General features: G+C 65.0%; 50 protein-coding genes and 8 pseudogenes (1 of these 58 running past the window's edge). 30 read left to right on the top strand and 28 right to left on the bottom strand.

Annotated features, from left to right (window positions below; translation table 11 throughout):
* From BLT59_RS27025 to BLT59_RS26970, 11 genes are all read right to left on the bottom strand, one after another.
* Positions 1 to 188, bottom strand: the start of a protein-coding gene (locus BLT59_RS27025; RefSeq protein ID WP_091788281.1) for an NmrA family NAD(P)-binding protein. Its footprint begins 769 nt before the window's first position; 188 of the gene's 957 nt are visible here — the first part of the coding sequence; its start codon is at positions 186 to 188; its stop codon lies beyond the left edge, outside the window.
* A gap of 96 nt (positions 189 to 284) precedes the next feature.
* Positions 285 to 1,691 carry an MATE family efflux transporter gene (locus tag BLT59_RS27020; RefSeq protein ID WP_091788278.1) on the bottom strand — a complete coding sequence of 469 codons (1,407 nt, stop codon included), beginning with the start codon at positions 1,689 to 1,691 and terminating at the stop codon, positions 285 to 287.
* Positions 1,692 to 1,725: 34 nt separating this feature from the next.
* Positions 1,726 to 2,700 carry a Vgb family protein gene (locus tag BLT59_RS32005; RefSeq protein WP_244514167.1) on the bottom strand — a complete coding sequence of 325 codons (975 nt, stop codon included), beginning with the start codon at positions 2,698 to 2,700 and terminating at the stop codon, positions 1,726 to 1,728.
* A 158-nt stretch (positions 2,701 to 2,858) separates the two neighbouring features.
* Positions 2,859 to 3,401 (bottom strand): TetR/AcrR family transcriptional regulator, encoded by a 543-nt coding sequence (locus BLT59_RS27010; RefSeq protein WP_091788276.1) that lies wholly within the window; start codon positions 3,399 to 3,401, stop codon positions 2,859 to 2,861.
* A 514-nt stretch (positions 3,402 to 3,915) separates the two neighbouring features.
* Positions 3,916 to 4,926 carry a transporter family protein gene (locus BLT59_RS27000; protein WP_091788271.1) on the bottom strand — a complete coding sequence of 337 codons (1,011 nt, stop codon included), beginning with the start codon at positions 4,924 to 4,926 and terminating at the stop codon, positions 3,916 to 3,918.
* Between the two features lie 278 nt (positions 4,927 to 5,204).
* Positions 5,205 to 5,477 carry a hypothetical protein gene (locus tag BLT59_RS26995; protein WP_139174122.1) on the bottom strand — a complete coding sequence of 91 codons (273 nt, stop codon included), beginning with the start codon at positions 5,475 to 5,477 and terminating at the stop codon, positions 5,205 to 5,207.
* A gap of 46 nt (positions 5,478 to 5,523) precedes the next feature.
* Complete coding sequence (locus BLT59_RS26990) at positions 5,524 to 6,330, bottom strand: SDR family NAD(P)-dependent oxidoreductase (protein WP_244514166.1); 807 nt, start codon at positions 6,328 to 6,330, stop codon at positions 5,524 to 5,526.
* Between the two features lie 241 nt (positions 6,331 to 6,571).
* On the bottom strand, positions 6,572 to 7,867 hold the full coding sequence (fabF, locus tag BLT59_RS26985; RefSeq protein ID WP_091788263.1) for a beta-ketoacyl-ACP synthase II: 1,296 nt from the start codon (positions 7,865 to 7,867) through the stop codon (positions 6,572 to 6,574).
* A gap of 57 nt (positions 7,868 to 7,924) precedes the next feature.
* On the bottom strand, positions 7,925 to 8,467 hold the full coding sequence (locus tag BLT59_RS26980; protein ID WP_091788260.1) for a TetR/AcrR family transcriptional regulator: 543 nt from the start codon (positions 8,465 to 8,467) through the stop codon (positions 7,925 to 7,927).
* Between the two features lie 189 nt (positions 8,468 to 8,656).
* Positions 8,657 to 11,764 (bottom strand): efflux RND transporter permease subunit, encoded by a 3,108-nt coding sequence (locus BLT59_RS26975; RefSeq protein ID WP_091788257.1) that lies wholly within the window; start codon positions 11,762 to 11,764, stop codon positions 8,657 to 8,659.
* Positions 11,761 to 12,846 (bottom strand): efflux RND transporter periplasmic adaptor subunit, encoded by a 1,086-nt coding sequence (locus BLT59_RS26970; protein ID WP_091788254.1) that lies wholly within the window; start codon positions 12,844 to 12,846, stop codon positions 11,761 to 11,763. Before BLT59_RS26970 ends, BLT59_RS26975 begins: the two co-directional genes overlap by 4 nt.
* A 161-nt stretch (positions 12,847 to 13,007) precedes the next feature.
* On the opposite strand from BLT59_RS26970, the gene BLT59_RS26965 reads away from it, so the two are divergent.
* Together BLT59_RS26965 and BLT59_RS26960 are read left to right on the top strand one after the other, a co-directional pair.
* Positions 13,008 to 13,964 (top strand): crotonase/enoyl-CoA hydratase family protein, encoded by a 957-nt coding sequence (locus tag BLT59_RS26965; RefSeq protein WP_244514165.1) that lies wholly within the window; start codon positions 13,008 to 13,010, stop codon positions 13,962 to 13,964.
* A gap of 201 nt (positions 13,965 to 14,165) precedes the next feature.
* A complete protein-coding gene (locus BLT59_RS26960) occupies positions 14,166 to 16,631 on the top strand; it encodes a 2Fe-2S iron-sulfur cluster-binding protein (protein WP_091788252.1) in 2,466 nt (821 codons plus the stop codon).
* Positions 16,632 to 16,668: 37 nt separating this feature from the next.
* Here BLT59_RS26960 and BLT59_RS26955 read toward each other — a convergent pair whose 3' ends face one another.
* The gene (locus tag BLT59_RS26955; RefSeq protein ID WP_091788250.1) at positions 16,669 to 16,950 is read right to left on the bottom strand and encodes a hypothetical protein; all 282 of its coding nucleotides are present in this window, start codon (positions 16,948 to 16,950) and stop codon (positions 16,669 to 16,671) included.
* 21 nt (positions 16,951 to 16,971) lie between these two features.
* A complete protein-coding gene (locus tag BLT59_RS32210; protein ID WP_280141086.1) occupies positions 16,972 to 17,100 on the bottom strand; it encodes a hypothetical protein in 129 nt (42 codons plus the stop codon).
* Positions 17,101 to 17,261: 161 nt separating this feature from the next.
* Between BLT59_RS32210 and BLT59_RS31525 the strand changes: the two genes are divergently transcribed.
* The gene (locus tag BLT59_RS31525) at positions 17,262 to 17,831 is read left to right on the top strand and encodes a hypothetical protein (RefSeq protein WP_175544148.1); all 570 of its coding nucleotides are present in this window, start codon (positions 17,262 to 17,264) and stop codon (positions 17,829 to 17,831) included.
* Between the two features lie 86 nt (positions 17,832 to 17,917).
* On the opposite strand, the pseudogene BLT59_RS31630 reads toward BLT59_RS31525, so the two are convergent.
* Both BLT59_RS31630 and BLT59_RS30840 read right to left on the bottom strand, forming a co-directional pair.
* A pseudogene (locus tag BLT59_RS31630) lies at positions 17,918 to 18,139 on the bottom strand (LysR substrate-binding domain-containing protein); the annotation flags it as partial.
* A gap of 657 nt (positions 18,140 to 18,796) precedes the next feature.
* On the bottom strand, positions 18,797 to 19,063 hold the full coding sequence (locus BLT59_RS30840) for a hypothetical protein (protein ID WP_139174121.1): 267 nt from the start codon (positions 19,061 to 19,063) through the stop codon (positions 18,797 to 18,799).
* Between the two features lie 77 nt (positions 19,064 to 19,140).
* Here BLT59_RS30840 and BLT59_RS26945 point away from each other — a divergent pair, with 77 nt between their 5' ends.
* Positions 19,141 to 19,629, top strand: a complete 489-nt coding sequence (locus BLT59_RS26945; protein ID WP_139174120.1) for a hypothetical protein — start codon at positions 19,141 to 19,143, stop codon at positions 19,627 to 19,629.
* Positions 19,630 to 19,650: 21 nt separating this feature from the next.
* Here BLT59_RS26945 and BLT59_RS26940 read toward each other — a convergent pair whose 3' ends face one another.
* From BLT59_RS26940 to BLT59_RS26935, 3 genes are all read right to left on the bottom strand, one after another.
* Entirely contained in the window at positions 19,651 to 20,154 is a 504-nt protein-coding gene (locus BLT59_RS26940) for a YciE/YciF ferroxidase family protein (RefSeq protein ID WP_091788243.1), read from the bottom strand.
* Between the two features lie 201 nt (positions 20,155 to 20,355).
* Positions 20,356 to 20,517, bottom strand: coding sequence for a hypothetical protein (locus BLT59_RS31520; RefSeq protein WP_175544147.1), 162 nt, complete (start codon positions 20,515 to 20,517; stop codon positions 20,356 to 20,358).
* Between the two features lie 331 nt (positions 20,518 to 20,848).
* A complete protein-coding gene (locus BLT59_RS26935; RefSeq protein ID WP_091788240.1) occupies positions 20,849 to 21,244 on the bottom strand; it encodes an exopolysaccharide production protein YjbE in 396 nt (131 codons plus the stop codon).
* A 703-nt stretch (positions 21,245 to 21,947) separates the two neighbouring features.
* On the opposite strand from BLT59_RS26935, the gene BLT59_RS26925 reads away from it, so the two are divergent.
* Positions 21,948 to 22,241, top strand: a complete 294-nt coding sequence (locus BLT59_RS26925; RefSeq protein ID WP_091788234.1) for a hypothetical protein — start codon at positions 21,948 to 21,950, stop codon at positions 22,239 to 22,241.
* A gap of 9 nt (positions 22,242 to 22,250) precedes the next feature.
* Positions 22,251 to 22,907: an NAD(P)H:quinone oxidoreductase gene (gene wrbA, locus BLT59_RS26920; protein WP_091788231.1), complete on the top strand. Its 657-nt coding sequence runs from the start codon at positions 22,251 to 22,253 to the stop codon at positions 22,905 to 22,907.
* A 541-nt stretch (positions 22,908 to 23,448) separates the two neighbouring features.
* On the opposite strand, the gene BLT59_RS26910 is transcribed toward wrbA, so the two are convergent.
* The gene (locus BLT59_RS26910; RefSeq protein WP_091788225.1) at positions 23,449 to 23,730 is read right to left on the bottom strand and encodes a pyocin activator PrtN family protein; all 282 of its coding nucleotides are present in this window, start codon (positions 23,728 to 23,730) and stop codon (positions 23,449 to 23,451) included.
* 25 nt (positions 23,731 to 23,755) lie between these two features.
* On the opposite strand from BLT59_RS26910, the pseudogene BLT59_RS26905 reads away from it, so the two are divergent.
* The 3 genes and pseudogenes from BLT59_RS26905 to BLT59_RS26895 all read left to right on the top strand — a co-directional run.
* Positions 23,756 to 24,190, top strand: a pseudogene (locus BLT59_RS26905) (cytochrome c biogenesis protein CcdA); the annotation flags it as partial.
* A gap of 596 nt (positions 24,191 to 24,786) precedes the next feature.
* Positions 24,787 to 25,320, top strand: a pseudogene (locus BLT59_RS26900) (IS6 family transposase); the annotation flags it as partial.
* 387 nt (positions 25,321 to 25,707) lie between these two features.
* Positions 25,708 to 26,076, top strand: a complete 369-nt coding sequence (locus BLT59_RS26895) for a hypothetical protein (protein WP_091788222.1) — start codon at positions 25,708 to 25,710, stop codon at positions 26,074 to 26,076.
* Between the two features lie 152 nt (positions 26,077 to 26,228).
* Here BLT59_RS26895 and BLT59_RS31515 read toward each other — a convergent pair whose 3' ends face one another.
* Entirely contained in the window at positions 26,229 to 26,399 is a 171-nt protein-coding gene (locus tag BLT59_RS31515) for a hypothetical protein (RefSeq protein WP_175544146.1), read from the bottom strand.
* 18 nt (positions 26,400 to 26,417) lie between these two features.
* On the opposite strand from BLT59_RS31515, the gene BLT59_RS26890 reads away from it, so the two are divergent.
* The 5 genes from BLT59_RS26890 to BLT59_RS26865 all read left to right on the top strand — a co-directional run bounded on the left by BLT59_RS26890 (position 26,418) and on the right by BLT59_RS26865 (position 29,711).
* Entirely contained in the window at positions 26,418 to 26,609 is a 192-nt protein-coding gene (locus BLT59_RS26890; RefSeq protein WP_139174119.1) for a hypothetical protein, read from the top strand.
* A gap of 335 nt (positions 26,610 to 26,944) precedes the next feature.
* Positions 26,945 to 27,157 carry a hypothetical protein gene (locus BLT59_RS26885; protein ID WP_091788216.1) on the top strand — a complete coding sequence of 71 codons (213 nt, stop codon included), beginning with the start codon at positions 26,945 to 26,947 and terminating at the stop codon, positions 27,155 to 27,157.
* Between the two features lie 451 nt (positions 27,158 to 27,608).
* Entirely contained in the window at positions 27,609 to 28,211 is a 603-nt protein-coding gene (locus BLT59_RS26880) for a phasin family protein (protein ID WP_091788213.1), read from the top strand.
* A 127-nt stretch (positions 28,212 to 28,338) separates the two neighbouring features.
* Positions 28,339 to 28,599, top strand: coding sequence for a hypothetical protein (locus tag BLT59_RS26875; protein WP_091788210.1), 261 nt, complete (start codon positions 28,339 to 28,341; stop codon positions 28,597 to 28,599).
* A 608-nt stretch (positions 28,600 to 29,207) separates the two neighbouring features.
* Complete coding sequence (locus BLT59_RS26865; RefSeq protein WP_091788292.1) at positions 29,208 to 29,711, top strand: DUF3280 domain-containing protein; 504 nt, start codon at positions 29,208 to 29,210, stop codon at positions 29,709 to 29,711.
* A 22-nt stretch (positions 29,712 to 29,733) separates the two neighbouring features.
* On the opposite strand, the gene BLT59_RS26860 is transcribed toward BLT59_RS26865, so the two are convergent.
* Complete coding sequence (locus BLT59_RS26860; RefSeq protein ID WP_091788207.1) at positions 29,734 to 29,934, bottom strand: hypothetical protein; 201 nt, start codon at positions 29,932 to 29,934, stop codon at positions 29,734 to 29,736.
* A gap of 593 nt (positions 29,935 to 30,527) precedes the next feature.
* Here BLT59_RS26860 and BLT59_RS26855 point away from each other — a divergent pair.
* The gene (locus BLT59_RS26855; protein ID WP_091788204.1) at positions 30,528 to 30,731 is read left to right on the top strand and encodes a hypothetical protein; all 204 of its coding nucleotides are present in this window, start codon (positions 30,528 to 30,530) and stop codon (positions 30,729 to 30,731) included.
* A gap of 626 nt (positions 30,732 to 31,357) precedes the next feature.
* A pseudogene (locus BLT59_RS26850) lies at positions 31,358 to 31,528 on the top strand (IS6 family transposase); the annotation flags it as partial.
* A gap of 646 nt (positions 31,529 to 32,174) precedes the next feature.
* Here the strand turns inward: BLT59_RS26850 and BLT59_RS26845 are convergent.
* Positions 32,175 to 34,136 (bottom strand): response regulator, encoded by a 1,962-nt coding sequence (locus BLT59_RS26845; RefSeq protein WP_091788201.1) that lies wholly within the window; start codon positions 34,134 to 34,136, stop codon positions 32,175 to 32,177.
* A gap of 265 nt (positions 34,137 to 34,401) precedes the next feature.
* Here BLT59_RS26845 and BLT59_RS26840 point away from each other — a divergent pair, with 265 nt between their 5' ends.
* Positions 34,402 to 35,901 (top strand): DUF2252 domain-containing protein, encoded by a 1,500-nt coding sequence (locus BLT59_RS26840; RefSeq protein WP_091788198.1) that lies wholly within the window; start codon positions 34,402 to 34,404, stop codon positions 35,899 to 35,901.
* A gap of 306 nt (positions 35,902 to 36,207) precedes the next feature.
* Here BLT59_RS26840 and BLT59_RS26835 read toward each other — a convergent pair.
* Positions 36,208 to 37,070, bottom strand: a pseudogene (locus BLT59_RS26835) (transglutaminase family protein).
* Between the two features lie 163 nt (positions 37,071 to 37,233).
* Here BLT59_RS26835 and BLT59_RS26830 point away from each other — a divergent pair.
* From BLT59_RS26830 to BLT59_RS31510, 8 genes and pseudogenes are all read left to right on the top strand, one after another.
* On the top strand, positions 37,234 to 37,644 hold the full coding sequence (locus tag BLT59_RS26830; RefSeq protein WP_280141085.1) for a response regulator: 411 nt from the start codon (positions 37,234 to 37,236) through the stop codon (positions 37,642 to 37,644).
* A 503-nt stretch (positions 37,645 to 38,147) separates the two neighbouring features.
* On the top strand, positions 38,148 to 39,020 hold the full coding sequence (locus BLT59_RS26825) for an STAS domain-containing protein (RefSeq protein WP_091788195.1): 873 nt from the start codon (positions 38,148 to 38,150) through the stop codon (positions 39,018 to 39,020).
* Positions 39,021 to 39,024: 4 nt separating this feature from the next.
* Positions 39,025 to 39,426, top strand: coding sequence for an STAS domain-containing protein (locus BLT59_RS26820; RefSeq protein WP_091788192.1), 402 nt, complete (start codon positions 39,025 to 39,027; stop codon positions 39,424 to 39,426).
* Positions 39,407 to 39,811 (top strand): anti-sigma regulatory factor, encoded by a 405-nt coding sequence (locus tag BLT59_RS26815; RefSeq protein WP_091788189.1) that lies wholly within the window; start codon positions 39,407 to 39,409, stop codon positions 39,809 to 39,811. The genes BLT59_RS26820 and BLT59_RS26815 overlap by 20 nt, the downstream gene beginning before the upstream one ends.
* 2 nt (positions 39,812 to 39,813) lie before the next feature.
* Positions 39,814 to 40,809: an ATP-binding protein gene (locus tag BLT59_RS26810; RefSeq protein ID WP_091788185.1), complete on the top strand. Its 996-nt coding sequence runs from the start codon at positions 39,814 to 39,816 to the stop codon at positions 40,807 to 40,809.
* Positions 40,806 to 42,710, top strand: coding sequence for an ATP-binding protein (locus BLT59_RS26805; RefSeq protein WP_091788181.1), 1,905 nt, complete (start codon positions 40,806 to 40,808; stop codon positions 42,708 to 42,710). The genes BLT59_RS26810 and BLT59_RS26805 overlap by 4 nt, the downstream gene beginning before the upstream one ends.
* Positions 42,711 to 43,122: 412 nt before the next feature.
* A pseudogene (locus tag BLT59_RS26800) lies at positions 43,123 to 43,716 on the top strand (alcohol dehydrogenase catalytic domain-containing protein); the annotation flags it as partial.
* Positions 43,702 to 43,908 (top strand): annotated as a pseudogene (locus BLT59_RS31510) (ISL3 family transposase); the annotation flags it as partial. The pseudogenes BLT59_RS26800 and BLT59_RS31510, both read left to right, overlap by 15 nt.
* Positions 43,909 to 43,963: 55 nt before the next feature.
* On the opposite strand, the gene BLT59_RS26795 reads toward BLT59_RS31510, so the two are convergent.
* Positions 43,964 to 44,251, bottom strand: a complete 288-nt coding sequence (locus BLT59_RS26795) for a hypothetical protein (protein ID WP_091788178.1) — start codon at positions 44,249 to 44,251, stop codon at positions 43,964 to 43,966.
* 584 nt (positions 44,252 to 44,835) lie between these two features.
* Here BLT59_RS26795 and BLT59_RS26790 point away from each other — a divergent pair.
* From BLT59_RS26790 to BLT59_RS26775, 4 genes are all read left to right on the top strand, one after another.
* A complete protein-coding gene (locus BLT59_RS26790) occupies positions 44,836 to 48,105 on the top strand; it encodes an efflux RND transporter permease subunit (RefSeq protein WP_091788175.1) in 3,270 nt (1,089 codons plus the stop codon).
* Complete coding sequence (locus BLT59_RS26785) at positions 48,105 to 49,490, top strand: efflux RND transporter periplasmic adaptor subunit (protein WP_091788172.1); 1,386 nt, start codon at positions 48,105 to 48,107, stop codon at positions 49,488 to 49,490. Before BLT59_RS26790 ends, BLT59_RS26785 begins: the two co-directional genes overlap by 1 nt.
* A 176-nt stretch (positions 49,491 to 49,666) precedes the next feature.
* Entirely contained in the window at positions 49,667 to 50,347 is a 681-nt protein-coding gene (locus tag BLT59_RS26780) for a response regulator transcription factor (RefSeq protein ID WP_091788169.1), read from the top strand.
* Entirely contained in the window at positions 50,334 to 51,719 is a 1,386-nt protein-coding gene (locus BLT59_RS26775; RefSeq protein ID WP_091788166.1) for a sensor histidine kinase, read from the top strand. The genes BLT59_RS26780 and BLT59_RS26775 overlap by 14 nt, the downstream gene beginning before the upstream one ends.
* A gap of 76 nt (positions 51,720 to 51,795) precedes the next feature.
* Here BLT59_RS26775 and BLT59_RS26770 read toward each other — a convergent pair whose 3' ends face one another.
* From BLT59_RS26770 to BLT59_RS26760, 3 genes and pseudogenes are all read right to left on the bottom strand, one after another.
* Entirely contained in the window at positions 51,796 to 52,089 is a 294-nt protein-coding gene (locus BLT59_RS26770; protein WP_091788162.1) for a hypothetical protein, read from the bottom strand.
* Positions 52,090 to 52,655: 566 nt separating this feature from the next.
* Positions 52,656 to 54,254, bottom strand: a complete 1,599-nt coding sequence (locus BLT59_RS26765; RefSeq protein ID WP_175544145.1) for a porin — start codon at positions 54,252 to 54,254, stop codon at positions 52,656 to 52,658.
* A 762-nt stretch (positions 54,255 to 55,016) separates the two neighbouring features.
* Positions 55,017 to 55,397: pseudogene (locus BLT59_RS26760) on the bottom strand (helix-turn-helix domain-containing protein); the annotation flags it as partial.
* A gap of 82 nt (positions 55,398 to 55,479) precedes the next feature.
* Here BLT59_RS26760 and BLT59_RS26755 point away from each other — a divergent pair.
* Positions 55,480 to 56,211 (top strand): SDR family NAD(P)-dependent oxidoreductase, encoded by a 732-nt coding sequence (locus tag BLT59_RS26755; RefSeq protein WP_091788159.1) that lies wholly within the window; start codon positions 55,480 to 55,482, stop codon positions 56,209 to 56,211.
* Positions 56,212 to 56,539: 328 nt separating this feature from the next.
* Here the strand turns inward: BLT59_RS26755 and BLT59_RS26750 are convergent.
* Positions 56,540 to 56,879: transposase (locus BLT59_RS26750; protein WP_175544144.1), on the bottom strand; the 340-nt coding region annotated here is incomplete at its 5' end.

The raw sequence follows: 56,879 nt of genomic DNA, 5'->3' as shown, positions 1-56,879 counted from the left end.
CGATGCGCGGCATGCAGGTCGCACAGGTCGCCGGCCGCGATCTCGACGCCCCTGGCCGCGAGCTTCTCCGATCTGGCATCTTTCTGGCGAACCATCGCCCTGACTTTGCATCCACGTTCCGCCAAGAACTCGCAGACGGCAGAGCCGACTGCGCCGCCGCCGCCGGTCACCAAGATCGTGCCCGTCATCCTTTTGCTCCGTGCATTCCTCGGACAGGGGTTCGGACGCAGTTCGCCTCGGAGGCGTCAGCCTCCTTCGGCTTCGTCCGCGTCGCAGGCCTCGTCTCAGCGCCCCGAACCAGGGGCCGCCGTGAGGCCCTGCGGAACGGGTGATGTGCTCGGCGTGGGTCCCGCCAGGAACATCCGGCCGGTCGCGAAGGCGACGGCATTGACGAGGCCCATGGCGACGAAGCCGGCCGAGAGGGCGACGAACATCCCGGCCAAGCCGAGCCCGAGCCTTGCCGCGATCCAGGCTCCCCCCAGGGCCACGGCCATCCGAAGGATGCTCGCGGCGAGCGGCCAGCCGACACGGCCGGCCCCCTGGGCCGCGAAGTAGAGGGCGAGGCCGGCCCCGAAGAATCCGTAGAATGGTCCGACGACGCGCAGGTAGGTCGAGCCGGTGGCGAGCATCGCCGGATCGTCGCCGAACAGGCGGAGCCACGCGGCGGGATGGAGGGCGGCTGTGAGGCCGATGGCTTCCGTCAGGAGACCCGCCACGAGGGCGCCGGTCAGCGTGGCCTGACGGGCGCGTGCATGCATCCCGGCTCCGAGGGCGGTCCCGACGAGGGCGGCGATGGGCGAGCCAAGCCCGAACACGAGTGGAACCAGCAGGTATTCCAGCCTCGCGCCGGTGCCGTATCCGGCCACCGCCGCCGGTCCCGCCGTCCCGACGAAGCCGGTCGCGGCGATGACGGTGACGTTCGAGGTCATGCTGGCGATGCCGGAAAGCAGGCCGACGCGCAGGATCTCGCGGGACGGCGCCCAGGTGAGCCTCGGCGGATGCCGGCTCGGCCGCAGGACGCCACGGCCGGACCAGATGTAGGCGCTGAAGACCGCGGTGCCGACGGCGTAGTACGCTGCGAACGCGACGCCACCGCCCACAACACCGAGACGGGGGAAGGGCCCCCAGCCGAAAATGAGCGCGGGCGAGAGCGGGATCAGCACTACGGCCCCGGCGCAGGTTACGCCGGCCGGGAGCGCCATGTTGCCGGTCCCGCGGATCACCGCCGCCAGCGCGTTGAAGAGCCAGATCAGGATGGCCGCGCCGAACACGACGGTCGCATACGCCGTCGCGGCCTGGAGCGAGGGGCCCGTGCCGCCCATCACGGCGTAGAGGCTCGGTCCCAGGGGCAAGGCGAGCAGGCTGGTCACCATTCCGAGGCCGAGGCCGATGGCAGCCGCGTGCCATGCGAGAAGACCCGCCGCGTCCCGTCGACCGGCGCCCAGCGTGCGCGAGATCGCCGACTGGATGCCGCCGCCCATGCCACCGGCGGAGAGCATTTGGACGAGCATAACCACCGGAAAGACAAGTGCCATCCCGGCGAGGGCGTCGGTGCCGAGCTCGGATACGAAGTAGGTCTCGATCAGGCCGATGGACGTCTGGACCACCATCACGAGGATGTTAGGCACGGCCATCCGGGCCAGCGTCGGCACGAGAGGGGCCGTGAGAAGTCGGCGCGTCCTGATGTCCATGAGGCCCCCTTGTCCGCCGTCCGCGGGCGACGCGTTATTCGAGGTCGACGGAGCGCAGGTGGAAGGTTGGGCCGTCCCGTCCGGCTTCGGCCGGCTTGGACATGAGCCCGAGTTGGCCTTCAGAGACCCAGATCCTATCCCCGGCGACCGTCACGCCGGTGGGGCCAGCGAACTGGCGGATGGGCTCGATTCTGGCCGTGTTTCCGGAGACAGTGACGCGGCTCAGGGCACCGCTGCCCTCGACCATTAGGAACCCCTCCTTGAAGCTGCGCAGCCCGTCCGGGAATTTCAGCGGCCGCGTCGTCTCAAGTTGCGTGACCTCACCGGCGACGCCCTGGTTCATGGCGACGCGGAACAGCTCGCCACCCATGAAGGTGTTGACGTAGAGGTTGCCGTCACCGCCGATGGCGATGCCGTCCAGCCCCTTGGCGAGCGCCGGGTTATCCACGAACACCTCGAACTCCGTGGCGCCGGGTTTGAGCCTTAGGACTTGGGGGGCGAAGGTGTTGGTGACGTAGAGCGAGCCGTCGCCGTCGAGGGCCATGTCGTTCGCGAGCGCCTTGGCGCCAGGCAACCTGACACTCGTCTTCATAGAGCCCGTTGCGATATCGAAGGCCTTGATCCACGCCCCTTCCGTATCCGTTGGCCCCTTAAGTCCCAGGGCCGTGGCGTCGTTCGAGGCGACCCAGATCACCCCACGCTTGGGATCTGCCAGCAAACCGAAGGTGGAACGGGTGCCGTGGTCGCCCGGCTTCAGGAACTGCGACGTGACGGCGCCGTTCGCGGCGACCTTGAGCACCCCACCATTCGCGATGCTGCTCACGAACAGCGTTCCGTTCGCGTCGGACGTCACGCTTTCTGGGAAACGGCTGCTGTCCGGGAGCCGCACGCTCGTCGACCCTTCGGACGCAAGAGCGGGGAAGCCGATGGTGCCGATAGCAAGCCACAGCGCCACCGCGCGGTGGAAACACTTTCCGCGGCGCGACAGGCGCCGTGAAATTCCCATCATACGCTCCTCGTGCGTCGACCGTCCTTCGAGCGACGAGCCCGAGTCGGAATAGGTCCTTAAATATTAAGTTCATAATCTATTCTGGCAGACGGAGGCCGTCAATGACTATCCTGCCGCGGTCGGATGGTTTTGCTCGATCGGCGCGCGGCCGGAACGTCTCAGCCGGCAACGGCGCTGCGGGCGGCCTTCAAAAGCTCGTCGGCCAACGCCTCGTCGTCTACACCGCGCGCCAGCACCACTGCGCCAACCATGGTCGAAAGGGCGACTATCGACCTCTGTCGACGTCGTTCCTTGGAGGTCTTGGGCAGACGGTCGGCGATGAGACCGGCGAGCCCCTTCACCGCGTGGGTGAACCGCGAACGCAAGGCACTGCCGGGAGGCTCACGCGCGATATCGTTCGCCAAGGCAGCGACAGGGCAGCCTATGCCCGGCATGCGCACGTGGTCGATGGACAGATAATTCTCGATGAAGGCGTCGAGATCAGCCTCGTACTCGTCGCGGATCGCCGCATCGAAAGCCTCGGCTGCAAGGGCGTCCTTACTGGCGAACTGGCCGTAGAAGCCACCATGGGTCAGGCCGGCGGCCGCCATGATGTCCACGACGCCGATCCCGTTCAGTCCGCGCTGACGGAACAGGGAGGACGCGACCTCGACCACGCGCTCCCGATTAAGCCTCGCCTGTTCCTGGGAAACCCTGGGCATGTCCCGCCACCTCGACGCAGAATGCCCCAATATATATGCACGACATCATATATGAAAAGCTACGCCGAGGATGAGTGCTCGATTCACCTCGAAGAAGCCCTCCGACCCGCTGTAAGCCCAGCGCGAAAGCGGCGACCGGGGAGGTCTCGCGCGATAGGACTGTGACGCGGGGGATCAGATCAGACGGTACCTCATCAGTCGCAGCACCGCTTCGATGTGTTTCACCGGGCGTGGCCTCGCCTGGAAGCGAAGGATCTCTACGAGCGACCATGGCTCGCCGCGGTTCGTCCTCAGGCCCGAAGCGTTCAAGGCGGCGGCAAGCCTCCCCGGATCCGTAATACCGTCCGCCCGAAACCGGTCGATCATGATGCAGGCACGGGCAGAGTTTTCGAGCCTATTTGCGGCACGACTGGACATGGCTCTCGTCTTCGGTGTGATAGGTTCGAGATATCGGCCCCGTGCGCCCGTCCGGTGCGGGTGGGCGGGCGCACGGGATTTTATCGGCGTTCCGACCTCAGTATTTCCGGACAAGGGGTGCCGGAACGGGTGCGGCAGCTGCGGCCGTGTAAAGCGGCGCGATGATCCTGAACCAGCCGTCCGTCGAATAGTTGTCGCGGGTCCGACCCAGCGCATTGGTGTAGGTTGCACCGGTGACCACGTCACGCGCGACGTAGACCTGAGCGATGAATGGCCCGAAGTCGTAGCCGATCAGGCCACCGATCGCGAACCTGCCGCGATTGCCGGCAGCCGCGCTGAACTGGCTGATATCGAAGTTGTAGGTACCGTAGGCGACCGGACCGATCTCGAACTTGCCGAACTTCTTCGTCGCAGTGAGGTCGAAGTTCAGGGCGTCAGAAAGGCGGAGCGGCCCGATGGCGGCGCCCACCTGGCCAGGGAAGCGGCCGGGCGAGTCGTAGATGTTGGCGGTCAGGTTGGCCGTGATGTCCCAGCCGTCGCCCGTGTAGCTGCCGGCGACGCCGAAGCGATAGGTGTTGGAGGAGAGTTGGGGCAGGACCGGCGTGCCGACCGGACTGACGCCGTAAGGTGAGGCTGCGTTCGGGGCGAAGCCGCCCGTGTAAAGCGATCCGCGGTCGCCGTTGAGGTCGTTCAGGTACACGCCGCCGAGGAGGCTGACGCCGAAGTTGCTGCCTAGATCCCAGGCGAGGACGCCGGCGATGAAGGTACCGACGTTGATCGAGATGTCCTTGTTGCCCTGGCCCGCAGGATTGCGTGTGAAAGCGAAGACGGTCGGGGCAGCCAGTAGGAACTCTGCCCGTGCATCGAACACCTTCCAGGGCGTCGACCAGACGAGAAGCGGTACGTTGACCGACGTGTCGGGCGAGAACCGTTGGTCCGTCCGCCGGAAGGTGAAGGTGTTGATCGCGTAGATGCCTTCCGGCAGCGGGGCACCGGCGGCGAGGCCGACCTGCTCGCCCGGAACGGTCGTGGTCTGTGCGGATGCGCCGGTCGTGGCCAGACCGACGGACATCATCGCCGCGGCCGCGGCGAGCCATCTTTTCGACATCTATGCATTCCTTCCCACTAGAACCGACGCACGGCATCATCGGCCGCAGCAGAACTGCTTCTGTCGGGCATTGCGTCTGCTGCTTGGTGCGGCGAGATTCGAGACGGAAGCTACCTTCGATCAAAGCTAATCGAAGATATATAGGCAAATTGATGCCAGAGCCATCATCTTAATTCGTGTCACTTACTTGACCCGATATAAAAGCCACATGATCGGCTTGGATGCCTACGTTTTGAGCACTGATACAGTTCTGGCGCCGGGCGTGCGCCCGATGATGCTCAAAGCATCCCAGTCGTGCGTTTGAGAAAAGTTCGCGCGTCGTCGTGTTCGCCGGCGACGTTCTTCTCCATCCAAAGGGCGAAGACGCCAGCAATTTCAAGGATCTTTCGGCGGACCAACAGATCTGATTCTGCCCTGTCCACTATTTCTTGATCCGTATGGACTTCCCCGGAAATAGTCACGTCGCCACTCATGAACGTGAAGCGGTATCGTCCTCGATGCCCGCGCTTTAAAACGAAGTGGGGCATCGCACCAGTACCCGAACGACTCATGTAAAACTACTCCGCTCGGATGGATACAATCAATTCGTCCGATGTATTAGGGATTAATAACTTTCTTCATAGTGGCTCGCTGTATCGAGCGTGGCGTCAGACGGTTCGAAAAAGCCACGACGTTATTTTTAAATCCAGAAATCACGGAGGCTTTCCTTCGCGATAGCGCACGGAGACCACTCTCGGCGACAGGTCGAGGCTTCATCGTCAGGAGGCGCAGCATCGGCGATACGAGAGCGCCGGCCGCAGCATCGAACCCGGTTTCGGTATGTCCAGGACAGAGGGTGGTGACAACCACGCCATGCGGACGTAGCTCGTCGTGCAGTGCCTCTCCCAAGGCTAGAACGTAGGACTTGGTCGCTGCGTAAGCGGCGTAGGTCGGGACGGGCTGAAATGCCAGCAAACTCGCCACGAGAAGAATTTCCCCGGAACGTCGAGCCGCCATGTCCTTCCCGAAGATATAGCTCAACTCGGTCACTGCCGTAATGTTGAGCTGTATCATGTCGACCGTGTGATCAAGCTGGGTATCTAAAAAGTTACCATGTAGTCCATACCCGGCGTTGTTCACCAAGATGTCGATCCGCAGCGACCTATCATCCAGTCGGCTTTTCAATTGGGCGGCCGCCCCAGGCGCAGCCAAGTCTATCGGCTCGATCAGGACCTCAATGCCATGTTTGCGCCGGAGATCGCTTGCGAGCCTTTCCATTGGTTCCTGCCGCCGCGCAGCGAGGACGAGATTTACCTTTTGACTGGCCAAGATGTCAGAAAATTCGAGTCCGAGCCCGCTCGAAGCGCCAGTAATCAAGGCCCATTTTTGCACGGGGCCGATTTTTCTATCAGAGTTTGAGGACACGCTTACCTCTTTAAAGTCTTTATGTTGAGCGACTATTGCTGGCATAGGAGCGGCTACGTTCTTCGATTTATTATCTGCCGCGATCTAGTCGATGGGCTTTGTGCAGGCCAGAGGTCGAAATCATTGACGCACGTCGCGTATCGGGTCTGTACTCAGCCGGACGATAGAGATTATAGATTATATATATAATCTATTTTAGCACGCAAGGGAATTCCTCACGACGAGAGTCAAACGGGGATAGTCAAACAGCAGCCGCCGAATTGCGGCTATCGCTCGCGGGCAGCCGCTTGAGCACGATGCTGGCGTTGACCCCGCCGAAGCCGAAGCCGTTGGAGAGGGCATACTCCACGGAGCTACGACGCGACGTCGGACCGATCAGGTTCAAGTCGGCCGCAGCCTCGTCAGGATCGGTGAGGTTCAGGGTCGGGGGTAGGACGCCATTTCGAAGTGCCATCACGGTGATGATGGCCTCTAAGGCTCCGGCGGCTCCGAGGAGGTGTCCGGTCGCCGATTTCGTCGACGAGATCGCCGGGCCCGCCTCGCCGAAGACCGCCCTCAACGCAGCCAGTTCGCCCGCATCCCCAACGGGGGTCGCGGTCGCGTGCGCGTTCACGTACCCGATGGCGGTTGGGTCGAGTTCCGCCATGGCCAGTGCGGCGGTGACGGCTCGACGAGCTCCGCTACCGTCCGGGGGGCCAGCGGTCAGGTGGTAGGCATCGGCGCTGGTGCCGTAGCCCACGAGGTCGGCCAGCGGAATGGCGCCGCGGGCGTTTGCATGCGCAAGCGTCTCCAGCACGAGAATGCCCGCCCCCTCGCCCATGACGAAGCCATCGCGGCTTCGGTCGAACGGACGTGAGGCGGCCGAAGGCGTATCGTTGAAGCCGGTCGAGAGGCTTCGCGCCGCTGCGAAGCCACCGAGAGCGACGCGGTTGACGCAGGCCTCGGCACCGCCGCAGACGACGACGTCCGCCTCGCCGCTGCGGATGAGGCGCATGGCATCACCGATGGCCTGGACGCTCGCCGCGCAGGCGGTGACGGGCGCGCCGAGCGGCCCCTTGAAGCCATAGCGGATCGAAACGTGCCCGGCGGCGAGGTTGACCAGAAAGGCCGGCACGGTGAATGGGGAGAGCCGGTTCGCGCCACGGGTTCCCACGGTCTCCACAGCGTCGGTGATGCTCTGGAAGCCGCCGATGCCGGAAGCCACGACGGTCGCAGTCCGAGTTCGCTCCGCCTCGTTGGAAGGCATCCAGCCCGACTGGCGCAGAGCCTGATCGGCGGCGACCAGGGCGAACTCGATGAAGCGATCCATCTTCCGGCGGTCCTTGGCCGAAATGAGCGCACCTGGATCGAACCCGTCCGCATCCTCGTCCCTCGAAGGGACAATACCTCCAACCTTGGCGTCGATGTCCGGGACGATGTCGTCAGGAAGCCGCCTCAGACCCGACTCCGCTGCGATAAGGCGTCTCCACATCCCTTCGACGCTGCAGCCGAGGGGAGAGACGACGCCCATTCCGGTGACAACAATGGGTTCGCGCATCGGAATGATCCTGAGTGAAGGGGATGCGGAAAGACGGCCTGAAGTTGCCCGTAGGGGTCAGGACGTGATCAGGGCCTGCGCCGAACGAACCAGATCCTTCGCCAGGTTCTCGTCGTCGACGGCACGGGCAAGGACGACGGCCCCGACGAGCGTCGACACGACCGCCAGGGAACGGTCCCGGCGTAGCTCCTCGGATGCCCCTGGCGTCGGATCGGCGACGATGGATGCGAGGTGCTCCACGCCAGTCGTGAACCTTTCCCGGACCAGGCTGCCCGAGACTTCCCGCGAGACGTCGTTGGCCAGGGCTGCCAGTGGGCATCCCTTTCCGGGCTCGTGAACGTGGTCGAGCGAGAGGTAGTTCGCGACCACGGTGTCGGTGGTTCCCCGGTATTCCTCCGCCAGCGCCACATCGAACGCTTCGGCGGCCAGGGCATCCTTGTTGGCAAACTGGCCGTAGAAGCCGCCGTGTGTGAGGTCGGCCGCGGCCATGATGTCGGCGACGCCGATGCCGTGCAGGCCGCGCTCCCGGAACAAGGTCGACGCGACCTCGACCACACGCTGTCGGTTGGCTTTGGCCTGTTCCCGCGAAACTCTCGGCATAGCCTGTCCTTCGGTGTTCGAGTGAAGCGCCGCTCTTTCAGTCGCTGGGGCGGGGACATCCCGCGAGAACGAACGACCGGCCTGCGCGAGGGGGCTGGAGCACAGGCCGGTCGTTGCACCGCTCGCCCGTCGTCGGGCGTGCGATCTCGTGAACCCGGGTATCCGAGGGGCCGCTTGCGCGGTCCGACCTCAGGATTGGGCCGGGTGGGCCGCTGGATCGGCGCCGGATCCGACAACGGCCTTCTTCGGCTCACGACCGACCCGGAACCACAGGGCATAGAGGGCGGGCAGGAACAGCAGCGTCAGCAAGGTGCCGACGCCTACGCCGCCGATGAGCACGTAGGCCAGCGCTCCCCAGAACACCGAGTGGGTGAGCGGGATGAAGGCCAGCATGGCCGCCGCCGCCGTCAGGATCACCGGGCGGGCCCGCCGCACCGTCGATTCGACGATGGCGTCGTAATCCTTCAGGCCCGCCGCCTGGTCGTGGTGGATCTCATCCACCAGGATCAGCGTGTTGCGCATCAGGATGCCCGACAAGGCGATCAACCCGAGGATCGCGTTGAAGCCGAATGGCTGGTGGAAGGCGAGCAGCGTCGGGACGGCACCGACGAGCCCCAGCGGCGCGGTCGCGAACACCATGAACATGGTGGAGAACGACCTGACCTGCAGCATGATGACCGTCAGCGTCACGATCAGCATGATCGGGAACACCGCAACGAGGGCCGTCATCGCCTTGGCGCTCTCCTCGACCGAACCGGCCGTGTCGATCCGGTAGCCCGGCGGCAGCTTCGCCTTGATGGGTTCCAGCTGGGGGAAGACCTGGGCGTGGATGTCCGGCGGCTGGAGGCCGTCGAGCACGTCGCCCTGCACGCGGATATAGGTCTCGCGGTTGTAGCGCTTGAGCACCGCGTCCTCGTTGCGGCTCTCCAGATGCGCGACCTGGGAGAGCGGCACCTGCCGTCCGTCCTTGGTGGTGAGCGTCAGGTCACCGATGTCACTCAGCGACCGGCGCTCCGGGCCGGGGCTGCGGAGGACGACATCGACGGAACGTAGGTTCTCGCGCACCTGGGTCGCGGGCGTGCCGTTGAGGTAGCTCTGCAATTGCTGCCCGGCCTCCTTCGGCGTCAGCCCGATCAGGCGTAGGCGCTCCTGGTCGAAGGCGAGGTGCAAGGTGGGGGTCTTGTTGCCCCAGTCGAGGTGGACCATCCGCATGTTGGGGTTGGCCATCATGACGTCGCGCACCTCGGCGGCGATGCCGCGAATGACGTCGAGGTCGGGCCCGACCACCCGGAAAGCGACGGGGAAGCGCACCGGCGGCCCGAACACGATCTGCAGCACGCGCACCCGCGCCTCGGGGAAGCGCCCATCATCGACGAGCTTGCGGACCTTGATCCGAAGGGCGTCGCGGGCGTGGGAGTCGGCGGTCTGCACGACGATCTGCGCGAAGGCGGGGTCCGGTAGTTCGGGATCGAAGGACAGCACGAAGCGGGGCATGCCCTGGCCGATGTAGCTCGTAATCTCCTTGGACTCGGGGAGGTCGCGCAGGGCCGTCTCGATCCGCTTGACGGTCGCTTCGGTGGTCGAGAAGGCCGAGCCGGTGGGCAGCGTCACCTCGACGATGAGTTCAGGGCGCTCTGAGTTCGGGAAGAACTGCTTCTCGACCTTGCCCATGCCGACGACGGCCGCCGCGAACAGCGCCACGGTGATGCCGGCCGCCATCCACTTGTGGTCGACAGAAGCCCGCACGATCCGGCGCAGGCGCTCGTAGTTCTTCGTGGCGTAGATCGCCCCGTGGCCGCCTTCCACCTTCTTGATGTTCGGCAGAAGCTTGACACCGAGGTACGGCGTGAAGGTCACCGCCACGATCCACGAGATGATCAGCGAGAAGGCCACCACCCAGAAGATGTTGCCGGCATACTCGCCCGCCGTGGAAGCCGCGAAGCCGACGGGCAGGAAGCCCGCGATGGTGACGATCGTGCCGGTCAGCATCGGCGCGGCCGTCGAACTCCACGCATAGGTCGCGGCCTCGACTCGGTCGTAGCCCTCCTCCATCCGCACCACCATCATCTCGATGGCGATGATCGCGTCGTCGACGAGGAGGCCCAGCGAGATGATCAGGGCACCGAGCGTGATGCGGTCGAAGTCGCGGCCGGTGACCATCATCACCACGAACACGGCCGAGAGGGTCAGCGGCACGGCCAGCGCCACCACGATGCCGACCCGGAAGCCCAGCGCGACGAGGCTGACGAAGATCACCACGCCCAGCGCGGTGAAGAACTTCACCATGAACTCGTGGATGGCGTCGTCGATGACCTTCGCCTGGTCGGTGATCTTGGTGAAGGTGATGCCGACCGGCGTCTCGTGATGGATCGCCACCTCTTCGGCGTTCAGCGCCTCGCCGAGGGTGAGGCCGTTGTAGCCCGGCTTCATCACGAGTCCGAGAATCAGGGAGGGTTCGCCGTCATTGCGGATCCCGAAGGTCTTCGGGTCCTCGTAGCCGCGCTTCACCTCGGCGATGTCGCCGAGCTTGAGGCTGCGGTCGCCAACCGCAACCGGCAGGTTGCGGATCGCGTCGAGGCCGTCGATGGCGCCGTCCAGGCGCAGGTACACGCGCGGGCCGTCGGCCTCGACGAAGCCGGCTGGCGTCACGTCGTTCTGGTTGGCGAGCGCCGCCAGGAGCTGCTGGCCGGTGATGCCCAGGGTCGCGAGGCGCTGGTAGGAGATCTCCACGAAGATCTTCTGCGCCTGCTCGCCGAGGATGTTGATCTTCTCGACGCCGGGCACGCGCAGCAGGCGCTGGCGCAAGTCCTCGGCGCACAACACCAGGGCCCGGTGTGGTAGGCCTTGAGCCTGGAGCGCGTAGAGCGCGAAGTAGACGTCGGAGAACTCGTCGTTGAAGAGCGGCCCGAGCACGCCGCGCGGCAGGCTGGCGGCTTGGTCGGAGAGCTTCTTGCGGGTCTGGTAGAATTCCGACGGCAGCTTGGCCGGCGGCATGTTGTCCTTGTAGAACACCTTCATCAGGAGGAGGCCTGGCCGGACAGTGGTCTCGACCCGGTCGTAGTAGACGAGTTCCTGGAGCCGCTTCTCCAGCGGATCAGCGACCTGCCGCTGGATCTCGCCGGTGGTCGCGCCGGGCCATGCGGCCGACACGACCATGGTCTTCACCGCAAAACTCGGATCCTCGGCGCGGCCGAGCTTCTCGAAGGCGAAGAACCCGGCGCCGACGAGGGCGATCAGGAGGAACAGCGTGACGGCGCGCTCGCGTACCGCCAGGGCAGAGAGATTGAAGCCGCTCACCGCACCACCCCCGTCATGCTCTGAGGCGCCTGCCGGACCTTCTGGCCGTCCTTCAGCAGATGGGCGCCGAGCGCCACGATCTGGTCGCCCGGGTTCAGGCCCGAGGCGACGTCGGCGCGCTCCTCGCCCATGCGGGCGACCTTCACGGCCTGAGGCCTGACCGTCTCGGTGGCGGCATCGTAACGCCAGACCGATGTGCCGCCTCCCTGGTCGAACAGGGCTGCGAGGGGCACCTCCACGTTCGCGGCGCGGGCCGCCTCGCGTGGCTTCAGTTGCAGGGTCACGGTAGCGCCGAGCGGTGCGTCCTCGCCACCGCTCGAAAGGATGTAGCGTGCCCGGTAGGTCCGCGTGGCCGGATCGGCGATGGCCGACAGTTCGCGCAGGCGGGCCGGGAAGGTCGCCTCGCCTTCGGCATAGAGCGTGGCGCTGGCCTCGCCCTTGGCCAGGTTCCGGCTGGCCTCCGGCAGAAAGATCTCCGCCTCGCGAGCGCCGTCACGCGCCAGCTTCACCACGGTTTGACCGGCCGCGACCACCTCTCCGGGATAGGCAGGGACGTCCATGACGACGCCGTCGGCGTCGGCCTTCAACTCGGAATAGCCGGCTTGGTTCTCGATCTGGCTGGCCTGCGCCTCGGCGTTGGCGAACTGGGCGATGGCAGCGTCAGCCGCGGCCTTGTTCTGATCGTAGGTCTGCTTGGAGGTCCATCCGTCGCCCACGAGCTTGCGGCTGCGCTCCTCGTCGGCCTTGGCCTTGATCATCTGTGCCCGCGCCGCCTCGACCGAGGAGCGGGCCGCGTTGAAGGCCAGGGTGAAATCGGTCCGGTCGAGACGCATCAGCGGCTGTCCGAAGCGGACGTGGTCGCCCGGATCCACAAGGCGCTCGAAGATCTTGCCACCGACCCGGAAGCCGAGATTGCTTTCGGTGCGAGCCCGGATCACCCCGGTATAGCGGGCGACGCCCCCCGCGGCGGGCGCGACCTCGGCAACCTGCACTAGGGGCGGCTCCGGGGTCACGGCCGTCTGACCCGGCGAGCACGCCGAGAGGGCCAAGCCGGCCAATCCGATCATCAACCTAGCATCCATGACCAGTTCCCCCGCGGCCACTCTTCGATTTGAAATTACATCCATAATCTATTATGGCCATCATCTATCGTCAATGGCCTTCATGCTCGCGGGTCGGGGATTCTGGGGGTTCGAGCTCCAGACCTCGGACGGGAAAGCCGACACGGGCCTTCGGCGATGGGATGTTCTCGAAGCGCAAGGTGTTGCCGATGTCAGTGCCGATGTCCCGACCGTCGCGACGCGCGGTCCTCATGTCTTCCCTGGCCGGGGGAACGTCGGGCCTGCTAGCCCAGGTCGGGAGCGTTGAGAGTTCAGAAACGTCGGAACGGAGGTTCGACGGACCGAGCCCGCCGCCCGCGGACCGCAAGGTCACCGTCGAACGGCGCGGAGAGGTTTGTCTGATCGGTCTCAACAGGCCCCAGGTTCACAACCGAGTCGATCCCGAAGCGTTCAGCGCCCTGGCGCGAGCCTACGCCAACTACGATGCCGACGACGGACTTCGCGCAGCGGTGCTATTCGGCCATGGCGATTCTTTCTCGCGCGGGATCGACGTCGATGCTTTCGCCGAGGTCCTCAGGACAGGGAAGGCGCGCGCGCCCGATGCCGATGGGATCGATCCGTTGGGTCGGAGCCGCCTTCTAAGCAAACCGCTCGTCGCGGTCGTGCACGGCGACACTTGGAACATGGGCCACGAACTTTTCCTCGTGGCCGACATCCGCGTCGCGTCCGCAGACACGCGCTTCGCCCAGGACGAGAACACGCACGGGCGCTTTCCGGGAGGCGGCTCCACCATACGTTTTCCGCGCGAGGCCGGGTGGGGCAACGCGATGCGCTACATGCTGACCGGCGACCATTGGGGAGCCGAGCAGGCGCGGCGCATGGGGCTGGTGCAGGAGATCGCCCCGGACCCGCGCGCCGCCCTGGGACTGGGGCTGGAGATGGCGGCCAGGATCGCCCGTTGTGGCCCGCTGGGAGTCAAGACCACCTTAGCATCGGCTCGCGTCGCGGTCGAACAGTCGGAAGGCACGGCGTTCTCCAACCTCGGGGAGCAGTACCGCGCCCTCTATCGTACCGAGGATTTCCTCGAAGGCCGGAAGGCCGAGGCCGAGGGACGGGAGCCGGTCTACCGCGGGCGGTGAGAGAGGTCGCGCGACGGGGCAAACCAGCTGTGGTCCAGCGCCAACACGTCGGAGCGGGTGCCCCGCTTGCGCATCGGCCCCGGCGTGATATAAATTTATACAAACATCTATTTTGTGTTGCTGTTGCGCGGGAAGACCCGGTTCGCGCGGTCCGACGCATTGAAACCGCCGAAGCTTTCCCCAACCAAGGCTCCATTCTCCATGAAGCTCGAAGACCATCCCACTGTCAGGCGCATGCGCGCCGTTGGACTGGCGGACGGGACGGTCGCAAGGAGGCCGTTCAGCGCGGAGGAGCTGCGAAAGCTGGCCCTCGAATGCGGTGCCGACGACATGGGGTTCGTCGAGATCGACCGGGCTGAGCTTGAGCCGCAGAGGGACGAGATCCTGCGTCATTACCCTTGGACGCGCTCGCTCGTCAGCATCGTCGTCAAGATGGCGCAGGCGCCGATCCGCGGAACGCCGCGGTCAGTGGCCAATCTCGAATTCCACCGAGCCGGGCACGACACCAATGCCATCTGCGCCGACCTCGTCGTGCGCCTTCAGGATCGGGGCATCCGCGCGGTGAACCCGGCAATGGGCTTCCCGATGGAGATGAATCATCATCCCGGGCACGCGACCTGGATCGTGGCCCACAAACCAGTCGCGGTCGCGGCGGGCCTCGGCCGGATGGGCATCCACCGCAACGTCATCCACCCGAAGTTCGGCAACTTCATCCTGCTGGGCACTGTCCTGCTCGACCAGGACATCGACGTTCCCGACGCGCCCATCGACTACAACCCGTGCCTCGAATGCAAGCTCTGCGTCGCGGCCTGTCCGGTCGGCGCGATCAAGCTCGAAGGCGAGTTCGACTTCCAGGCCTGCTTCACCCACAACTACCGTGAGTTCATGGGCGGCTTCACCGACTGGGTGGAGCAGATCGCCGACTCCCGGGACGCGCTCGACTACCGCAGGCGGGTCAACGAGCCCGAAACGGCCTCAATGTGGCAGAGCCTGACCTACGGGGCGAACTACAAGTCGGCCTATTGCATCGCCGTATGCCCGGCAGGCGAGGACGTCATCGGCTCGTACCTGAGGGACAAGGGCGCACACCGGCGCGAGGTCCTGAAGCCCCTCCAGGACCGCCCCGAACCAATCTACGTCGTGGCCGGCACTGACGCCGAGGAGATCGCCAGGCGCAAGTGGAAGCACAAGACGATCAAGCCCGTCGGCAACGGCATGACGCCACGGACCATCTCCGGCCTTCTGACCTTCATGCCCATCGTGTTTCAGAGGGCGCAGGCACGTGACCTCGACGCGGTCTTCCATTTCACCTTCACGGGTGCGGAGAGCCGCCAGGCGACCATCACGGTCCGGGACGGCAAGATCGCCGTCCGCGAGGGATTGGTCGACAAGCCTGACCTGCGGGTGATGGCCGACGCCAAGACGTGGCTCGGCTTTCTCGCGAAGGAGAAGAGCTTGGTCTGGGCCCTGGCGAGGCGGAAGATCCGCGTCTCCGGCAACCCGAGGCTGCTGCTGGCGTTCGGCAAGTGCTTTCCGTCCCCCGAGATCCGGCACAAGGCCGTCGAGATCGTACCGGAGGCCTCGCTCCTTCGACCGGCGATCCTGCCCTACGAGCGCAACGACGAGGCGACCGGCAAGGTGCGGTGGTTCGGCGAGCTCGAACTGCGGGACGTCGAGCAGGTGACCCATGAGGTCCGCACGTTCCGCTTCGTCGACCCGAGGGGTGGCGAGATCCCCTTCCGCCACGTGGCGGGGCAGTACCTGACGCTGGAGATCACGAGGCAGGGCATACCCATTCGGCGCTCGTACACCATCGCCTCCTCACCGACGTGGCGGGACCGGATCGAGATCACGGTCAAGCGCGAGGAGCACGGGGCGGTCTCCCGTTGGCTGCACGACGAGATGCGGCCCGGCGACCGCATCAAGGTTGAGGCGCCGAGCGGAAGCTTCGTGTTCTCGGGCACGGAATGGCCGACCGTGGTGCTGATCGGCGGCGGGGTCGGGATCACGCCGATGATGAGCAGCGTGCGTTACCTGACCGAGACGGACTGGCCCGGCACGATCTACCTGCTCCTGAGCTTCAGAAGCTCTCGTGACTATATCTTCAGGGACGAGATCGAGGCGCTGAGGAAGCGGAACCCCAGGCTGAAGGTCTCGGTCACGATGCCCGAGCCAGGGCAGGCGGGTTGGGACGGGCATACCGGCCGCATTGACGCCCGCTTCGTCAGGGCCGCCGTGCCGGACGTCGTGCTACACCGAGCCCACATTTGCGGGCCCACGCCGATGATGGACGCGGTGAAGGCGGTCCTGCTCGACCTGGGCGTGCCGGCCGGTCAGATACGGATGGAGGCCTTCGGGACGGACCGGCGGGATCCGACCAAGAAGGGCGGCAGGTCCGGGAAGATCGTCGGCAAGGTGACGTTCCTCGATTCCCGGAAATCGGCCCCCGCCCGGGAGGGGGCGACGGTGCTCGACGCGGCGGGTGATGTGAAAGTCCGCATTGACAGCGCCTGTCGCTCCGGGACGTGCGGTACCTGCATGGTGAAGCTAAGAACCGGAAAGGTTCACATGGCGGTGCAGGACGCACTCAGCGATGGTGACAGGGAGGATGGCTACATCCTCGCTTGCCAAGCCGAGCCCGAGGGCGACGTGGAGTTGGAGGCATAGTCAGCCCCTCATGGGAGCGACTGACGCCGACACCGTGTCACCGCTCCGTCGCAAGCTCTGGTACGAGGCGGTTCACGACGCCGTAGTTCACCGCCGTCCAGAACTCCGAAGCCCCAGTATCGGCGAACTCCGCCTCAGCCGCCTCGATGGCCGCGTGGTCCGCCGTGACGAGAAAATCCTCGACGTTGCTGAGGCTGGCGAAGGACACGACCCAGATGCCGTCGATCTTCGAGCACTCCGGGTCCTCCTGCGTCGAGCCGAACGGGTGCAGCTGGGCGTAGCGGCGGACGTGCTCCGCCGTCGCGGGCTTTCCCGCCACGAGGTCGGCGTGCTCCCTCAGTCAGCTCTCCTGGAACGCCTCCCGGGAGAGTGTTGGCCGGCGCCGGTGGATCTTCACGAGGCTGACCGGGTCGCGGTGTCGAGCGCTCGGGATGACGATGTACTCGCGGGCGACCTCGCGGGTGACCATGCGGAATACCGTACGCTCGTCGGCGATGATGCGCTCGGCGTATTGTGGCTGGCCGAGTACCGCCTCGATGTCCTCCTCGGCGCCGTAGGCGATGTAGGCGAACCCATCCCAGCTCGGGCGCCGGTAGGCCGGAACGCGGATGATGGGCCCGAGGCGATCCGGTGCACCTGGTCGTAGCGCAGCACCATGTCGTTGGCGGTGCCCGGCTCGCGGTGAGCGAACTTCGGGCCGTGGACCTTGCGCCAGTATTCGTCCCAATGCTCGAAGGCACGGTTCGGGTCGGGCTCAAGGTCGAGCGCGCTCGGGTGCCGGTCCGGATGGCTGACCTCCTGCCCGGAGCGGTTCATGCTAGAGCCGGCATCGTGCGGGCGTTCGTCCTCCGGGGTGTCGTCGGTACGCGAGACGAACGTGGGCGTCACGATCAGCGGATTCGTAGTCGAGCCGACGACGCGTCCATGCAGCGACCTTTGCAGGATATCCGAACGGGCGGGGTCGGGCGTTCCGGGTTTCTTGGTCATGTGGGCTACTTCGCAGGGACAAGGCTTTCGGCGGCTGCAGGTTTACGGGATGAGGCGCGCGGCCCGCAGGCGTGCGAACAGGTCGAGGAAGCCGAGGCGGCGGCTCTTGTCCATTTCGTTCACCTTCTCGATGAGCTGCCCGAGACCAACGTCCGTGTGCCAGCCGAGGGCATTTTCCAGCGCGAGAGGACGGAAAGACCGTCGAGCGCCTAGACATGCTGCATGTCATGCCCGAGACGTCCGCCAACCCGAACGGGACGTCCGGAGTGGCCGTCGGTTCATCCGCGCGCCTCGCCGGATCACCTGGGCGAGAGCCGCAAGTCGAAGAACTCGGCAAGCGCCTCCACCTTGGCGGGGCGGGCCTGGGCGCTAGGCGTGACGAAGGACAGCGACCCGCCCGGCAGGCTCCATCCGGGCAGCAGCGCCAGCAGGCGTCCGTCAGTGAGGTACTCGGTCGCAATGAAGTCCGGCAGGTCCGCCACGCCGATGCCTGTGAGGAGCGACGGCAGCAAGTCGTCGGCGTTGGCACCCGCAAAGGGCTGCCCGGCACCACCGTGGCCTCCGCACCGCCTTCACCGGGGAAGCGCCAGACGCCCTGACGGGCACGATATGCGTAGCCGAAGCAGTGCCCGGATCTCAGCTCGTCAGGCTGCGTGGGCCGATGAAGGCGGCCCGGACCTGAGAACGCCGTAGCCGTTGGCTTGACTAATGTCCGCTTCAGAGACGCATACGAGGGCCGTCTAGTGACTGGAATGGGCGCCAAACCGAACGTCCGGTTTTGCACGCGATTGGAATCCAGCGCGACGTAGTCTGGCCGTAAGCGGCCTGTCAGCTTCGGAGATTGTCCGCGGGAAAAGCGGACGGCCTCTCATCGACCCAACCCGGTCGTTCGGAGCGCCGTTGGCGCTTCTTCAAAGCAGCCGTTCGTCAGCCCTCAAGCAACTTCGGCTCGGGGTCGAAAGCAGATGCCTCAGATGATGGCCGAGACCGCGGCGCTGGAACCGGGCGTCGTGGTCGCGTTGGGGCACCTCCTGGCAGATGACGGCCTGGCGACCCCTGTAGCGCTGAACTGATGCCAGCAGCCGCAGCATGACGACCAGCGGTAGGCCGGGCCGCCTTGCAGGCGGTCCCCCGGCCGAGAACCCGCAGATCATGTTGTGCGGGTGCGCCCACGGATGTTAGCGCGCCGGCGCAGTAGTGCTCCCACCAGCACCCACGCCAGGGCGCGCGGTGCCGGTGCCCGGTACCGCAGCGGCGCCAGCTGCCGGTGAGCGGGTGCTTGTGCCGGTTGTCTCTTCGGTCGCCTTCTGGCCTTCACTCTTCACGCTGCCCGGGTTGTTCATGTTCCCGGTCGCGCTGCCGCCGCCGGCCGGTTGCTGAGCGTAGGCCGTGCCGGTCAGAGCAACAGCGAGAGTGGTCGCGAAACCGTAAATCTTCATGCGCATAGGCGTTTCCTCAGTTGATCCCTGATTGGGCTCGTAAAATAACTCCGGCGTTCACATATTCGTTCATTGGAGATTTCTTGATGGCGACTGCAAACATTGAAACTGCACCGTGGATTGTCACAGCCGTAATCCGGCCGCCGGATCCGAATGCGCCTCCGATGAAGCGGCCACCTTCATCCCGCACGATCGCCAGATTGCACGAGAAAACAGTGGCCGAGGCGCGCAACGCTGCCGCTGCCTCGGCATTGGCCCGGCAGCTACAGCCCGGGTTGCGAGCGCCGGCGGACCGTCTGTTTGCCGTGGATGCGGGTGCGCTGCTGTTACGAGGGCCCACGGGCGGCATCGGCAGCACGGAGCGGATGGTGCGCACGTTGGAGCCGTTGGCTGCCGGTGGCAGGCACCTGCCGGCGGTGCTGGTGGGTGCGGGTGGCTGGCACGACGAAGAAGCTTTGCGCGAGGCCCTGGCCGGTCTGGGGCCAAAGCTGGCCGTGCTGGGGCTGCGGATCTGCCGCCGCAAGGCCGGCCTGCGGATGGCGAAGAGCAAGCCCGGCAGGGCGGCTTCATGAGCCGCCCCCCGATCAGAGCTGTCAGGCAGCCTTTTGGTTGATCTTGCTCTCGGCCATGGCGGTGAGCTTCTGGTCCGTGGCCTTCTCCTCGTCCAACGTCTGCTGCAGCACGCTGGCGCAATCGTCCCGGCCGAGCCGCTTCGCCCAGGCGATCAGGGTGCCGTAACGGGTGATCTCGTAGTGCTCGACCGCCTGTGCGGAAGCCAGCAGTGCGGCGTCCAGCACCTCCTTGTCGCCAATCTCGCCGGCGGTCTCGTTCGCCTCCTTAATGATGCCGTCGATGGCCGGACAATCGACCGCCTTCGGTTTGTGGCCGTGCATCTCGAACACCCGCTCCAGGCGTTTGATCTGCTCTTCGGTCTCATGCAGATGCGTCTCAAAGCCCTGCTTGAGCTGAGAATCTGTAGCCTTGCTGATCATCTTCGGCAGGGCCTTCGTGATCTGCTGCTCGGCGTAGTAAATGTCTTGCAGCTGGTGTACGAATAAGTCGTCAAGGGTTTTGATATCTGAAGTAAATAATCCCATGGCTTCCTCCTAAAAATTGGTCGGTTTGTATTTTGCGGCGACAGTCGACAATCCTGCTCGCTCACGTTGGAAACGAATTGGGGACAAGCGATGTTCCTGTCCGGCGAAACCGCTGCGTGGCACAGGCGGCCAAATTGCCCATCGGAAAGAAAGCGGCGGCGATGACGGGATTGGGCCTGCCCGTTAAGGCAAGCCCGCTGCTCAACTGAATGAACCAACCGCTGGCAGATCACGGTCTGCTGTCGGGCGGCGCTTGGTAATCTGCACACGCGGCAGCCGCGCCATCGCCCCGGCATAACTAGGTGCAGCAGCTGCAGGCACGAGTGCAACGCGCGCGGCAGCGCGGTCTTTGATGGTGGACATGGGGTACTCCGTACAGCACAGGCCAAAGCCATTGTGCGCTGCGACGCATATAGGGTGCGGCGCAATAAGCCGCTGCTGCGCGCGACGATGTGCCGACACTGTTACTGCAAGCTACGAGGCAGCTGAACCTTCCGCACGACGAGCTGTTCCCCCTTCGAGCCCACGGGCTCCGTTCTCCAGAACGTTTTCCGGGAGCCGGTCAATGTACCGGGTGGTTCATGCACCTGCCGCATTGGCCGGCTTTCTCGCGCTGGGAGAGCTGCGGGCATGAGAAAGCCCGCCTCAGCAGGGCTGGGCGGGCTTTCCAAGTCAGAGGCAGCAATAACAAAGATCAGCAGTCGTCGCCGCTCTTGCCCGTCGTCTGTGAAGCCGACGCGGCGTTGTTCATCGCTCCGACCGTTCCAGGCGAGGCTGGCTGCTGGCCACCAGCGAGGTTCTTGGCCGCCGGATCGGTATCGTTCGACTTGGCGGGCGTGTTCGATGCCTGCTGGCCCGTGCTCTGGTTTGCGCCCACGTTGTTCATAGCGCCAACGGTGCCGGGCGAAGCAGGCTGCTGCCCACCGGCCAAGTTTTGGCTCGACTTATCGACATCGGAGCTCTTCGGATTCGATGCCTGCTGGTCCGGCGACTTGGCCTTTGTTGCGCCGGTGTTGCACGGAGCTGCAACAGCCGAGCCTGCAGTGAAAGCAAAAAGCGCGATTGCGCCGGCTAAGCGTGAAACCTTCATCAGACGTTCCTCCAGGGTTTTTGCTGTATGTTAATTGCAGATCCACCTTAGGGTTCCAGCGCGGAGCCCTCAGATCTCGGATGTGCTGCTAGCGATTTCGCCAACCGTGAATCTAACCGTCCGCTCTCGCGGTTAGGGCAACCCACTGCCCCCCGACAGCCTTCTCCGGTTCCACTGGCCGCAGCGGCTGCAGATTTCCGACCTTACCCTTAGGAGCCTGGGCCGGCCGCTCGCCGTCCACACGAGCGCAGCGGCCGGACTAGGCGCCTGCAGCGCGCACCGCAGGCCCGGTGGTGCGATTCTGTGGTGCGGTGGGCCTATTCTCAGCCTGTGAGTGGCTTGAGGATGACGTCCGAAACTCCCTGGCAGCCGTGGGACCCGCAGTTCTGCCCCCACCCCCTTCGAAACAGCGGGTTTCGCGCGGGGCAGCCGCAGCCGCAGACGCAGCCAGGCGGCCCACTCACGGGCGGCCACCCGTCAGCACGCCTGGCGCACCTGCCGGCAGCGGCACGGTCACTGGCGCCATTGGGAGCGGCGCGGCCCCAAGCGGCAAGTAAGCCGACTGCCCCGCGGACCAATTCGCGGGGCACACGGCACGTGCTCGCAATCGAGCCCACTGCCATAGCGCCACAGGGCCGGACCTCTCATACCAACAGCCCGTTGCACCTACGCGCTCGCATCATCGAGCGAGCGAGGTTCATCGGTGGCAGAACAACTCTCCGGGCAAGACGGTCGCCAAGGCAAGCGCGGCAGGCCGGCGCTCTACGTCCTGATCGTCAGCGTGGGTTTGATGCTGGCAGCGCTGGCCGGGCTCATGATGTGGCAGGGTGCGAGTTCGCCGCCGGACTATGCGAGCCAGAGCCAAGGCGCCTCACGCCAGCAGATCACGGGAACTGAGAGCGGTCAGGGCAGCGCGACTTCGCCGTCCAACAGCACCGCTGTTCCGGGTGGCAACCCGTCTTATCCGCAGCCTGCGGCACGCAGCGCTAATCCGTAGGGGCGCGCAATGGCTGACCGTACATCCGATCCGACACGCCTGCTGATCGTCTACTATTCGCGCAGTGGCAGCGTCGAAAAGCTTGCGATCGCCGCGGCCGAGGCTGCACGAGAGGCCGGCGCCGATGTGCGCGTGCGCAGAGCGCGAGAGGTCGTCGATACGGCAGCCATGGCGAAGGTCGACGGCTGGACCGAGAGTGCGGCTCGGCAGAACGCTCTGTACGAAGCGCCCACGCACGACGATGCTGAATGGGCGGACGCGATCCTGTTCGGCACGCCGAGCTACTTCGGGGCAATGGCGACCGAGGTGAAGAACTTCCTCGACCAACTCGGCCCACAGTGGAAGCGGGGTGCTCTGGCCGGCAAAGTCGGGGGAGCCTTCGCGGCGGCATCCTGGCCGCACGGCGGTTCCGAGGTCGTTACGCTGTCGTTATACGCTCCGATGTCTCATCTGGGCATGGTGATCCTGCCGACAGGCTACACCGACGAGGCGATGCTGGAGGCGGGCTCACCCTACGGCGCATCCACGATCGTCGGTAAGGAGAACCAGCCGCCACGGTCGGAGGACCTCGATGCCGCCCAACATCAAGGGCGGCGGATGGTGGCGATCGCCGGTGCGCTGATCGCGGCCGGCGAGATGCCGTGTCGCCGGCCGAATGCTACCTAGGCCAAGCCATCTTTGGCTGCCCTGTCCGGATCGTCAGGCTTGCGCTTAGCGTCCTCGACGAGATCCTCGCTCTCGGGCTCGCTACCGGTCGTTGGATCCGGAGTGTTGACACCCCGGATCGGTACAGTGGGCGGCTGGACGCTTTCGCCCGCAGGCTTGTCATGCTCGGACATGATGCTGATCGCTCTCCTATCGTCCTCGCAGGAAGAAGAACCAGATCAGGATCAGGACAGGGATCGGCACGCCTAAAAGCCACAGCAGGCTACCAGTCAGCATGGTGTTACCGCCTTGTTCCGGTGGTGATGGCGTTCATTGCGCCAGAGTGCGACAGCGACACGCCGGGCCTCGTAGCTTTGCCGCAGCGACGTACCGAGGCCGCCCTGCCCTTCCGGCGCGTACCCATAGGTTAGCACCCCATCCGGCCCGTAGATCCGGCGCATCTCCTCACGCCAAAGCCGATCCGCTGATGCGAGAGCGGCTTCCGTAAGAGCTAAACGGGTGGGGTCGGGCAGGGTCATAGGAAACTCCGAACACATGTCAATCAACGCGGCGACCGAGGCGGAGGTCCACAGAGGTGACAGCATTCCTTGCGAGCGGCCTCCATCTGCCGGTCGAGGTAGGCTGCCAGATCCACCAAGGCGACGCTCTTGGCGCACTTCGGCCCGACATCCATCCGAACCAGCGGCAGCGCCAGCTCGCCGGCTGACACCTTCCGCACGAGGTTCGCAGGGGTCAGGTGCCGGAAGTAGTCATGGCACACGTCCTCGACCGGGATGACGGCCTTGGCGCCGTACTGCGCCATGAGGATGAAGGCGGTGTTCATGGCGTTCTCCGCGAGGGTTACCTGGCTCGCCGTCGCCGCCGGCCCGGTGGGCAACTGGACCGAGAGCCGGTTCGGCGGCTTCTCGACCGCCGGGCTCGCCGGCCAATCCGGGGTCGGGCTGCTGCTCGGGGCGGTGTGGTCTCCCTGCGTCGGCCCGACCCTCGGGGCGGCCTCGCTGTTGGCCTCGCAGGGGCGCGACCTCGTCACCGTCGCTCTGACGATGCTCCTGTTCGGCCTAGGTGCGGCTCTGCCACTTCTCGTTTTCGGGACGCTGTCCCGCGAGATGCTGATGCGCTGGCGCGACCAGATGATGGGGCTCGGCAAGAGGCTGAAGGTCGCCCTGGGCGCCATCCTCGTGGCCACCGGCCTGATGATCGCCACGGAGTACGACAAGGCCGCCGAGACCGTCCTAGTCAACGCCTCGCCAGACTGGTTGACGAACCTGACTACCCGTCTCTGACGGGCTAGGTCGTCGGGAAGATGTCCGCTCGGATGCCCGTGTCGCGCAGAAGCAGATCGGCGGAAATCCACCCATCCCAGCCGTTCAGAGGCGCCCGCTGACTTGACCGGCGCTGGCCGAAAGCCGCCGGTCCGCTTCTGAGAGTAGCCGCAGGGAAAGCGGACAGCCTCCTAACGACCCATGGCGGCCGTACGGACGAACATCGATGCTCCCCAGAAGCGGACACTCGTCGGCCGCCCGGAAATTTCGGCTCGGGGTGGTGAGCCGTCATTGGGTTGCCGCCCGAAAACCGACATTCCGCTTGGCGCCCAACCTGGCCATTCAGCTGGCTGAAGCGACATTCCGTAAGCGGATACTACCGGCTTCGATCGACCATGCGCATAAGAGCAGTTTACGGAGCGGCGTGGTGCCTCCGTGGCCCCTTGGGACCCCGTGTTCGCCCTAGGAAGGCCCTCTTCCAGGCTGCCGGTGAGGGTGAGGCCTACGACCGGGTCGGATATGCGCACGTGGGGCCTGTCGCAAACGCGAATGAGCTGAGGTTCACGGCTCGTTAGGCATACCCGCTGAGCTTGCCGCTTCGCCTTCGGAGCCGGCCCATGATCTTGCCTGCCATCGCCGCCAAGCTCAAGCAGCGCGCCAAGGCCGACTTCCGGGGCCGGCACTTTGAGGCGGCGCTGATCGTGCAGGCGGTCTCTTGGTAGCTGCGCTACCCGCTCAGCTATCGCGACATCGAGGAGCTGTTCCTGGAACGTGGTCTGGAGGTCGACCACTCCACCCTGAACCGCTGGGTACTGGCCTACGCGCCGCTGATCGAGAAGCGCCTGCGGCAGTTCCGTCGGCCGCACTGCGGATCGGTCCGGATCGACGAAACCTACGTCAAGGTCCGCGGCGAGTGGCGCTACCTGTACCGCGCCATCGACAAGCACGGCGCCGCGGTCGACTTCCTACTCACCGCCAACCGGGATCTCGACGCCGCCAAGCGGTTCTTCCGCAAGATGCTCCAGGATCAGCCGCTGCTCGCCCCAGATCGCATCGGCACGGATGGCGCTGGACCTTACCCGTCCGCCATCGTTACGACACGCCAAGCGGGCCTGCTACCTCGTGCACCGATCCACTACGTGACCAAGCACCATGAAAGGCAACGACGTGTAAGGAAGGGGCGGAGATCATCCGCCGCTTTCCGCTGCGCTCGGATGCGCGCAGACCCAGGACGGGACAGCCGCGGTCGGCCATCCGAAACCGACGATCAATCGGGTCCAGGCATCGTGCCGATGGGCCGCGTTGCGTATCGGTTCCTCTCAGGCTGCGGGTCGGGTGAGGGCGGTCTCGGCTTTTGCGAGCCACTGACAAAATTCAGCGCCGCGAGGGCTGATCAGCAGGCGTGCGGTCGCCCGCAGGGCCCTGCGCCGGGCGCGCAGCTTCGCAGGGAATGACAGCGCCTTGGGGTCCGAAGCCCGGCGGGATGCGTTGTCTTCTACGGCAGGGCGCATCCACCGCTGCTCGCTCAGGATACCCCAATGAACATCATCAGTTGGCTGATCTCCAAGATTGTCCAATTCTTTCTTGGCAGCGAATATGAGCGAAGAAGCAGCGCCATGGCTAAAGAGAAAGAGGCAGGTGTTTACGTAGGCGAAACCGCAGCAAAGGCCAGGAATTTCGAAGACGACTATCATGACGCCACAAATATGCTGAGGACGCGGATGGATAGGAGCTTCCCAGACAACTTTCACGCAAGGCTGGGTTCGGGTAAAAATAGCCCCTACGACCACGGAGAGGATCGCGCACTTGCCGTCGACACCACGTCGACCGCGATAGCCATGGCGCTTCGGAACGGATCTACCGTGAGACAGGCAGCCGAAGCGGGCGCGGCGAGCGTGGGTATTTAGCCTAGCAGGCAGCGCCTCGGCTGCGGCTCTCCACCGCCACTCCGTGTGACCACCCAGGAGGTGGACGACAGCACACAGGCAGCGAAGGCGAGCCCGGTGCTCGACCTCATCGAGATCGGGGCGGAACAGCCCCCAGGCGTCACGGGCGGCGATCACCGGCCGAACTCCCACCACGGGATACCCTGGGGCTGACCGGGCTTCTCCCGGTGGGTGAGGTGACCGAACGCGATCTCGGTGGCCGTGATCGCTCGGACCGGGCCGGTGATCGGCAGCACCAGAGCCCCGCAGGCGTCGACCCGCACGATGCCGGCGGTCTCATGCACTCCGAACAGCCGATGCACATGAGCAAGCCCGGCCGCGAGCGGAACGCTTTGGACGAGTATAAGCCGCACGAGGACGCCTACCTGGCGGCGCTGATGGCGCCGCGGCCAGATGCCGATCTGCCCATGGGTGGCTGGGCGCGGACGTGGGCGGCGTACATGGCGTTCGTTGTGGGTCCGGTCAAAGCCTGGATTGGAGCGCTGCGGCGCTGATCTAGCCAGAAGCCAGGGCAAAATAAGTATTCACCAACTGTCCGAAATTGCACGGGAGGGCTTGATCTCGCTGCCATGAGCCGACGTTCTACTGGTACACCCACCAAAGACTGGCCGTCATGCTGAACCCTAATCCCTTGACTGGGCAGATGGTCGAAGTGCGCGTGCTCCGACCGCAGCCCAAGACGGCTTGAGGTTTCAGCCGCTTACACCCATTTCTTGTAAGCCACGCGCGTACATGACCGCGCGGTAGGCTGGGCGCCTTTTCCTGCAGGCCGTAGCCCGCCCTTGACACGCTCAACACAGGCCTCCCGCTCATCGAGCGGAGTGCATCCATGACACCGTCCGACCTCAACAAGCCCGCTGAACTCACCCTCTGGTCCAGCCGCAACCCTGCGCACACCGCGAAGGGACGCCACTTCTCGACCTTACGCGCAGCGCTCGTCGCCGCGGTTGAAGCAATGGATGCTGGCGAGGCACAGCCCTGGATCATCACGGACGCCGGAGACGTTTTGGCGCCCAACTGGATCGCATCACATCGCCTATAGCGGCCGTGAGCCGGTGCTTTGCGGTCTCCAGTTCCCCCGTCTCCTCGCCCCTCAAGCGGCTGCCCAGCCGAGGCATCACCGGCGAGGTGCAGAGAACTAGTCTGCGAACCGCACCAAATGGGTCGTAGGCTTGACCGTGCAATTTCGGGCACGGCGCTCAGGATGAAGAGCGGCGAGACTGGGGCCGAGCCTTTCGCGCGAATTCGGTCGCGTTCTGCGAAAATTTTATTGTGCAACGCAACGAGTGACTTAATCATCTAAATAGCTCGTTTTCATAAAATCTACAAAATTTTATCGGACCAAATCCATATCTCAGGTCTTGATTATATGATCGGATGCACGATTTAGGTGCAGTGCAACAGGCAGAAGAAATAATCAGAATTATCGAGCTGATTTATCTCTGAATTTTGTATAAGAAACAATTTTGTTAAATATAAGGTAGGGAAACACGATGACAAACGTTCATAACGCCGCTCAGAACAAGCAAGACAATCAGACTGACAAGGCCGCCGACGCCCTGAAGGCCAACATCAATAAATCTACCGAGCAGAGCGCACAGTTCACCGATGCCGCGCGCGAGGGTGTGAACAAGATCGTCGATCTCAACGAACGCGCCGCGGAGAACACCAAGCAATTCGTGCAGAGGGGCGTCGAGACGGCGTCCCATCAAGCGCGCGAAGCCACGGATCGCTTCTCCCGCACCCTTGGCTACACAGGCGAGGGTAGCGAGCGCTTGGCTCAAAAGTCCAAGCAGAACATGGAAGCAGTCGCTCGCTGCGGGACCGTGCTTACCCAGGCCTTCCAAGACACCTCACGGATCTGGCTTGAGCTGAGCCAGAAGCAGTGGCAGCGCAACCTCGACGGCATGAACAAGCTGGCTCGCGCTAGATCGGTGCAGGAGTACTCCGTGGTCCAGAGCGATCTCGTCCGTGAGGGGCTGCAGTCCATGGTTCAGGATTGCAAAGCCATCACCGAGACCTCGGTGCGCGCCATGGAGGAGGCCAGCAAGACCTTCTCCGGCCTCACGCAGCAGGGATCCGCTGGTCCGCGCTGAGGCGCCGGACCTCGAGGTCGAGCAATACTCCTCGATCTCACAATGAACACGTGGGCGGTCGCTTTGGCCGCCCTTTTTGTTTGTCTCAGCCACATTGGTTCTAACACGGTGTGGCATGGAGTGCGCGATGTACAACCCATTTGCCGTTACCTTACTCGCTCTTGAGGCGCAAAAGGTCGTCGAACTGCGCCTTGTGAAACTCGCCTGGGGCGGCGTTGAAGGGCGACTGGAGGCACAAAGGATGGTCAGCGAGAAGATCAGCGCCTTCGTCGAGGCCTCAGGCACCTTGATGAAGGGAGGCTCTGCTGACGTGGTTATTGCCCGCTACCGAGAGCACGTTGCTGCGAATACGAAGCGCCTTACTGCTACCTGCCCCATACCGACCTGAAGAGCGCATCGCCTGCTGTCTGGCACGAGTTGCACGAGGTCAACGTGGTGGCGCCGTTCCGCCTCGTGGCAGAAGCTGAAACCGCTCTGAGGGATGCCGCCCGGCGAGGTCGTCCAGCCTGTGTCGTCAACGTCAGTTCACATGCTGGAGTCAGACCTAAGGGCGCATCAATCCCTTATGCCGCGTCGAAGGCGGCCCTGAACCACATGACCTGTCTGCTGGCCGTATCACTGGCCCCGGACATCCGGGTAAATGCCGTCGCCCCTGGGTTAGTAGACACACCCCTAACGGCGGATTGGACCGCCGCTCAGACGCTCGGGAAGGAGCGATCGCCCATGCGCCGGGCTGCCAAACCGGAGGACATCGCGCAAGCCGTCGCTCTCCTCGCGGCATCGGATTACCTTACCGGAGAGATCCTGCTTTCGGATGGGGGTCTGAACCTCACTTAGAACATTGGGGAGTGCCGGTCCGTCCAATCTCGGCTTGGACCGACCGACATTCCGAACGGGCTCGCCGGTCGGGGCAGCCCCCCTCTGTGACAAGGCGACCGCTCAGGGGTTGCCTGATCAATCACGGAGGGAACGACAATGAAGCTCTACGCCTGCTGGATGCTCGCCACTGTCGCGATGCCACTCACCGTGCAGGGCGCTCGCGCCGAACCCCCGAAGGCTGCCGTCTTCAACTTCCAGCTCGCCAATCTTGGGGCGCAAGGGCCGACAGAAGCCGACGTAGCGCGCCTCGGCCCGATCAGCGATCTTCTGCGCGAGCAACTCAAGGATACCGGTCGCTACGAAATCGTCTCGACCGCTCCCGTGAAGGCTGATGTCGCCAAGGCGGATCTACGAGCGTGCGGCGGCTGCGCCGATGATTTCGCCCGCAAGATCGGCGCGGACGTAGCGATCACTGGGGAGATCCAGAAGGTCTCCAACCTGATCCTCAACATCAACGTCTATGTGAAGGACCTGCGATCCAAAGCGCCTGAGCAGGCCTACAGTGTCGACATCCGTGGCGACAACGACACCTCATTCGATCACGGCGTGAAGTACCTCGTGAAGAACAGGCTGCCGCCCCCCGGTCACGACGGGGACGCCACTGGAGGCGCGCCCCGGTAGACGTGCGGCTCGATGGCAGGGCTCAGCGAGCCCTCTGCCACTGAGCGGTGATCTCCCGGAAGGCCACGTCGCCGTTCGCCTCTGACGCTCCGTCAGAGCCGAAAGAGCGAACCGACTGGCGCACGACCATATCGTCCCGCGTGATCGACCAATCGAACCGGCCCGGCTCTTTCGAGGATGGCGTGACCCGTAGCTTGTGAGGGTTCGGCTTGAAGGTGATCATATCTCTCATCTGGGGAGCCGCCGTGCCGTCCGTGAGGGGCAACTGAGCGGCTTCGCTCCAAATCGCGCAGAGCCGGCGGGAACGACCCGTCCGCCTCAGTCCAGACAGCTTTGTATGAAACGGTCCAGTGATGAAACCAGCTCAGCCTTTGACGTGCCAAATTCGGGTCGCGAGCGAGTGGCAGACGCTCACCATCGCCCAGGCGCACAACCAACATCGCTCTGAGCCCAAGCGCTGCAGCGCCTGTCATGGGCCGGTCTACGTCTTCGGCACCTACACCGGGAGGAGTCGTCTGGGTTTGATGCATCGCAAGGGACACGGGGGGTGTCGGTTCAATGCGAGGGGGTTCTCAGGAACATCAACTCCTCATCCAAATGCCCTGAGTTGAGCCGCATCGCTACTCGGAGATGCCCAGATATTCTGATCCGTGACACGGCCGAGGATCGCCGTTGAGGGCCGCCTAACGGTGCTCCGGCATCCTGTGCCTCGGGCCACGTCGTGTCCTCGGTCCTCGCCGTGGAAGCGGCACCGAGCCCCGCGCCTCGCTCTTACCCCTCAATGCTGTATAAAGATGGTCAAGAGGAGGGATTTCAGTGAAAAACAGTACTGACTTCATCGCGTCACTCAAGCACGAGCATGCCCGTCTGGGCCGCTTGTTAGAGGTGATCGACAACGGCATTTGGTGGACGAAGGAAAAACCTGGTCACGTAAAGATCGAGGATCTGCAGGAGCAGTCCGAAACGATCAAGGCCGCCCTAGACAAGATCGAACGAGTCGTAGGCCAGATCGGAAGCTAATACCCTTCAGCGGCCGGTCAGCCCGGCGCCGTTGGGCCCCTCGGTAGCGTCCGCTACATCCGGTAGCACTTGGAGTAGGTCGGCAGACACCGCCTCTCTTGTAAGACCTCGGCCATAGACATTCGCGATGATGGACCAAAATTCCGGTCTGGAGCTCTTAGGGATTTGAGCAAGCCTCCTATCAATCATAGCCCGTGCAAGCGTAGAAAATTTCTGAACGTCTTCCGGTGAAATTTCAAGCTGAGCTGGCATTGCAGGGTCCTCGCGGACCAAGAATTGCTGGGTCCTCCGGATTAACTTCCCCGACGCACGATTGGATGCACGATCTCGCCGAGCGGCAGGAGATCTCCTACAACGTCGACGCCGACCGGTGCAGCGACAGCCAAACCCTGCCGACCCGTGATCAGATCGGGCGGCGGGGCCGACAACACCGCGGGGCAGTCGACTGGCGGCAACGATCCGTTAACCATGATGGTCGAGATAGCTGTCAGCGATCGGCTGGGGGCTGAGCGTCGGAAGAGCAGCACCGAGACCCGGATGTACGGTCTCGCGGTGCGGCCTCGTCGGCGCAGTCGCATCAAACCCGCACCTGGAACACCAGGGCGGGCTTCTATCGTCATATGAGGCCGCGGGTGGGCGGCTTCCGCTCGTTCCATACGGCGCGGCGCACGATCTGCGGCTTCGAGGCCATGCTGTGGCTGCGCAAGGGCTTCGGCTTTGCCGGCGCGTGGACCGTACGCGAGCAGAACCAGATGCTCGCCACCTGCTTCGGACTCCCCGCGGCGAACAAAGCATGAAAGCGGGACGGTAGTCGCCCTTCTGCGCTCCGTATCCAGGTTTGCGACACGCCCCGCCGAAATCGGTGGGCGCCTCGCAGGCCCCGCGCCTGCACTGCTGTGACAAATATGATGTAAGTCCTGTCAGTATGGGTGTCGGGAAAATGATCGTTTTCCCGACAGAACCTCTGCGCCGGTTGGCACGTTTCAAAACCGCCTCCGTTCTGTCGGGAAAACCTGTCGGCTTTTCAAGCGTCGGTAAAACGTTGGCGCAAACGGGAATGTCTGGTTTGAGCCATCTCTTGCCAGTAAGCAGACTGACGGCTTTCGGCCAGGAGCTGCCAAAGTCAGCCCACCGGACTGCCTGGAAGCGGACCTTCCGGCCTTCTGCAATGGGTCGAGCGGTTCCCGCGGCGATGTCTGCTTCCATGCTTTCGCCGTCCCGAAGCGGACAGGCAGAAACCCACCCGTCTTGGACGTTCAGAAGGGCGCGTCGTGGTGGCAGATGCTGGCCGAAAGCCGTCATTCCGCTTTGGAGCAAACGAGTCAGAAAAGCGGGCACAGGGCCTACGACGCGGCCCAGTCATTCGGGCTTCCGAACTGATGGCCTCAGATTAGACTACGGGTTAGGCTCGATGCCGATGCTGCTGCGGCACCTTCACCCTTTTCAGGCGGTCAGACCTCTCAGCCTTTCGGCCAGACTCGCCGACGCGAGGTCGCCACGATTGAGGATCTGGCTCGCGCCGCGAAGCTTGCTCCGGTCGTTCGCCGAGAATTCCCGACCCGTCAATACGATCACCGGGATGTCCGAGCAGCCGGGTACGGCTCGCACGCCCTCCAGGAAGCCGAAACCGTCCATGATGGGCATGTTCAAGTCCACGATGACCACGTCCGGCTTGGTGACTGCCACGTGCAGCAGGCCTTCTTCACCGTTCGAGGCTTCCACGACCGACCATCCGTCCTCCTCGAGGGTGGAGCGCATGGCCATGCGGGTCACGGCCTCATCTTCGACCAGCAGCACGGTGCCGCGCCGGTCCGTCCCCGACAGCCTGAACTGATTCACGATCTTGCCAAACCGGGACCAGTCGACCGGCTTGAGCATGTAGTCCGAGGCGCCGAGCGACGCCGCGAGATTGCGTTGGTCGACGGACGTCACCATCACGACTGGTGTCGACGCAAGCATCGCGTCCGCTTTGATCTGGCTCAGCACCGACCATCCGTCCACACCCGGCATCATCACGTCCAGCACGATGGCGCGCGGCCGCAGCCTTCGGGCTAGGTCAAGGCCGCTCCTGCCGTTCGTGGCTGTCTGGACCCGGAAGCCCTCGCGATGGAGGAACCGCGTCGTGAGCGCGAGCTGGTCCGGATCGTCGTCGATGACCAGGATGACATCGCCATCCACCTCGTCGTCAACGATGACGTCCGGATCGTTCGAGGCTCGCTCGTCGACGGCTGGAACGAAGGTTGCCGGCACGGTGAACGTGAACGTACTTCCCTGGCCAGGGGTGCTGGAGACCGTGACCGTCCCTTCCAGCATGTCGGCGAAGGACCGCGTGAGCGACAGGCCGAGCCCGGTCCCCCCGAAGTTGCGTGTCGTGGAGGCATCGGCCTGCTCGAAACGCTGAAACAGGCGCGAGACCTGCTCGGCCGTCATACCGATCCCAGCGTCGGTGACGGAGAACGAGATCCGGTCGATGCCCGAGAGGTCCGTCATGCGCGAGGCGGCGAGCGTGATGGTCCCGTTTTCCGTGAACTTCGCGGCATTGCTCAGGAAGTTGAAGAGCACCTGGCGCGTCTTCGTCAGATCGGAATGCATCCGGCCCAGGCCGAGCGCGAGTTCCAGTTCCAGCGTGTTGCCCCTCTTGCCGACCAGTGTCGCGACCGAACTCGCGACGTCGCGCAGCATGTCCTCCACCGCAAAATCCTCGGCGTAGACCTCCATCTTGCCGCTCTCGACTTTGGAGAGGTCCAGCACGTCGTTGATCAGGCCGAGCAGGTGACGGGCATTGCGCTCGACCTTGCCGATGTCGGCCACAAGGTCCGACGCTGCGCAGCCGTCGGAGATCTCCTCGCCCATCATTTCGCTATAGCCGATGATGGCGGAGAGCGGAGTGCGGAGTTCATGGCTCATGTTGGCCAGAAAATCACTCTTCGCTGTGTTGGCCTGCTCGGCCGCTTCCTTGGCGGCCTCCGCCGTCGCCTTGGCGGTGGTCAACGCCGCCTCTCTGTCGACGAGGATGTGGTTTGCAGTGTGGAGCCGCCCCAGCGTAGCTTCGTTCTGCGCGACGGACCGGCGCAGGGTGTGGCAGATGCAGACGATGGTCGCGCCGACCACTGCATACTGACACAGCAAGGCAGCGTCGACGCCGTCCAGTATCCCGTCCTGCGCGTAGAACCACACGGCGATCAGGGTGGACAACGATAATGCCAGCGTCCCTGGACCCCAGCCAAAAGCTAGGCTCGCGAGCAGGAGAACCGGGATGTACAACAGGAACGGCGCGACGTAGGCCGGGGCGAGCGATCGAACGAACGTCATGGCGCCGACAAACAGCAGCGTGACGCCGTAGTCGGTGACCGGCGAGTGACGCCGGCGGGCGACCGTCCCGATCAGGTTGTGCAAGCTGCTCATGGGACGTGAGTGTCACGTGCCGGATGCTTTGCAAAGCGAGTGGATCCTGCGACCCGCCCCGGGACGCGCCGAAGGCCGTCGCGGAACGCGGGCTGCGGATATCGTGCTTGGGCAGCCTGGATGACCGAGCCGGGCGTGCGACTGATGTCCGGTTCCGCACGGCAGCTCGCCGCCCGCGGGGGTGCGCGATTAAGTCCACGTTGAGCGGAGAGGTTTATTCCGCGGCCGGACCGTTGGCTTGGTCTGGAGCAGTCGGACGAGGTCGATGGAACGGTCAGCGCAGCCTACGGATACCCCATCGACGGCGACCGATGAGCACGATGCGGCCATCGAAGCGGCCGAAGAGGTGGTCCTCGATCCCCTCGCAGACTTCCCGCATATCAACCTGCGCGCGGGTGTGGAGCCGTGGGAGAAGCGCCGGGCGGCCGGCAAGGTCCTGCGCCTCGAACTGCCCCACGCTGCCCATGCCAGCCTCAACATCGCCCGCGATCGTCCCGACCCGGTGACCCTCATCGAAGCGGCGCACGCGGGACGGCAATCACACCTGATCCCGCTGCGGGTCGCCCGCATGGCCTCCACGCCGTTCGCCTTTCTGCGCGGTGCTGCGCAAGTCATGGCCTGGGATCTGGCACAGGGACCGCGCGGCGCCATCGATGTGGTCATGAACGGCGACGCGCATATCTCGAACTTCGGGCTGTTTGGATCGCCCCAGGGCGATGTGGTGCTCGACCTCAACGACTTCGACGAGGTGACGGTCGGGCCGTGGGAGTGGGACCTGAAGCGGCTTTGCGCGAGCATCGAGGTCGCCGCGCGGGATGCAGACGTCGCCGCGTCGGAACGGCGGCAGGCGGTCCTGAGCGCAGCGGCGGGTTACCAGCACACGATGGACGATCTCGCCCCGCGCGGCTCGCTCGACGTGTGGCGGCGCGCGGCACGCGCCGAGGACCTCGCCTTCGCCGGCATCGAGATCGACGCGCGCTCGCAGGCCGTGGTTCACAGGGCTGTCGAGAAGGCGCGGCGGAAGAACAACACGAGCTTGCTCGACCAAGTGGGCGAGCGTCGCACGGACGGTGGCTGGCGCTTTCGCGAGGAGCCGCCGATCCTCGTCCGCGTCGATGAGGCCACGCGCGAGCTTGTGACCACCGGTCTGGAGCGCTACGCCGAGACGCTGCCGCGCGAGCGGCGGTTCATGCTCAGCCGCTACCATGTGGTCGACGTGGCCCACCGCGTCGTCGGTGTCGGCAGCGTCGGGACCCGGGCCTACGTCGCGCTGCTGTGCGGCAACTCCGATCGAGACGTCCTCTTCCTCCAAGTGAAGGAAGCCGTGCGGCCGGCGCACGCGCCCTATCTGCGCGGCATGCCCAGGCCCTATGCCGATCACGAAGGCGAGCGCGTGATCTACGGCCAGCGCCTCCTGCAGGCCGTGGGCGATCCGCTGCTGGGATGGACGAAGATCGAAGGGCGTCCGTTCTACGTGCGGCAGATGAAGAACATGAAGGGCGAGATCCCGGTCGCGCGCATGAAAGGCCGATCACTCCTGTACTTCTCGCACGGGTACGGAGCGCTGCTCGCCAAGGCCCACGCACGAACCGGGGATGCGGCAGCGATCGCAGGTTACTGCGGTCATGACGGCCGTGCTGATCTGCGCGAAGCCCTGGCCGACTGGGCCATGGCCTACGGAGAACGGAACGCTGAGGATTATCGGACCTTTCGGGACGCCATCGCGGCGGGCAGGCTTCGAGCGGCCGACGATCCGCATCTCTGACCTTACGGGTGCGGTCGCGATCGCCCGGACTCAGCGGGCTTCTCTCGATGTGCGGGACCCTGGTCGAGCCTGCACCGACGGCGTCGTTCGCCCGCGCGGGTAGCCCTGAACTTGGCGCCGCACGAGCCGAGCCGAGCCGTCGCCGGACCGGGGCGCTGTGACGGGTCGAACCGTCTCCCCTACGCATGGCCGCCTCGTCCGGCGTGCCGGCCTCTGGATCGCCGGAGCGTTGCGACGTCGATCCCCATGCCGGACCCGGCTCAGCCGGACCGCTGCCTGAGGCGGCAGATTCTGGCTGCATCAAGCCTACCCGCCGACGCTGACCTTCACGGACATGTCCAGAAAGGCGTCCGGCGGCCCGGCGAAGCTTCCGACCAGCGGCATGGCCTGTCGAACGTCGCGTGCGACCGCGACCGGGATCAGGTTCGCGCCGCCGACGCTGCGGTTCGTCGGATCGAAGGTGATACACCCGGCACCCGGCAGGAAGGTCTCCGCCCAGGCATGCGTGGCTCCCGCATCGGCGGAGCCGAGCAGCGTTCGCGACGGGTCGTGGAGGTAGCCGGACACGACCCGGGCTCCGAAGCCGAAGCTGCGCACCGCCTCGACGAAGAGCGTCGCCAGGTCCAGGCACGACCCCATCCCCAGGGACAGGGTCTGGCTCGGCAACTGGGTGCCCTCGTCTTCCCGACCTTGGTAGACGATGGTGCCACCGACCCCGGCGTTCAGATCCTTGAGGAGCGACAGGGTGTCGGTCGGGCAGGACGCCACGAACCCCTGCGCCCAAGCCCGCAGTCTCGGCTCCTCCTCTGGATTTTGCGGGATCGTCAGGGCGCCGAGGTCCGTCCACCCGTCATCGGTGTACTGGAACGGGAACGCGATGGCGCCGGCGGCGATGGCGAGACGGGATAAGCCTCGGCCGAGAGTTCGACCCGAGATACGCTCTCCACGACGAGGCGATCGGTCGAGGCCCCGAACGTGACCGTCGCCACGGCGTTGCCGGCGACGTCGTAGGCCCAGGTGACGGTGGCGTCAGGCGACAGAGTAACGGTATTCGACAGCAGGCGCAGATCGCGGCTCTCCCGCGGCCGCTTTATCAGCCGGTGCGGTCCGAGATTGACGGCCTGGCGATAGCGGTACGTCGTCTGGTGGCGGATACGCAGGTCGACCAAAGATCTATCCCTTCGGTCCAGCCCGGCTGTGCAGGGGACTCAGGCTGCCCCGAGGCAGCCTAGCATGGATCCGGCCACGTACTGGACCTGAAAATCAGTCGATTTGGCCAGATTCCGGTTCCATCGGGAGGCAACCTTCCGCTCCCGAGTGGGCTTTAGCTGTGTGACCCATGATTTTAAGGGCGATGCGCCCCACGCCCTCGTCGCCGATGACGACGCCCTGATCCTGATGGAGGCGACCAGTATCCTTGAGGATGCGGGGTTCCAGGTGCTGGAGGCGATGAACGTCGTTCAGGCTCTGCGAATATTGGATCAGCATCACGACGCGGTTCAGCTTCTCTTCACCGACGTGCACATGCCTGGGACCGCTGACGGCTTCGACTTGGCAAGGCAGACAAACGAGCGCTGGCCACACATCGCGGTCGTGGTCGCCTCGGGCCGGGCCTCGCCTGAGCCCGGCGACCTGCCGGAGGGCGCGACGTTCATCGGCAAACCGTTCAGCGCCGAGATCGTCCGGCATCATGTCCGCAAAACACTGCCGGACGAGAGGCACCCGAAACAGTTGAGAACGTAGTCTTTCAAACCTAGCGTTTCGTACCTGATGCGAGAGTCTTTCGCGACCGGAAGTAGCTCTTGGAGACGCCCGTCCTCGGGTTATCTGATCGCCTGAAGTTGGCGTCAGCCGCTGGTAAATTCCGGAGGAGGTCGGACGGGAAAGCAGAGGCGCTGCTCCACAAGCAACCGCTTCGATTTGGATAGTCCCTGTCGATCCAGGAAGACGCCTTCTCATATGCTGGCGCTGTCCTGTCGTCGCCGCTGCCGCCGCATTGATAAAAACTTTGATAATCAGTCAGGCCTCACTTTTGTGTAAGTTATCTTGGTCTGGGGCCCGCGCCCAGGGGACGTGAGGCGTCCGCGGCGGCAATGCAGCGATCCCTGTTTCCGAAATCAACGAGACAAGAAGTAGAGCCGAAGGCGGGAAATAATTTGCCGCGGTCAGCTCCTTTGTAGCGTTGCCGCCTATCGAGAGGCTCAATACCGGGATAGAGACTGCATCATAACGATGGGAAAAACCTGATGCGAATGGACGGCGTCGAGGTCCTGAAAAGGACGCTCACGGAAGACGAGGCCGCCATCCTCGAAGCCTGGAACATATCTCTCCGGAAAGGGACCTCCCTGCAGAGCGGTCGGATCCGAGAGGCCGAGCTCCAGACCCAGGCCAAGGCCGTGTTCGGCCAGCTTCGGGACGGACTTTCGTCCGGTGGGGTCGACGCGGACGCGGAAAGCTATACCCCGCTGCGCGAAAATCTCGCCGATATCTCCCGCTCGCGGGCGATCCAGGGGTTCACGCCGACCGACACCGCCAACTTCGTCTTCTCGCTCAAAGAGCCGATTTTCGAGGCGCTGCGGCGCAAGTCGGCCGCGGACGCCTCGGCCTTGGCCGCCGGCGTATGGGCGGCGGGGAAGGTACTCGACCGGCTCGGGCTGCTCACGATGGAGGTGTTCCTAGCCAGCCGCGAAGAGGTCATCGGGCGCCAGGGGCAGGAGATCGCCGAGCTCTCCACGCCCGTGGTTCGCCTCTGGGACGGTATCCTGGCGCTGCCGCTCATCGGCACCCTCGACAGTGCCCGCACCGGTGTGGTGATGGAGAACCTGCTCCAGGCCATCGTCGACGAAGAGGCCGAGATCGCCATCATCGACATCACCGGCGTGCCGACCGTCGACACCCTGGTGGCGCAGCACCTGCTCAAGACCGTGGCGGCCGCCCGCCTGATGGGCGCCGACTGCATCGTCTCCGGCATCCGGCCGCAGATCGCGCAGACCATGGTCCATCTCGGCGTGGAGCTGAACGTTATCTCGAAGGCGACGTTGGCCGACGCCTTCGCGCTCGCCCTCAGGCGGACTGGCCGCAAGGTTGTGCGCCAGCAGTCGGCTGAGGAGCGCCGCTGAGGCCATGGACCGCATCCCGATCCTCAAGCTCGGCGGCACGCTGATCGTCACCATCCAGGTCGACATGCATGACCGCCTCGCGCTGGCCCTGGAGGAGGATCTGACGGCGATGATCGCGCGCACCGGCGCGCGCGGCGTGCTCATCGAGATCTCGGCGCTGGAGATCGTCGATTCCTTCATCGGGCGCATGTTGGTGAGCATCGCGGCTGTCTCGCGCGTCCTCGACGCGGAAACGGTCCTGGCCGGTATGCGGCCGGCTGTCGCCATCACTTTGGTCGAGCTTGGCTTGGAGCTTACCGGCATCAGGACAGCCCTCAACGTCGAGCGCGGCATGGCCTTGTTGAAGGCGCGCTTGCCCGAGGACCGCGCGGGGCATTGGAGCGAACGTGACGGTCTCGAAGACTGAGACCATCCCCGTCCGGTCCGGTGACGACGTCGTCCGCGTGAGGCAACGCGTGCGTGCCCTCGCCATCGACATCGGCCTCGGGCTCGTCGATCAGACGAAGATCATCACCGCCGCGAGCGAGCTCGCGCGCAACACCCTCGATTACGGGGGTGGCGGTGAGGTCCGCGCGGAGATCGTCCAGGCCGGAACGCGCAAGGGCCTGCGCCTCACCTTCGAGGACCAGGGCCCCGGCATCGTCGACATCGAGCAGGCGATGACTGACCACTACACCTCCGGCAAGGGCCTCGGCCTCGGCCTGGGCGGGGCCAAGCGCCTCTCGAACGAATTTCAGATCGAATCGAGCCCCGGCGTCGGAACGCGCGTCATGATCACCCGGTGGAAATGAACATGGACCGGGTCACCGTCACGGAAGCGAGCCAAGTGGCCGAGGCCCGACGACGCGCAGTGGCCGTCGCTCAGTCCATCGGCTTCGACGAGACCGCGGCTGGCCGCATCGCGCTCGTGGTGACCGAACTCGCCACCAACGTTGTCAAGTACGGCGTGCCGGGCGAGGTCTTGGTCGGCACCTACGAGGACGGGACAGGCTCGGGCGTCGAGATCCTCGTGCTCGACAAGGGCGAAGGGTTCTCGAATCTCGGCCTGGCCCTGACGGACGGACACTCCACTGGCGGCAGCGCGGGCGAGGGCCTTGGCGCGGTGCGCCGCATCTCCGACGCTTTCGACATCGTGTCCCGCCCCGGGCTGGGCACGGCGGTGTTGGCGCGCCTGTCAATCGACAGGAAGACCGTTTCGGACGCCGTGCCGGGCTATGGGGCGGTGTCGGTCCCCCTGAAAGGTGAGACCGCTAACGGCGACGCCTACGCCGTGCGCGAGCGCGCCGACGGCTGGACCGCCGTGGTGTCGGACGGCCTCGGCCACGGGCCGGAGGCCGCCAAGGCTTCCGAAGAAGCGCTGAAGCTGTTCCGGAGACATCAGGACAAGCCGCCCGCCGCGATTCTGTCCGCCATCCATGCAGGCCTGTCGCACACGCGAGGGGGTGCGATCTCCGTCGCGCGCTATGAGCGGAACCGGGGCACTCTCGCGTTTGCCGGCATCGGCAACGTGCTGGGTGCGGTCGTCTCCGGCACCGTGACCAAGCGGACGGTCAGCCTCGCCGGGACGGCAGGGCACGCGGCTCGGCGCATCCAGGAGTTCGAGTACCCCATGCGGCCGGACGACCTGTTCGTGCTGTGCTCAGACGGGATCGCCACGGCTTGGTCGCTGGACGCCCATCCCGGCCTCGCCGCCGCCCATCCGACGCTCGTGGCCGGGGTGATCTATCGCGACTTCGCCAGGGCCCGGGACGATGCCACCGTGCTCGTCGTGCGGGATGGGACGCGATGAGGTGGCCGCTCCTCACCAGTGCTATCCAGCACGAGGACGATATCGCGACGGTGCGCCAGCGCGTGCGCCGGCTGGCCGAGCGCCTGGGCTTCGAGATCCAGGACCAGACCCGCATCGCCACGGCGGTGTCCGAGATAGCGCGCAACGCCTACGGCTACGCCGGTGGCGGTCGCATCGAGTACGGCCTCGATCAGCTCGATCGGGACAGAGGCGAGCAGTTCCTGGTCATCAGGGTGAGCGACAAGGGACCGGGCATCGCCGATCTCGACGCCATCCTCGAAGGGCGCTTCCGCTCGACGACGGGCCTCGGCATCGGCATCACCGGTTCACGGCGGCTGATGGACCGCTTCGAGGTCGACACGGTGGCCGGCAACGGCACTGTCGTGACGTTCGGGAAGCGGCTTCCATCCGGGACCGGACATTTTACGGGACCGAGGCTCGCGACCCTAGCCGAGGATGTCGCCCGGGCCAGGACTGAGGAACCGCTGGTCGCCTTGCGCGAGCAGAACCGGGAGCTTCTGCGCAGCCTCGCCGCGCTGGCCGAACGTGAGGAGGAAACCCAGCGCCTGAACCAGGAACTCTCCGAGACGAATCGGGGCGTGGTCGCGCTCCACGCGGAGTTGGAGTCACAAGCCGTGCTCCTGCGCGAGGCGGGCGTTCTCCTGGAAAGCCAAGTGGCTGCCCGCACAGCCGAACTTGCTGAGGCAAACGCTCGGCTCCTGGCCGAGGCGGTCGAGCGCGAGCGGATGGAGCAGGACCTGCGGCAATCCCAGAAGCTCGAAGCGGTCGGGCAATTGACTGGCGGCGTCGCGCACGACTTCAACAACCTGCTGACCATCATCCGCTCGTCCGTCGACTTCCTCCGCCGCCCGGATTTGCCGGAAGACCGGCGCAAGCGGTACATGGACGCCGTCTCCGACACCGTCGACCGCGCCGCCAAGCTTACCGGACAGCTCCTGGCCTTCGCACGTCGCCAGTCCCTGAAGCCCGAGGTGTTCGAGGTCGGTGAACGCCTGCGCGGTGTGGCCGAGATGCTCGACACCATCACAGGCGCGCGTATCCAAGTCAGGGTCGAGATGTCGGACAGACCTGCCCTGGTACGCGCCGACCTCAACCAGTTCGAGACGGCCCTGGTGAACATCGCCGTCAACGCCCGCGACGCCATGGACGGCAGCGGTACGCTGACGATGCGGGTGGCGGCCGGGCGGGCCATGCCGATGATCCGGGGGCATGCCGGCTCGCGGGGGCCGTTCGTGGCGGTCTCGCTCGCCGACACCGGCTCGGGCATCCCCCTGGAGGTACTCGGGCGCATATTCGAACCGTTCTTCACGACCAAGGACGTCGGGCGCGGCACGGGCCTCGGGCTCTCCCAAGTGTTCGGGTTTACCAAGCAGTCCGGCGGCGACGTGGACGTGACAAGCGAGAGCGGCAAGGGAACGATTTTCACCCTCTACCTGCCCGAAGTCTCGTCGGAAGCCGTCGAAGCCCCTGTCTCCGATCCCGATGCCGCCCTGTCGCCGATCGGACTCGGTCAGCGCATCCTGCTCGTGGAAGACAACCTGGAGGTCGGAGGCTTCTGCACGCAGATCTTGGAGGATCTCGGATACGCACCCGAGTGGGTCGTCAACGCGGAAGAGGCGCTCGAGCGTCTCGGGACGGACGGTAAGGGCTTCCACGCCGTGTTCTCCGACGTCGTCATGCCGGGGATGGGCGGGATCGAGCTCGCCAGAGTGTTGCGCATGCGCATTCCGACCCTGCCGGTGATCCTGGCCTCAGGCTACAGTCATGTCCTGGCCCAGGAGGACAGCCACGGCTTCGAGTTGATCCACAAGCCCTACTCGGCCGCGCAGGTTGGCCGAGTTTTGCGCCGGATCATCGGCGCCTCGCCTCACAACCGCTGATGCCCATCTACCGGTGACGCGCTATCCGAACTCGGCCATGGCCAACTTCCCACTCATGGTCTCGACCAGATTGCGCACGTTCACGTGGCTTCCGAACCCGCGATCTGTCGACGGCTGAAGAAGCGTCTGCTTCCGAGATGCGCTGGGGTGAGGCTGTACGGCGGGAATGGGCGCAATGCCGAATGTCGGCTTTCGAGCGGCGAGCCGCGGTCCGACAAGTTCGCACATCGCTGTCAAGCATCATGTAGCGAGATGCCATCAAAAATCATCTTGCAATCTCAATGACATAGGTGTTCGCAGTTTCATTCCGCTTGGCGCGCCAAATTTCCCTTTCATCGACAGCCGCTTAGCTGCTTCGCCGATCTGGCGGCCCTGATCTTTTCAGGGGTGGTGTGCCAAAGATGCTGACGGTTTGTGTGGTGCCAGACGCCTCAACGGCGTCGCACCCAAGATCGAGGACGATCGCGACGCGATCATCAAGGTCACCGCCTGCGCGATCTCCGGCTCGGACCTGCATCTCTACGACCACTTCATGCCCGGCATGGAGAAGGACGCCGTCATGGGCCACGAGTTCATGGGCGAGGTTGTTGAGACCGGCAAAGGCGTCAATGGCGCGCTCAAGAAAGGCGAGCGCATCGTCGTGCCGTTCACGATCATCCGTGGCCAGTGCGACCAGTGTAAGCGCGGCTTCTTCTCCGTCTGCGAACGCTCCAACCGCAACAAGGATATGGCCGACAAAGCTTTCGGGCACACCACCGCGGGACTGTTCGGGTACACCCATCTCACCGGCGGTTATCAGGGCGGCCAGGCCGAGTACGTGCGCGTGCCGTTTGCTGACAAGACGCACATCAAGGTGCCGGAGAACTTAAGCGACGAGCAGGTCCTGTTCCTCGGCGACATCTTCCCCACCGGTTGGCAAGCGGCCGTGCAGGCCGATATCCAGCCGACCGATACGGTCGCGATCTGGGGTGCCGGTCCCGTCGGCCAGATGACGCTGCGCTCCGCGCCCGCGCAGACGTTCGCCAGCGGGTTCGCCGTTGATGCGGCCGCGGTGAGGACGGCGTTGACGATGCCGTGGAGCAACGCTCAGTCCGAGGGCCAGGTAACGAAACTGAAATCGATCAAGCAGCTGATGCACGGCCCGCCCGGCTTCGACCTCCTGCGCCGACGTGTGCCCTCGGCTTCTTGGGCCACATGAAATGGCGGAGAGCCGCTAAACTGGAGCAAGACCACGGAATCGGCGCGGCGGTGCGCTAGCGATAGGCATGAGAGCGTGAGCGCTCGAAGGCGTCCGCGCAGGCCGTGTCGAACAGTTTGCAGGGTGGTGGGGCGTCGCCCGGCTCGGCCAGCATCGGCTGTCCGCGGATATCGCCGGCGGAGTGGACCTGCGAGTACCGCGATCGTGGATCGAAATAGGGATCCGCGGTGTAACTGCTCATGAAGGCGCCCCCCGCCGGCATTTCACTCTCGGACAGCGCCGCGCCGATCTGCAGCGACAGTGTCACCGCCAAGACGAACAGCCATAGACATCGTCTGACCATGGGCCCGTTTCTCCCCGCGCATGCGATCGGCATCGCAGCGGCCGTTCGCAGGATCTCTTAGGCTGGGTTGCGGCACCGCCGCTCGATCCGCTGCCGGTCTGTTCCGGAGTGCCCAGCATCACGCGTGCACCCACGGAAAAGCCTCCGGGTGGCTCGCAGCAGGACCAAGGCGCGCAGCCCTCTGCGGAATCGTCGGATCGGCCTGTCCCGATTTAAGGAAGATCGTGCAACATGATCACGGGACGCAACAGAATAAGCTTTTCAGCAGTAAAAATAGAATTTTTTTCAAAAATATTTTTCAATTCCTGGCGTGCAGCCCCGCGAGCGCGTTCTCAGCCGGATGAAAGGCCGATGTCGGATCAGCCTCACGCTTTAGAGGGCGGATGCTGATTTAAATTTCTTAAATTCGCTTCAGTTTGTCGTGCCGAATTCATTCGAAGAGACTCCTTGCGAAGTCTATATCTGTGCCGTGCTGGGCATTCGCCCTGCCTTCTCTTCGCACACGAGGCTTGATCGGCTCGTCTTCCACGCGGACACGCCGCGCGGAATGGTAGCGGATCACGGCGGGACACCCGACTGATCACATGGAACTCGTCCGGTTCGCTCTGAAGTTCCGCAAGAGCTTCTATGTTCTCGCCGTCCTTATGTTGCTCGCGGGCCTCGGCTCGATCGCCGTGGCGCCGAAGGACGTGCTGCCCGCCGTCGATATCCCGGTGGTGGTCGTGGTGTGGACCTACAACGGTCTCAATGCGACCGACATGGTCCAGCGGATCACGAACTACAGCGAGTTCTCGCTGTCGAGCAACGTGAACAACATACGACGGATCGAGTCGACGTCGATCCAGGGCACGGTCACCGAGCGGATCTACTTCGATTCTGCCGTCAGCATCGATCTGGCGATGACCCAGGTCGACTCGGCGATGAACGCGATCCGCTCGCGCATGCCGCCGGGCGTGCAGCCCCCCGTCATCATGCGCTTCTCCGCCTCCTCGGTGCCGGTCATCCAGATGGCGCTGTCGTCCTCCAAGCTGCCGCTCACCAAGGTCTTCGACTACGCGCAGTACCGGACCCGCCGGCGGCTCGCCGAGGTGCCGGGCTCCACGCTGCCCTCCCCCTACGGCGGCGCGCCGCGTCAGGTCATGGTCGACCTCGACCCCGCCAAGCTGCGCGCGATCGGCATGACGCCGCTCGATGTCCTGAACGCGGTCCTGAAGCAGAACCTCGTCGTACCCTCGGGCCTCGCGAAGATCGGGACGCAGCAATACACGGTGCGGCTGAATTCGAGCCCGCAGCTGGTCGATCAGCTCAACCGCATTCCGATCAAGGTCGAGAACAATCAGCCGGTCCTGCTGCGCGACGTCGCCCACGTCCGCGACGGTTCCCCCCCGCAGATCAACATCGTCCGCGCCGACGGCCACCACTCCGTGCTCCTCCAGGTCCTCAAGAACGGCGCGGCCTCGACCCTGGACGTCGTGAACGCCGTCAAGGCCGCCCTGCCGGACATCCACGCCGCCGCGCCGAAGGGCATGACCATCACGCCGCTGTTCGATCAGTCGGTCTTCGTCTCCGACGCCATCTCCGACGTGGTGCGCGAGGCGGCCATCGCGGCCGGGCTCACCGGGCTCGCCATCCTGCTGTTCCTAGGCTCCTGGCGCTCGACCATCGTGGTGCTGGTCTCGATCCCGCTCTGCATCCTGACCTCCCTGTCGATCCTGGTCGCCCTGGGCCAGACCATCAACGTGATGACCCTGGGCGGCCTCGCCCTGGCCGTGGGCATCCTGGTGGACGACGCGACAGTGGCCATCGAGAACACCTACCGGATGTTCGAGGAGGGCTTCTCCTTCCGGCGCTCGGTGGTGGAGGGCGTGGCCGGCATCGCCAAGCCGGCCCTGATCTCCACGCTGGCGATCTGCTCGGCCTTCTCGGCCGTCTTCTTCCTCACGGACGCGCCCCGCTACCTCTTCGTCCCACAGGCCGAGGCGGTGGTCTTCGCGATGCTGACCTCCTACCTGCTGTCGCGGACGCTCGTGGCCATCCTCATCGACGTCCTCGTCGCCCCGGAATACGCCCGGCATCACGGCGGCGCGGCCGCCGCGGTCGACGGCGTGTCGCCAACCCGCCGCCGCTCGATCCCCGGCCGGATCCTCGGCTTCGCGACCCGGCCCGTCGGCTGGGTGCTCCGGTATCCGCTGCGCGGCGCCCTCGCGTTCCGCAACGCGTTCGAGCGCGGATTCGCGCGCTTCCACGCCGGCTATTTCGGCCTCCTCTCCGCGGTGCTCGGCCATCCGGCCCGCGCGCTGTGCGGCGCGCTCGCCGTCTTCGCGGTGACGGCCGCGATCTTCCCCTTCGTCGGCCAGGACTACTTCCCGCAGATCGAATCCAGCCAGATGACCCTGCATATCCGCACGCGTCCGGGTGAGCGGATCGAGCAGGCGGAGAAGACCTTCGCGCAGGTCGAGAACGTCGTCAGGCAGGTCGTCCCGAAGGACGAGCTCGGGCTCATCCTAGACAATATCGGCCTTCCGGCCTCCAACTACAACTTCGCCTTCATGGACGCCTCGTTCGTTGCGTACAATGACGGGCAGATGCTGATCAACCTGAAAGGCGAGCACAAGCCGATCTCATTCTACGAGCAGCGGTTGCGCCGGGTCCTGCGCCAGGCCTTCCCTGACGACATCTTCTACTTCCAGCCGTCCGACATCATCACGCAGATCCTGAATTTCGGGACCGTCGCGCAGATCGACGTGCAGGTCTCCGGGCGGCACGATGCCGAGGACCTCGCGGTGGCGCAGGACCTCGTCCGCCGCATCGCGACGGTCCGGGGGGGCGTCGACGTCCACCTGCATCAGATCGTCGACGCCCCACAGATGTATGTGAACGTCGACCGCAGGCTGGCCTCGGAGATGGGCGTCAGCGAGCAGTCCATCGCGCAGAACCTCAACGTCTCGCTCTCCGGCTCCTTCCAGGTCAGCCCGAACTTCTGGGCCGATCCCAAGTCCGGCATGCCGTACCAGCTCTGGGTTCAGACGCCGGAGTGGCGCAACGCCGACATCGCGCAGCTGATGAACACGCCGGTCTCGGTGCACGCGACCGCGCATGACCGGCCCGGCATCCCGATCCTGCTGTCGAACATCGCCACGATGCAGCGGCAGCCGGAGCAGACCGTGATCAACCACGTCAACCAGCAGCCGACCTTCGACATCCTCGCCAACGTCCAGAACGCCGATCTCGGCAGCGTCCGCAACGCCGTGGACCGGATCGTCGCCGACGAGCAGGTCCGGCTCCCGGCCCCGGACAAGATCCTCGTCCGCGGCCAGATCGAGAGCATGGAGAGCGCGTTCTCGCGCATCGAGCTCGGGCTCGGGATCGCGCTGGTGGCGGTCTACCTGCTCCTCGTCCTGAACTACCAGACCTGGGTCGATCCCTTCGTGGTCATCGCCGCCCTGCCGCTGGCCTTCTGCGGCATCGTGATGAGCCTGTTCATCACCAGTACGGCGTTCTCGATCCCCGCCCTGTTCGGCGCGATCATGTCGGTCGGCGTGGCGAGCGCGAACTCGATCCTGCTCGTCACCTTCGCCAAGGAGCACCGCGAGGCCACCGGCTGCTCCGCCCGCGAGGCCGTGCTGATGGCCGGCCATACCCGCCTCCGGCCGGTGCTCATGACCGCCTCCGCCATGTTCCTGGGCCTGATCCCGATGGCGATCGGGGCCGGCGAAGGCGCCGAGCAGAACGCCGCCCTCGCCCGCGCGGTGATGGGCGGGATCGGGATGGGCACCGTCTCGACCCTGCTCTTCGTCCCCCTTCTCTACACCCTGCTCTGCCGCAACCCGGTCAAGCCCCTCGAGGATTATTGATGACCCGTTTCAACGACGCCCCCGGGGGCGGCGCCGAGGCTGCCGCGCGGGCGCACCAGCACGCGGTCGAGATCGACCCGCTGCGGCAGGACGAGGCCGGCGAGGCCCTGGCCCACGCCATGCCGCCTCCGCCGCGCAAGCGTCCGTTCCTCGTGGCGTTCCTTGCGCTCGGCAGCGCCCTCGGGCTCGGCGCCTGGCACCACTGGGAGACCTACCAGGCCTCCCTGGAGACTCAGGCCGAGGCCGTGACCTTCGTCCCCGAGGTCCGCACCGGGCCGGCCCAGGTGGATGACGGGCCCATGACGCTGACCCTTCCGGGCCAGACCGAGGCCTTCGACCATGCCGACATCTTCGCCCGCGCCACAGGCTACATTGCCGAGCGCCGGGTCGACATCGGGTCGCGGGTCAAGAAGGGCGACCTGCTGGTCCGGATCGCCGCGCCGGACCTCGATCAGCAGGCCCGGCAGGCCGAAGCCCAGCTCGGCCAGTTCAAGGCGCAGCTCGCGGTCGCGCAGGCCGACGTGGAGCAGGCCAAGGCCAGCGTAACGCTCGCGAACGTCACCGATGCCCGAACCGCGACCCTGGCCGGGCAAGGCTGGGCCTCGAAGCAGAATGCCGACCAGACCCGGGCCGGGATGCTGACCGCAACCGCCTCCCTCGCCGCCGCGCAGGCGAAGGTGAAGGTCGCGGAAGCCAACATCACCGCCCAGCAGGCCACCGTCGACCGGCTCCGTACGCTGACGACCTTCGAGAACGTCGTCGCACCGTTCGACGGCATCGTGACCGCCCGCAAGGTCGATGTCGGCGACCTCGTCCACGGCGATGCCGGCTCCGGGACGCCGCTCTTCACGATCGACAGCACCGACGTCCTGCGCGTGGCGGTCCAGGTGCCGCAATCGGCCGCCGTGGGCATCCGCGACGGGGTGAAGGCGCGCGTCCAGGTTGCGCAGATCCCGGACCGCACCTTCGCCGGCACGGTCTCGCGCAGCTCGGTGGCTCTCCAATCCTCGGTGCGGACGCTGGACACCGAAGTCGACGTCGCCAATCCGGACGGGGTCCTGCGGCCCGGCCTCTACGTCGCCGTCACCTTCGAGGTGCCGCGCACCCATCCGCGCGTGATCGTGTCGTCCGAGGCGCTCATCTTCGACGCGGACGGCACGCGGGTGGCCGTGGTCGGAGCGGACGACACCGTGCGGCTCCGGCCGATCACGATCGCGCGCGATCTCGGCACGCGCCTCGAGCTGCGCAGCGGCTTGGAGAGCGGCGAGACCGTGGTCCTCAACCCGCCGGCCGGCCTGCGGGACGGCAGCCGCGTCATCCCCAAGGGCTCCGTCGCCGCGCAGACCCCGACAGCCAAGCTCTCCGAGCAGGCGAGCGCGGAGTGAGGCGCATGGTCCAGATCCCCCGCGCTCCTGTAAGCTTTGCCGTCCCGATGACGCGGACCGGCAGCCGCGACCGGACACCATTTGACACCGGGACCGAAGAGGATAATTCCACCCCTCCCTCCGAGCCGCAGGAGACCAGACAGGGCCGGCGAATACAAAATAAGAAGGAAAAACGGATGGCCAGCGTATTGGTGGTCGAGGACGACCGGCGGGTCGCCGCCGAGATCGGGTCGGCCCTCGTGGAATACGGTTTTCAAGTGGACGAGGCGCCGAGCGGCAGCATCGGATTACGCAAGGCCCTCGACGGTAACTTTGACGTGATCGTGCTCGACCGGATGCTGCCGGAGATCGACGGCCTGTCGCTGCTCACCGAGCTGCGCGCCGCCAAGGTCTCGACGCCGGTCCTGATCCTGAGCGCCCTGTCGGCCGTCAACGAGCGCGTCGACGGGCTGCGCGCCGGCGGCGACGACTATCTCGCCAAGCCGTTCGAGTTCATCGAGCTCACCGCCCGCGTCGACGCGCTCGCCCGCCGCAAGATAGCGGCCGAGGCGGTGAACGAGCGCGTCGTCGGCGATCTCCGCCTGGATCTGATCGAGCGCGTGCTCTACTGCGCGGACCGCGAGATCGAGCTCCTGCCGAAGGAGTTCGCGATCATCGAGTTCCTGATGCAGAACGCCGGCACGCTGGTGAGCCGGAAGATGATCTTCGAATCCGTCTGGGGCTACAGCTTCAACCACCAGTCCAGCGTCATCGACGTCCACATCGGCAAGATCCGCAAGAAGCTCGATCCCGACGGGTTGAACCCGCGGATCCACACGGTGCGCAACACGGGCTTCATCCTCCGTGCGCCTTCTTGAGGTCCGGCGCACCAGCGGCTTCCGGGTCGCGTGCCTGTTCTTCGCGACCTTCGGGACCGCCTCGCTGGCTTTGTCGGGCTTCCTCTACGTCGACACGCGCAGCTACGGCCGCAAGGCCGCGTTCGAGTGGGTCGAGTGGGAGTCGAAGCACCTCCTGAGCCTGTCGCCGCGGGCGCTGCGCGAGCGGATCGACGCTTCCGAGGATTTCGCCGAAGGCGGTCGTCCGCTCGTCCTGTTCGGTCCCGACCACGTGCGCCGGGCCGGCGCGCCGATCGCGTTTCCCGACCAGGCGCCGATCGGGAAGCCGTTCATCCTGTCGGAGCCGCTGGACCACCGCAGCCGCACGCTGTTCAGCCAGCTCACCCAGCTCCCGAGCGGCGAGTACGTCCTGGTGAGCCGCTCGGCCCAGGATCTTCAAGCCCTCGAGAAGGCGCTGGTCGAGACCTTCGTCTGGGGCATGGCCGCCACCATCGTGATCGGCCTGATCGGTGCCGTCGTGTTCGGTGCCGGCTCACTGCGGCAGAACGATGCGATCACCAAGGCGGTCGAGCGCATCATGCGCGGCGACCTGAGCGAGCGCCTGCCGACGCGCGGCGTCTCGGCCGACCTCGCCCACCTCACGCGCGTCGTCAACGACATGCTCGATCAGCTCGAGCGGCTGATGCTGGAGATCAAGGGGGTCAACGAGAACATCGCCCACGACCTGCGGACGCCGCTGACACGGGTCGTCGGCACGCTGGAGCGGTCGCTGCGCAAGGCGGACAGCCTGGAGGCCTTCCGCGCCTTCAACGAGGACGTCCTGGCCGAGGTCAAGACCATCGTCATCCGGTTCTCGGCCCTCCTGCGCATCTCCGAGATGGAGGACCGTCTGCGGCGGTCGGGCTTCACCCAGGTCGATCTCGGCCGGCTGCTCGAGGACGCGGTGGAGTATTACGAGCCCCTGGCCATCGAGCGCGGCATCGCGCTCCTCTGGGACCGGCCGGACGACACCTGCGCGATCGAGGGCGACCGCAGCCTGATCTTCGAGGCGGCGAGCAACCTGATCGACAATGCCCTGAAATTCACCCCGGCCGGCGGACAGGTAACGGTCGCGCTGCTCCGGAACCCGACGGGCATCCAGGTCACGGACACGGGCTGCGGCATCCCGGCGGAGGAGCTGAGTGCCGTTCGCGCCCGGTACCGCCGCGGGGCGTTGAAGACCGACAAGAGTGGGTTCGGGATCGGCCTGAGCCTGGTCGATTCCATCGCGCGGCTGCACAGTGCCACCTTCGCTATCGCCAGCGACGGGACCGGCTGCCGTGTGACCTTCAGCTGGACCCACACGGTCTCGGACAGTCCGTCCATCGATCTCCTGCCGGCCGTGTCGGTGTGATGCCGCCGTGACGCCGTCGCGCCCGGCCAATCCCGTCCCGCGGGATTGGCCGGGCGCGGGGCCGTCGAGGGGGTTCTCAGTAGGACGGCTGGCGGTGGTGACGCTCGCGGCTGTCGAGGCGGCTCCACTGGCGATTGGCCGGGACGGTCTCGGTCGCGCTGGGCCGCTGAACCGCGGCGCTGTAGCCGGTCGCGCCTTCCCACATGCCGCCCGCCTTGTCGTTGCCCTCGGACGCGGACCACGCGTCGAGGCCGCTGCCGTTTGTCCGGATGATGAGGCTCGGGTCGATCGTCGCGCCGGTGTCTTGCGCGAAGGCAGGTCCCGCGATCAGCGCGGCGCCCATCGAGCAGGCCAGGATGATGTACTTCATGATGATCTCCCGCTTCTCAAGCTGTCGCCGATCGGCGACGTGGGAGTAAGATGCGGGAAAGCCGCTTTAAACTCTATATTTTATTGCAGAATAATTGTTTCTCTCTTTGGGCCGACTTAAATCTTGAAAGGATTTTTGAATTTTAGAAGCAGATAGTCTCAGGGCCGTTCCGTCCCGGTGGCCGAGATCGGGGTCGGAGCTGCGTCGCCCGGGCCTGACGAACAATCCCGGCCGGCGTGCGCCTGGAGCGGACATGAAAAAGCCGACCGGTTGCCCGGTCGGCGAAGTCTTATGGGTCTGAAGCTCTGGGTCAGACCGGCCCTGCCCTGGTACCCGGGCCAGCCACTCTGAAACCATAGCATCCGCTCGCTCGGCGGCGAAGCAAGCCGCTGGAGAGCTGAGTCATTTGTAGAGTATCCCACGCCGATGACAAGCAAAAGATCTTTTATTTATTTAATGTACTCAAATGAACGCGATAATTTAGGCCGCGCGCTAAACAGAAAAGCCCAGCCTTGCGGCTGGGCTCAAGATTAGACGATGCGCCGTTGAGGGCGCGTCAGGAGGGTTCAGAAATCACGCTGCACGCGGAACCGGAATTGGGCCGCATCCTGCGAGTTGACGTAGCGCAGCGCGTTCTTGGAGATGTCCGGGGTGACGCCGCTGTTGAGCGCCGTGCGGATGTACTCGCCCTCAACGCCGATATCGAGGTCCTTCACCGGGGTCCAGATCAGGCTGGCGCCGGTGATCATCTGGTTGTTGCCCCGCAAGATGGGACTGGTGGCGAAGGCCAGAGCATTCGACGCGCTGGCGCCCGCCGGGGCGAAGCCGAAGCCCAGGAGACCCAGCGCGTTGCGCCCCTTCGAGTTGTAGTCGATCTGCGCGTAGCTGCCGAAGAAGGCCGATCGCCACGCGGGCGACCAGTAATGGAGCAGGGAGGCGACGGCGGAGAACGAGGTCGACAGCTCAAGGCGGCCGGTCGCGGGGTTGAGCACTGCGTCCGCGTAGTACTGCGCGAACGAGCCGCCGCCGACCGGCGCCGCCCCGAGGGCGTCGTACGGCGCCGTGTAGTTCGAGATGCCCGTGTAGGCGATGGCGCCCTGCCCATAGGCACCCTGCAGGTAGAGCGTGTCGCCCGTCGCGATGAACGGCAGATTGACCTTCAGGCCGCCCTGGACCGCCCAGCCGTAGGCGTTCGAGGGGCGTCCAGTGGGCGAGATGCCCAAGCCGGTCGTGGCGGTGGTGATGCCCGCGACAGTACTGCCGGCGTCGCCGGCATTGATCTCGTGCACGGCGGCGGAGAGCTGCGCCGAACCCCAGGCCTGGTCGATGCGGGCCACGCCGATGAAATCCGGCATGCGACTCTTCTGCGTGACGTCGACGAAGGCGACATTGCCTGGGCCGACGACGATCGGCGCCAGCCAGGTCGAGGGAGTGAACGGGTTGAAGGCGTTGCTGTAACCAGCGAAGCCGCCGCCGGCCGTGAAGGCACCGACAGCCGAGCCCGTGCCGAAGATCGGGAAGCGCCGGTAAGTCGGATCCTCCATCGAGGCGCTCAGCGTGATGCCGTTTCCGAGGACCGCCGAGTAGGCGAGCAGGTTCGTGCTGAACGTATCCGAGCCGGCCGTACCGCCGATCAGCTCGAAGTCGTGCGCGTAGAAGTCGAAGAATGAGGACGCGCGGCCCGCGGTGAGTCCGGCGAACTGGATGAAGGCCTTGTCGGCATTGACGTAGGTCTGCGTGCGGCCGAAGGCGTCGGCGCCGAGGCCGGCAATGGCCAAGCTCTCGCGCTGCCGGGATCCTGAGGTCAGGAACGGGCCGCTTCGGTTGGCGACGTCGATGCGCAGGAACGCGCGCAGGGTTCCGTAATCGGTCTGGGTCCGCGAATCGAGGTTCAGCCGCATCAGGCCGAGATAGCCGGTGAGGTCGCCCCCGCCGCCCGTACGAACCTTGCTGGTCTGATACAGGAAGTCATACCGCGCTCTTCCGGACAGGCGGATGCAGGTATCGGTCCCTGGGATGTAGAAGAATCCGGCGCCATAGGCGTTGCAGACGCGTACGAACTCGACCGGCGCCGCCTTGAATGTTGGGAGATCGGCGGCATGTGCGCCACCGATCGGGATCATCAGGGCCGAGGAGCCCAGGAGCAGCGCCTTGATTCTGGTCATAATAACCCCGCATCCGACGCCGTGGACGTGCCACTGCAAGCGTCAACCCAATGATCCGCGTTCACGCACGTGTTCGGGTGCCGATGTCGTGCGACGTCGCAGTATTGTTTAAATTTTGCCGCCCGATCGCTCGGCAGCTTGACCATGGACGTCAAGAACTGATTTTACAAACAAATAAGATTTGCGTTATATAACTTGATTTTTCGATTTGAAATTTGTTTTCGGATTTGAAATACTTAGCAGGCGAGATGCGATAGACGACTCGCCTCGACGGCCAAGGCTATCGCGGATCGACGAGACGGCTCGGTTCGCACCCAACGGTCCGACACGGGCGCAAGTTCAGAGGCTAGACGGCGGCGCGGAGATCGCAGCTGGATCACAACCCTCCGCTCCGGCGTCGGAGGTATTGAGAACAGCAGCGAGGCACTGTGAAACGCCCTCAGCTGCCGCTCAGGATTGACCCTGGCCATAATCATCAAACGAATCCGTGATGAGTGCAGATTTACATAAATACTGAACTCTGAAAATTGGAGATTATCGGGTCAATCGTAATCAGTTCGGCGTAAAGACACCCATATTGGTCGTATATATCTTCCAAGTCTATTGCCGAATGCTAGGCCCATCCACGGGTCGCCGCCGGATTCCTGCAGCAGCTAAACACGACGGCGAGCCTTGTTCTGTAATTCAGCTTTTTGCGAAGGGCCGGTCGCAGGCGGTAGCGTCCGCTTGCGGGATGTCGCCAAAGCCAGCTGACTGTCCGTTTTTGATGCTGTCATGCTCGTGGTTGGCCGCCTCAATCGCCGCACCGTTGTTGAGTGCCCACGAGCAGAGCGCCTCGAAGGGCTGGCGTAGCGAATGGCCAAGCGGGGTGATCGCATACTCGACGCCGATTGGTGCGGTCGGCAGCACTGTCCGGGTCACCAGACCGTTGCGCTCCAGCCTCTTCAACGCGTCCGCCAGCGCCTTGTGCGTGATGCCATCGAGCCGCCGCTTGATCGCGTTGAACCGTGATGGCCGCGGGCAGAGCACCGTGAGGATCAGGATCGTCCATTTGTCGGCGATCTTGTCCAACACCGGGCGGACCCGCGCCATGTTGGCGAGCGCGCACTCGGACGCGGCATCGAGATCGGTATCGTCGGCCATATCTAGGCTAACCTAAGTGCGTTCTTGATAGCAGATATACGATCTGTATCTCCTGAGCCATCGCGGATGAAGGGGTGCGCTGATGGCTCGCATGGTGGACAAGGTGGCTCTCGTGGTCGGTGGGGCGAAGGGTATCGGCCTCGCGGTCGCCGAGCGGCTGGCGATCGAGGGCGCGTCGGTCGTCCTCACCGGACGGCGAGCCGACGAGGTCGAGGCAGCTGCTGCGAGGATCGGGAAAGGTGCGCGGGGTCTGATCGCGGACGCAGCCCTACAGGAAGATTTGCACCGCGTCGTGGCGATGGTGCGGGAGACGCATGGCAGGATCGACGCGCTGGTCCTCAACGCGGGCCTCTCAGAACCGGCGACCCTGCGCGACGGGACGCCCGAGCATTTCGACCGGCATTTTGCGGTCAACGTCCGTGGTGCCCTCTTTGGGTTGCAGGCGGCTCTGGGCGCAATGGGGCGGGGTGGATCCGTCGTGCTGATGGGGTCGATCGCCGACGGTATGGGGGTGACGCCCTACGGAACGTACGCTGCCACGAAAGCGGCCCTGCGTTCCTACGCGCGCACATGGACAGCGGAACTAGCGCCGCAGGGCATCCGCGTGAACGTGGTGGCCCCCGGCCCAACTGATACTGCCATGATGGCGCGCGTGCCGGAGGAGGCACGGGCTGCGCTGATAGCGCCGATCCCGCTCGGCCGCATGGCGCGTCCGGAGGAAGTGGCGGCGGCCACGCTGTTCCTGCTGAGCGACGAGGCGAGCTTTGTCGCGGGAGCCGAACTGTGCGTCGATGGCGGGATGCGACAAGTCTAGCTCCTCGAGCACGGTTTCAGCGTGTCCGCTTCGGCCTGTTTGCATCTCCGAAGCGGATCGTCTGAAAACCACCCATCTGAGATGTTCGCGCGACCGACGCGTGGCGGCAGATCCTGGCTGAAAGCGGCTGGTCCGCCTGCGAGAGGGGCCGCTGAGATAGCGGACACGCCGCGCGAGACCCAACCCGGCACTGAGCTGAGGCTTGGAGGTGGCCGACACAACGCATGGACCCCGTTGAAACCTGCTAGCACATACTTGGTATAGGTTAGTGTCTTGCCGTCTTGTTGTTCTCTGTCGCAAACGACGACGATCCGCCTAGTGCACTGACTCAGACGGATGGTTCAGGGGATCGGCTGACGGCGGCGAGGATGTCGGTGGCGGGTTTGGTCCAGACGAAGGGTTTGGCGCTCCGGTTGTGCTCGGCGATGTAGCGTTTGATGGCTGCCTGCAGGTCGACGACGCCGGTGAAGGAGCCTCGCCGCAGCCGACGACGGGTCAGCGCTGAGAAGAAGCCCTCGACCGCGTTGAGCCACGAGGCCGAGGTCGGGGTGAAGTGGAACGTCCAGCGCGGGTGCCGGGCGAGCCAGGCGCGCACCTTCGGATGTTTGTGGGTGGCGACGTTGTCGAGGATCGCGTGGATCGCCTTGCCGGGCGGGACGGCGGCCTCG

This window comes from Methylobacterium sp. UNC378MF, from assembly GCF_900103195.1.
Classification (GTDB): domain Bacteria; phylum Pseudomonadota; class Alphaproteobacteria; order Rhizobiales; family Beijerinckiaceae; genus Methylobacterium.
Note: the sequence above shows the minus strand (reverse complement) of the source record. Positions and strands in the feature narration are given on the sequence as shown.

Coding starts and splice junctions, on each gene's coding strand:
- BLT59_RS27020 (WP_091788278.1), bottom strand. CDS start 1,691: ATGGACATCAGGACGCGCCGACTTCTCACGGCCCCTCTCGTGCCGACG.
- BLT59_RS26885 (WP_091788216.1), top strand. CDS start 26,945: ATGACACCGTCCGACCTCAACAAGCCCGCTGAACTCACCCTCTGGTCC.
- BLT59_RS26765 (WP_175544145.1), bottom strand. CDS start 54,254: ATGACCAGAATCAAGGCGCTGCTCCTGGGCTCCTCGGCCCTGATGATC.
- BLT59_RS26780 (WP_091788169.1), top strand. CDS start 49,667: ATGGCCAGCGTATTGGTGGTCGAGGACGACCGGCGGGTCGCCGCCGAG.
- BLT59_RS26890 (WP_139174119.1), top strand. CDS start 26,418: ATGAGCAAGCCCGGCCGCGAGCGGAACGCTTTGGACGAGTATAAGCCG.
- BLT59_RS31520 (WP_175544147.1), bottom strand. CDS start 20,517: ATGTCCACCATCAAAGACCGCGCTGCCGCGCGCGTTGCACTCGTGCCT.
- BLT59_RS26880 (WP_091788213.1), top strand. CDS start 27,609: ATGACAAACGTTCATAACGCCGCTCAGAACAAGCAAGACAATCAGACT.
- BLT59_RS32005 (WP_244514167.1), bottom strand. CDS start 2,700: ATGATGGGAATTTCACGGCGCCTGTCGCGCCGCGGAAAGTGTTTCCAC.
- BLT59_RS26785 (WP_091788172.1), top strand. CDS start 48,105: ATGACCCGTTTCAACGACGCCCCCGGGGGCGGCGCCGAGGCTGCCGCG.
- fabF (WP_091788263.1), bottom strand. CDS start 7,867: ATGCGCGAACCCATTGTTGTCACCGGAATGGGCGTCGTCTCTCCCCTC.
- BLT59_RS26820 (WP_091788192.1), top strand. CDS start 39,025: ATGGACCGCATCCCGATCCTCAAGCTCGGCGGCACGCTGATCGTCACC.
- BLT59_RS27000 (WP_091788271.1), bottom strand. CDS start 4,926: ATGTCGAAAAGATGGCTCGCCGCGGCCGCGGCGATGATGTCCGTCGGT.
- BLT59_RS26845 (WP_091788201.1), bottom strand. CDS start 34,136: ATGAGCAGCTTGCACAACCTGATCGGGACGGTCGCCCGCCGGCGTCAC.
- BLT59_RS26935 (WP_091788240.1), bottom strand. CDS start 21,244: ATGAAGGTTTCACGCTTAGCCGGCGCAATCGCGCTTTTTGCTTTCACT.
- BLT59_RS26755 (WP_091788159.1), top strand. CDS start 55,480: ATGGCTCGCATGGTGGACAAGGTGGCTCTCGTGGTCGGTGGGGCGAAG.
- BLT59_RS26910 (WP_091788225.1), bottom strand. CDS start 23,730: ATGAACACCGCCTTCATCCTCATGGCGCAGTACGGCGCCAAGGCCGTC.
- BLT59_RS26875 (WP_091788210.1), top strand. CDS start 28,339: ATGTACAACCCATTTGCCGTTACCTTACTCGCTCTTGAGGCGCAAAAG.
- BLT59_RS26960 (WP_091788252.1), top strand. CDS start 14,166: ATGAAGCTCGAAGACCATCCCACTGTCAGGCGCATGCGCGCCGTTGGA.
- BLT59_RS26995 (WP_139174122.1), bottom strand. CDS start 5,477: ATGAGTCGTTCGGGTACTGGTGCGATGCCCCACTTCGTTTTAAAGCGC.
- BLT59_RS26840 (WP_091788198.1), top strand. CDS start 34,402: ATGGAACGGTCAGCGCAGCCTACGGATACCCCATCGACGGCGACCGAT.
- BLT59_RS26970 (WP_091788254.1), bottom strand. CDS start 12,846: ATGGATGCTAGGTTGATGATCGGATTGGCCGGCTTGGCCCTCTCGGCG.
- BLT59_RS26770 (WP_091788162.1), bottom strand. CDS start 52,089: ATGAAGTACATCATCCTGGCCTGCTCGATGGGCGCCGCGCTGATCGCG.
- BLT59_RS26895 (WP_091788222.1), top strand. CDS start 25,708: ATGAACATCATCAGTTGGCTGATCTCCAAGATTGTCCAATTCTTTCTT.
- BLT59_RS26965 (WP_244514165.1), top strand. CDS start 13,008: ATGTTCTCGAAGCGCAAGGTGTTGCCGATGTCAGTGCCGATGTCCCGA.
- BLT59_RS27010 (WP_091788276.1), bottom strand. CDS start 3,401: ATGCCCAGGGTTTCCCAGGAACAGGCGAGGCTTAATCGGGAGCGCGTG.
- BLT59_RS26790 (WP_091788175.1), top strand. CDS start 44,836: ATGGAACTCGTCCGGTTCGCTCTGAAGTTCCGCAAGAGCTTCTATGTT.
- BLT59_RS26865 (WP_091788292.1), top strand. CDS start 29,208: ATGCTCGCCACTGTCGCGATGCCACTCACCGTGCAGGGCGCTCGCGCC.
- BLT59_RS26795 (WP_091788178.1), bottom strand. CDS start 44,251: ATGGTCAGACGATGTCTATGGCTGTTCGTCTTGGCGGTGACACTGTCG.
- BLT59_RS26940 (WP_091788243.1), bottom strand. CDS start 20,154: ATGGGATTATTTACTTCAGATATCAAAACCCTTGACGACTTATTCGTA.
- BLT59_RS32210 (WP_280141086.1), bottom strand. CDS start 17,100: ATGGTCACCCGCGAGGTCGCCCGCGAGTACATCGTCATCCCGAGCGCT.
- BLT59_RS26810 (WP_091788185.1), top strand. CDS start 39,814: ATGGACCGGGTCACCGTCACGGAAGCGAGCCAAGTGGCCGAGGCCCGA.
- wrbA (WP_091788231.1), top strand. CDS start 22,251: ATGGCTGACCGTACATCCGATCCGACACGCCTGCTGATCGTCTACTAT.
- BLT59_RS30840 (WP_139174121.1), bottom strand. CDS start 19,063: ATGCGCATGAAGATTTACGGTTTCGCGACCACTCTCGCTGTTGCTCTG.
- BLT59_RS26825 (WP_091788195.1), top strand. CDS start 38,148: ATGCGAATGGACGGCGTCGAGGTCCTGAAAAGGACGCTCACGGAAGAC.
- BLT59_RS26980 (WP_091788260.1), bottom strand. CDS start 8,467: ATGCCGAGAGTTTCGCGGGAACAGGCCAAAGCCAACCGACAGCGTGTG.
- BLT59_RS26860 (WP_091788207.1), bottom strand. CDS start 29,934: ATGATCACCTTCAAGCCGAACCCTCACAAGCTACGGGTCACGCCATCC.
- BLT59_RS26805 (WP_091788181.1), top strand. CDS start 40,806: ATGAGGTGGCCGCTCCTCACCAGTGCTATCCAGCACGAGGACGATATC.